This window comes from Streptomyces platensis (genome assembly GCF_008704855.1).
In the GTDB taxonomy this organism is placed as follows: domain Bacteria; phylum Actinomycetota; class Actinomycetes; order Streptomycetales; family Streptomycetaceae; genus Streptomyces; species Streptomyces platensis.
This window is the reverse complement of sequence record NZ_CP023691.1, coordinates 5,204,805-5,261,038: the sequence shown is the minus strand read 5'-3', so window position 1 is coordinate 5,261,038 and position 56,234 is coordinate 5,204,805. Positions and strand designations below refer to the sequence as shown.

The window sequence follows — 56,234 nt, the reverse complement described above, 5'->3', positions numbered from 1 at the left end:
GGACGGGATGCCGCGCTCAAGCGCGCCGCGGCTGCCGACCACTCCTGACCCCGCGGCGCCCTTCCCGGCAGCCGACCGTTCCTGAACACCGCGGCGCGCTTCCCGGCAGCCGCCCCCTCGACGCCGCCGCCCGTCAGCGGGTGAAGTACGCATTCCGCCCGTAACGTCGAGGGCATGACGGAGCGGGCGAGGACCGACGTCGAGCAGTCCGGGCCGGGTGGCGAGCCCGCCCGACGGGCCGCGGGGGAACCGGTCAACCCCGGACTGACCGCCGCCGAGGTCGCGGAGCGGGTCGCCCGGGGCGAGGTCAACGACGTCCCCGTACGGTCCTCCCGCTCGGTCGCCGAGATCGTCCGGGCCAATGTCTTCACCCGCTTCAACGCCATCATCGGCGTGCTCTTCGTGATCATCCTGGTCGTCGGCCCGATCCAGGACGGCCTGTTCGGCTTTGTGATCGTCGCCAACACCGGCATCGGCATCGTCCAGGAGCTGCGCGCCAAGAAGACCCTGGACAAGCTGGCGGTCATCGGCGAGGCCCGGCCGACCGTCCGGCGCGACGGGGCCATCGACGAGATCCCCACCTCCGCGGTGGTGCTCGACGACGTCCTCGAACTCGGGCCCGGCGACAAGGTCATCGTCGACGGCGAGGTGCTGGAGAGCGACAGCCTGGAGATCGACGAGTCGCTGCTGACCGGCGAGGCCGACCCGGTCGTCAAAAAGCCCGGCGAGCAGGTGATGTCCGGCAGCTTCGTGGTCGCGGGCGGCGGCGCCTTCACCGCGACCAAGGTCGGCCGGCAGGCGTACGCGGCCCAGCTCGCCGAGGAGGCCAGCCGCTTCACCCTGGTCCACTCCGAACTGCGGACCGGCATCAGCCAGATCCTCAAGTACGTGACCTGGATGATGATCCCGACCGCGATCGGCCTGATCCTCAGCCATCTGCTCACCCTCGGGCTGCCGGGCGACGAGGCGATCCGCCGGATGGTCGCCGGGATCGTGCCGATGATCCCGGAGGGCCTGGTGCTGCTCACCTCCGTCGCCTTCGCGATCGGCGTCATCCGGCTCGGCCACAAGAAGTGCCTGGTCCAGGAGCTGCCCGCGATCGAGGGCCTGGCCCGGGTCGATGTGGTCTGCCTGGACAAGACCGGCACGCTCACCGAGGGCGGCATGGACGTCCAGGGGCTGCGGACGCTCGACGGCGACGAGGACTACCTCCGGCAGGTACTGGGCGCGCTCGGCGAGTCCGACCCCCGGCCCAACGCCTCCCTCCAGGCGGTCATCGAGGCGTATCCGGCGGACGGCGGCTGGCGCTGCGTCCAGTCACTGCCGTTCTCCTCCGCCCGCAAATACAGCGGCGCGTCCTTCAACGGCCCGGACGGCGAGAGCAGCACCTGGCTGCTGGGCGCCCCGGACGTGCTGCTGCCGGCCGGTGACCAGCGGCTCACCGAGACCGACGCGCTCAACGCGCAGGGCCTGCGCGTCCTGCTGCTGGCCCGTGCCACACGGGAGCTGGACGACCCCGAGGTCACCCGGGACGTACGGCCCGCCGCGCTGGTCGTACTGGAGCAGCGGCTGCGCCCGGACGCCCCCGACACCCTGCGCTACTTCGAGGAGCAGGGCGTCCGGGCCAAGGTGCTCTCCGGCGACAACGCGGTGTCGGTGGGCGCGGTGGCCGGCAAGCTGGGGCTGCCGGGCGCGGACGACCCGGTGGACGCGCGGGCACTGCCCGGCGAACGGGACGCGATGGCGGCCGAGATCGAGGCGGGCGCGGTGTTCGGCCGGGTCACCCCGCAGCAGAAGCGGGACATGGTCGCCGCGCTCCAGGCACGCCGTCACACCGTCGCGATGACCGGCGACGGCGTCAATGACGTGCTGGCCCTCAAGGACGCCGACATCGGCGTCGCGATGGGCTCCGGCTCCGAGGCGACCCGCGCCGTCGCCCAGATCGTGCTGCTCAACAACAGCTTCGCCGCGCTGCCGTCGGTCGTCGCCGAGGGCCGCCGGGTCATCGGCAACATCACCCGCGTCGCCACCCTCTTCCTCACCAAGACCGTCTACTCCGTCCTCCTCGCGATCCTGGTCGCCTGCTGGCAGATCCCCTACCCCTATCTGCCCCGCCATCTGACCCTGCTCTCCACCCTCACCATCGGCGTCCCCGCGTTCTTCCTCGCCTTGGCCCCCAACAAGGAACGTGCCCGCCCGCACTTCGTCCGCCGGGTGATGCGCTACGCGATCCCGTCCGGCCTCATCGCCGGCGCCGCCGCCTTCGCCACCTACCTGCTCGCCCGCAGCTACTACACCGGCCCCGACGCCCTGCCCGCCGAGACCAGCGCCGCGACCCTGACCCTCTTCCTCACCGCGATCTGGGTCCTGGCGATCATCGCCCGCCCCTACACCTGGTGGCGGATCGCCCTGGTCCTGGCCATGGGCCTGGCCTTCCTCATCGTCCTGGCCACCCCCTGGCTCCAGACCTTCTTCGCGCTGCGCCTGGTCGGCACGACCATGCCCTGGGTGGCCGTCGCCATCGCCGTACTGGCGGCCGTCCTGCTGGAGCTCACCTGGCGCTGGGTGGGCCGGCGCTTCCCCGCCTGAACGGGTGACGACCGCCCCCGCCGCCGTATCGTCCCGGTCACAGAACCCGCGCCGGGATGGCCACACCCCTCGCCCGCCGCCTACCCTCCGCCCCATGACCTTCCACCCGGCCGACCTCACCTACGAGGTCCTGGCCCGCACGCATCACTCCCACCACTACCACTCCGGCGGCGACGGCGTCATCGACTGGTGGGAGTGGCTGATCCTGGTCGTCGGCGCGGTCGCGGTGATCTGGTCCCTGGTGAAGAAGTTCAGCTCGGACTGAGGGTGCGATGACGGGAGGCGCGGCACGTGTAGGGCCCGGCCCTACGCCTCGCTTCCGCCCTCTTTCCCGCCCTCTTTCCCGCCCTCATTCCCGTCCTCGTCGTCCAGCGAGGGATCGACGGCACGGAGGCGCGCGCCTCTGCTCTTCGCGACGCGCCGCACATCCCGCAGGCAGTCGGTCAGCCCCCGGGCCAGAAAGCGCAGTTCCCGGTCGCTCGCCCGGTCTCCGATCAGCAGATACTCGGCATGGTCAAGCAGTCCGTCGGCCATGCCGATCTGTAGCTGCTCGATGTCATCAGCGACGCGGGAGACGGGCCCCGTCCCATCGCTCAGCAGGTAACAGGGGTTGCCGTTGGGGCTCGACCACGGCAGCAGGCGGGCGGCAGGTTCCTGCATGTTCTCAACTCCTGGCGTTCGTAGTACGGGATGCGAGCGGCTGACCCGGTACTCGAGTCAGGCTTGTTCGGGTGATGACCATCCGAGACTGACACCGCATCAGCACGCGGCAAATGAACCGCTGTTGCCCTTCCGTGGCACTTTCGTCCTCCGAGTCGCACGCATCGTGCTTCCATGGCAACCGGAAGGGAGCAACGCGTGACGACCGTGCACCGCTGGACCGGCCTGGAGGCCCGAGCCCTTCGTCTCGCGCTGCGGATGAGCGTCCGCACCTTCGCTGAACATCTCGGTGTCGGCGTCCGTACCGTCTCCAAGTGGGAGAAGTTGCGCGCAGGAACGGAGCCGCGTCCCGACACTCAGGCCATTTTGGACACCGCGCTGGCCCGCACGGACGCCGCGGTGCATCTGCGGTTCGAAACGAACCTGTCCATGGCCGGGCGCCCCGCATCCACCCTGAACCGTCAGGTCGCCGAGACCGGGCCTCGGGCCTGGGAGTACGAGTCATGGGCCGACGACCTGGACCGCGTCGTCGTCGCCCTGTCCCGACAGAACTTCGCGTTCGCCGGCACCGTCCTGAATCGCTGGCTGGCCCGCTTCCAAGCAGTGGAACTGGACGGCAGAGGACTGTACTTGTTCGCCCGGTCCACCGTCCTGCTCGGTGACCTGCGACGCGACCAGGGCGCCGTGATCGGGCCGCTGTCGGCCCAGCATTCCTATACCGACGCGCGCGCGATCTTCACCCAGCTCGGCATTCCCCGGCGCGTCGCTCAAGTCGACCTTTCCCTGGCAGTGGTCGCCGAGATGTCCGGCAGTCTGAAGACCGCCGCCCACCGCTACGAGACGCTCGCCGTGGACGACCGGCTCTCTCGCCGCGATCGAGCCCGTGCCAGGTTGTGGGTGGGGACCTCGCTGAGCAAGGACGGCCAGCACGGCTATGCCGCGCGCGTCATACTGGCCGCGACCCGTGAATTCGAGGACCTCTCCGAACCCGAGGACTGGTCGGTCGCCCACCAGAAGGTCGCCCTCGCACATCGCGGGGCCGGTGACCTCAACTCCGCCTTGCACTTCATGGAGATGGCCCGCAGCACCACTCCGGCTGACTCACCGTTGCAGCGTGTGCGGTCAGACACCGCTCACGGCCACATCCTGCTGTCCGACCCGGCCACCCGGGATGATGGGCTGCGCGTGCTCGACGACGCCGCGAAGCTGGCCGCCACGTTCGGCCTCAGTCACCAGCTCCGCAGCATCGAGAGCATCCGCATGGCGACCGAGGGGACATCCTGCCCCCGGCGACGGTGACCAGGGAGAATCAGCGTGACGGACAATCAGCGGGCGCTCACCGAGGATCAGCGGCAGTGGGCCGGGCTGATCTGGGACTACCACCGGATGCACCACGAGGTGCGGCCGGCTGACGTGGCGATCGGGCTGGGCAGTCACGATCTCGGCGTGCCCGCCTTCTGCGCCCGGCTGTATCGCGCGCGGCTCTTTCCCACCCTGGTCTTCACCGGCGGTCCCAACCCGACAGCCCCTGAACGGTTCCCTCGGGGCGAGGCCGTGCATTTCCGCGAGCACGCCCTGGAGCTCGGCGTGCCGGACGAGGCCGTTCTGCTGGAGCCCGCGGCGCGCAATACCGGCCAGAACATCACGTTCTCCCGGGAGGTACTGGCCGCCGCCGGTATCGCCCCGAGCAGGGTGCTGCTGGTGTCCATGCCCTATATGGAGCGACGGGCCTTCGCGACCGCCCGCAAGGTGTGGCCCGAGGCCGAGGTGATCTGTGCCTCGGAGCCGCTGGAATTCGACGACTACCTCAAAAGCATCGGCGATGAGAAGCACGTGACGGACCAGCTCGTCGGTGATCTCCAGCGGGTGATCGAGTACCCGGGGCTCGGCTTCGCCATCGAACAGAAGGTCCCGGAGGACGTACGGGCCGCGTACGTCTCACTCGTCCGGGACGGCTTCACCAGCCGGCTGCTCGCCCGCTGACCGGCCGTCAGGCGGCCCCGTCGCGACGGGGCCGCCTCCGCTTCCGACCTTCGTCATCGTCCTGGTCATGCCCTGGTTGCAGTCCTTGCCCGCCTCGCGCCCCCCACCCCGCACCCCTTAGAGTCCATGTCCATGACATTGCACTCGGGGGCGTACGACCTGCTGGCACGCTCGCATCACCACTCCGGCCACTACAGCCACTACGACTCCTCCGACGTCTCGTTCGCCGGAGCGTGGTGGATGATCCCGGTCGCCACCGTGATCGCGGTCGTCTGGGTCTTCGCGAAGCGGCGCTTCAGCTCCCGCTGACCGCCGGCTCCGGCCGGCCTGCCGAAACCCTGGGCCTCGATCGCGAGGAGTACGCAATCACGCAAAGGCCCCGCCTGACATGACGCCACGTGGGGCCTTCGTCGTTGGTACGGGAGGAAGTCAGCCCGTGACCGGAATCGGGTGTCCAGGGCTGTGCAGCCATGGCGTATGGCTGCCATCCGTGCCCACGGTCATGCCGAACGCTTCCGGGCCGGGGCGCTCCGCGTACTGCCACCACTGGTAGGCCGCTTCTACTTCGTTCCACAGGCGGCGGGGCCCGTGCTCCCACACGGTGAATCGCTCGTCTGGCTGCCCGTCCCAGTCGATGGCCGCCCATGAGGTGGCGTCGGTGGTCGCCACCCACAGACGAGAGGCCACGCCGTCTACGTCGGGATTGTCGTGCCATGCCCACCACACGTCACGGAGCTGGAGACCGATGGCGAACTGTGCCGCCCAGTCGTCTCCGGTGACGGACCAGGGGGCGAGGCGGGTGGTCCGTTCGTCGGGTACGTGGTCGTCGTGCACCACGTCGCGGAAGATCCGCAGATCGGTACGTTGGCTCCGCATGAGCATGAACGCGGAGTGCGGGTGGAAGTGGCCGGCGGCGGCCCCTTCGGAATCCGCGGTGAGCCGTAGCAGTCCGTAGCAGAGCCACGGTGTCTCCCAGGGCAGCAGCATGATCCCGCCCGGCGCCATACCGGCCACCCAGCCTCGGGGAACGCTCCGAACGGAGCATGTGGCCAGGAAGCGGTCCGGGGCGTCGTCCGGACCCAGCGCCGCCGCGTCTCCGGTGATGACTCTCGGTTCCAGCCCGGCGGCCTTCAGGTTCGCTCTCGCCCGGTCGGCCAGGGCTGGGTCCACCTCCACAGTGGTCACGAGATCGGAGCCCAGCCGATGAGACAGAAGACCGGCGTTCCAGCCGGTTCCCGTTCCGATCTCCCGGACCCGTTCCCCGCCTTGAAGGTCCAGCATGTGCAGCATGCGGAAGACGATGGACGGGGCGGACGCGGAACATGAGGGCCAGCGGTCGCCGTCCCCGGGGTCCGTTCCGTCGTTGACCTGGGTGATCACGGGTGCGTCCGCGTAGGCGGCATGCAGCCACTCCTCCGGGGACTTCAACCGATCGCACGGGGTGAGGTCGTCGCCCAGCCACACCGTGCCGGGGAGGAAGCGGTGGCGGGCCACTCCCTTGAGGGCTGCTTCCCACTCCGGCGTCAGGGGGTGCGGCAGCGTGTCGTTCAGCCTGCCGAGCAGGCCGCGGATGGCGGCCTGCTCGGCGGCTCCGGTGTCGGTGTTCATCCGGAGGTTCCTACTTCCCCTTGCCGTGCTTCGGGCCCGGGTTGGGGTCCTTGGTATCGGATGACGGCTTGGCCGTGCCCGGGTCCTTGCCACCCGCGTGCTTCCCGTCGCCTCCGCTTCCGCCCTTGCCTGTTCCCCATCCCATTCCTGACTCCTTCGGTCATTGGTGCGAATGTGGTGGTGCAGAGCCGCCCTGGCCGTCGGCCTGTCCAGGGTTTCCGCCGCCAGGGCGGGCGTTGTTCCCGCCCCCGAAGGGATGCCTGCGGGGGCGGGTGACCGGCGAAGTACACGCTAGGAAGGACGGGCCGTCGCCCCCAAGGGAGTTCTACGTTGTTGCACGGCAGTTACTGGCTCAGTGCTTGGATGGCCTCGGTCACCAGCACCCGTGCTTTTGCTCCGTACACCGCCAGTTCCCGCAACTCCATGAACGCCTGGACGTACATGGCCACTTCTCCCGGAGCGGTCAGCGTCACTTGCGCTGTGAGGAGTTCCACGTGCACGCGCTGATCATCGAAGATGTTGAAGCTTTCGAGCGTCCACATGCTGCGCTCTCGCGCCGTGAAGGGGATCACTCCGAGCGAAACGGCGGGCAGCGACATGACTGACAACAGGTGCCCCAACTGGTCTGCCATCGCCTTCGTGTCCCCGATCCGGTGCCGCAGCACCGATTCCTCGACCAGCATGGTGAAGCGGTGCCCTGCGTCATGAAGGACACGAGCCCGTGCCATACGCGCCGCCACTGCTTCCGGAGTGTCGTTCGGGGTGCTGTGGAACCTGCTGATCACCGACAGGAGGGCGGAGGCGTACGCGGGCGTCTGGAACAGCCCTGGCACCACATGCGAGGCGTATCCCCGCAGCAGCTTGGTCCGCTCGTACAGCGGGATGCGTGACTCCTGGAGGCGCCGCAGGCCGGTGCGTTGGAGCCGCTTCCACTCCAGGTACATGGAGTCGGCTGTGCGTGATGCAGCGATGACGTCGGCCGCCTGGTCTCCGGCGTCGCAGGCTTCGCACCATTGCTGAACGTCTGTGTCGGATGGCGGAGTCCGTGCGTTCTCGATGCGGGAGACCTTGGATTTGTGCCAGCCACAGCGCTCAGCCAGCTCATGCCCCTTGAGCCTGGCGTCCAGACGGACCTCTCGAAGCCTCGCTGCCACGGCCTTGCGGGCGGTCTCGACGCTGGATGACTGATAGTTGGGCATGAGCCGGCTGGTCGTTTAAGCGGTCAGATTTCGAACCGTTCGTGCGGGGTGGCGCGCTCCCACACGGTCTCGAAGGCGGCGGCGCAGAACTTGATCACTTCCTTGTCCTCGTTCAGCTCGTGGCCGGCTGACGCACCGTCGCCGCTGAAATGACCGAACCGGATCAGCCGGTCATCGAGCAGCCAGAGGTCCGCGCCGGGCAGGGCAAGCGTCGCGGCGTCCCTTCTGGGCAGCCAGCGCACCTGTTCCCCGGCCTCGACGTTGAGGTACGTACCGGCGTGCTCGTAACGGATGTATGCGCTGGCCGGGAGAGAGACGATCCGAGCGCGCCGCATGGTCACGCCGCGCCCTGCCGCCTCTCGTACCAGGTTCAGCCAGGGGCGGCGTCGCTCGATGGACTCAGCGCTGATGTGGCCGTGTGTCTGCCACTCCGCGAAGTCGTCAGCCTCGGATGCCACGCCGTACATGTCACGCATCTCAAGGTGCACCGCTGACCGATGGCAATCCTTGATCAGTTCACTGAACGGCGGAACGCTGCCCGGCTTCATCACACGCCTTTCTGATCAGCGGCACCATGCGGGCCGGAATCCGGATCACCGCCTCGTTGTCGGGGATGTGCCCGACGGTCAGGCATTCCTGCTCGGTGGCGGCGTCAGCCTTCCAGCCCTGAAGCACGAGATCCGCTGATGTGTCGTCCACCCACACGGTCGGGCAGTCGTCGCCGTTGGTGTTGGGGTCCTTCCCGAGGAACAGTAGAGCCATAGCCGTGACTCCTGCCTTGTCGGTTGCGTCTGGTGGCACGAGCCTCGTGTTTGCCGTTGATCAGCGCAAGGGGCAGGTGAGTCACGAACGTTCGCCACGCGCGCCCCCCGTGGTGACGGGGCTGCCGCCCGTGCTCCTCCCTCAGTCGAACCACCGCGCCCGCGCCAGCTCCTCCTCCCCCGGTCCGGGTCCTCCAGGAGGGCGGCGACCTCGAAGCAGCGGGGCCACTCCCCATGCCACTCACACATCACCCTGGACACGAGCGTGAAGGTGCATATCGTGCCAGCCGTCCTGCTGTAGACGGGCGCTGCGGCGGGTGCCCTCCAGGGTGAAGCCGGACTTGGTGGCTACTCGGCAGGAGGGCTCGTTGGCGGTCGAGTGGGCGAGTTCGAGGCGGTGGAAGCCGGTCTCGTCCAGGGCCCAGGCGGCCAGCGTGGCGAGGGCGCGCGAGGCGACGCCGGTGCCGCGGGCGTGCGGCAGGACCCAGTACGCGCACTCGGCTTCGCCGTGGTCCAGATCCATCCGGCGCAGGCCCGCCCGACCGAGGATCTCGCCGTCGTCGGCCCGGGTGATGGCCCACTGGGCGTCCCGTTCCTGCTGCCAGGAGCGGTGGGCGGCGGTGATCCAGTCCTGCGCCTCCGCCGGGGACGTGACGTGGCGCATGTGCCATTGCCGGATCGCCTGGTCCTCGAAGGCGGCTTGCAGGACGGGGGCGTCGGTCATCTCCCAAGGTCGCAGCAGCAACTCGCCGCCGGGTGAACGGAGGGTGGGCTGAGGAGTGGCCGAGAGGGCGCCGGCGGGGAGGGTTGGAGTGATCGCGAGAGGCATGGGCAGCATCATCTCCCTGTCTTGGAGCGGTACTCAGGTCCGCGGATGGTCCGCACGGACAGCACCGGGTTGAGCGGCGGCACCAGCTCCCGGGTGGCGACTTCTACGAGGTTTGCCGGGGCATCGCCGTCCTGCAAGGCGGTCACGTACGCGAGGGTCTGGGCGGGCGTCAGCTCCGGGAGCCGCTGGCGCAGGGTGCGCATGGCGGGCATCCGTCCGCGGGCGGCCGCCACCGCCCGGACTTCCTCGTGCAGCTCGTCCACCGCGGTCCGTACGGTCTGGCCCCGGATCCGGACTCGGTAGTCCGTCTCCCAGGCACCGGAGCGCGCGGAGGGGACGCCGATCTTGTGCAGACTTCCGTCGACGCGGTCCACCAGATACGGCCCGTTTCCGGCCAGCATGAAGCGCGAGTTCCGGGTCCGCAGATAGTCCTCGGACGTCCAGGCGACGATCCACACCAGTTCGTGTTCCCGGACGTGCGCCACAGCCATGCGCATCGGGTCCAGTCCCAGCGCCAGCTCCCGCTGATGTTCGCGTTCCAGCTCTTCTTCGACTAACCGAACGGCGGCGTCTCGATCTATCACACGGGCAGCATCGCTCACGGAATCGGGCGAGCACCAACAGGTTTTCCGCCCCGCCAGGGCCCCGCCTGAACCGCCGCCGTTCCGGAGGAACCGGAACGGCGGCCGAAGCGATGGCGGTGAACGGCCGCGCCGCCCCCTCTAGTCGAACCACCGCGCCCGCGCCAGCTCATCCCCCCGCTCCGGGTCCTCCAGCAGGGCGGCGACCTCGAAGCGGCGGGGCCACTGGCCCGCGGCCCAGGCCAGGCCTGCTGCCACGCCCTCCAGGGTGGCGGCGTGCAGGGTGCCGTCGGGGGTGTAACGCCAGTCGAGTTCGGCGGTGGCGTCGGGGCCGTCGCCGACGAGGAGTTCCTCGTGTTCCAGGTAGGTGTCGGGGGTGGCGGGGCCGAGGAGGGTGCGGACGACGTCCAGGACCTCGTGGCGGATGCCCTCGGAGCGGACCTCGGCGCTGACCGCCTCGCTCAGGCGCCGTACCTGGAGCAGCTCGGCCAGGGCGGCGGCGCGGGCCGGGCGGACCGGGAGCAGGGCGTGGCCGGCCGCCAGCGGCACCAGGTCCGGGGCGTCGGCGACCACGGCGTCCGCGGCGTCGACCACCTGGACTTCCTGGTCGCGCACGGTCCGCAGCTCGTCGGGGAGGGTCACCTGGTCGGGGTCCAGGTCCGCCAGCAGGCCGTAGAGGGCGTGCAGTTGGGCGGCGCCGACGGTCAGGTCCGGGTCGGCGAACCGGGCCAGCAGTTCGGCCGCGCCGCCCGGCTCGTCGAGGAGGGCGGCGACCGAGGTGCGGACGCCGAGGGCCCGGAGCACCTGGGCGTCGACGTCGCCCGCGTCGGCGGACTCGTACAGCCCGGACAGCAGCGGGTCGCCGCCGGCCGACCGGAGACCGGCGGGCCGGCGGCCGTCCAGCACCGGGTGCCCGCGCAGCCACCAGGCGGTGTACGGGCGGACGGATTCGGTGGTGCCGTCGGGGAGCAGGACCCGTACGGGTGCGGTCAGGGCGTCGCGCAGCGGCGGCTGGGACAGCATCGCCAGCACCTGCGGCCAGGCGTCGTCGTCGACCAGGTCGAGGTCGCGGACGGCGACCAGTTCGGTCACCACCGGCGGGACGGGGGTCTCCGGCAGCGCGTCGAGGATGTCCTCGCACCAGACGTCCACCGCGTCCAGCAGCCCGACGTCGTCGGGCTCGGCGAAGTCGCCCTCCCGGGGCTCCATCTCGTCCGGGTCGAGCACCACATCGGTGGCCCGGACCAGCGCGAAGGCGGCCATGACGCCCACGGCCGTCAGCGGCTGCTCGCCCCAGCGTTCGGCCAACTCCGCGTCACAGGCCGCGATTTCGCCCTCCCGGATGACGCGCTCGAAGGCGCTGCCCGGGTAGACGAGCTCGCCCGCCGGTGCCAGCTCGCCGTCCTCGTCGGGCAGCGCGAGCGCCCCGAGCCAGGGCTCGTCGCCCGGCGTGAGGTTGGCGTCCCGGACCAGGCCGAGCACTGTCTCCGCCAGCTCCTCGGCGCCCAGCGGGGCCCCCGGCCCGTCGCCCAGCTCGTCGGCGAAGACGTCGTACGCGTCCTCGTCGGCCTCCAGGGAGTTCGCCACCGCCGCCCGCACCTGGGGCGTGGTCAGTACGGCGCGCGGGGCGGCCGGGGTGGCGCCCAGCTTCTCCAGCAGCGGGTGCACCGCGTCGGGGTGGGCGACCTTCAGACCGAGCCGGGCGAGCGTGCGGTGCCGGGCCGCGGCGTCCTCGTCGGGTCCGCCGCCGGGCAGCGGCAGGAGCACCTGACGCGGCCCGATCGTGGTCCGTACGCCGCCCTGCGCGCCGCCGGGTGCCTGGCCGGCCGTGCCCGCGAGCGGGACGGGCAGCCCGGTGAGCCGGTCCGGGTCGGTACCGGCCAGCGCGTCGTAGAGCCGCCACCACCAGCCGGGCGACCGTTCGACGCCGGCCAGCCGGTCGATCATCTCGCCGAGCGGCACCCGGGCCACGCCCAACGCCCGCAGCTCCGGTCGGCGTTCGAGCCCGGCCGGCAGCAGGCTGGGGAACAGCTCCGCCAATACGCCCACCGCCGCCGCGCCCGCGCCCTCCACCAACTCGGCGTCCACCGGGCGCAGGACATACCGGTCCACCCCGCCGTCGCCCTCGTCCCACTCGTCCGCCGGCGCCGCCTCGGGCTCGGCCGGACGCCCGCCGGCCGGCGCGCCCGCGCTCGGCAGGAACCGGACCCGCGGCAGCAGTTCCAGCACCTGGCGGCGCAGCTCACCGTCCAGCCCGCCCTTGCCCAGCGGGCCCGGCACCAGATCGAGGGTGCCGACGGACACCGGCTGCCAGTCGCCCAGCAGCGCCGCATACGTCGCGGCCACCCGCCCCACCAGGAAGTCCGTCAGCGCGCCCGGCGCGACATGGCGCCGGGTCGGCTCCAGCGGGAACGACGCGATCAGCAGCGCGGGCAGCCCCAGCGGCTCGTCCGTCGGCGTCGGGGCGTGCACCACCGCCGCGGTCCCCGGCCGCACCGGCGCGCCCTCGCCGTCCACCGGCACCGCCCAGGTCACCGACCAGACCGGCCGCAGCCGCTCCTCGACCGGCCGGTCCGCCAGCAGCGCCGGATCCAGCGACCCGCCGTCGCTCGCCACCCGCCACCGGGTCGCACCCCGCTCACTGTCCTCGATCAGGACGTACGGGCCGTCCTGGCTGCGCCGCAACTCCCGTACGCCCTCCGGGGTCTCGACCACGACCTCGGCCAGCCCCGGCAGCGTCAGCAGCAGCGCCGCATCGATCCCGGTCAGCAGCCGCTCGGCGAGATCCTGCGCCGCCACGTCCCGCAGCGGCAGCACGACGGCGGTGTCATACCCCTCGGGCGCGCCGCCCTCCGCGGGCAGCGGCAGCCGCAGCAGCGGGACATGGCCGTCCCGGCGGCGCAACTCACCGCCCAGCCCGGGGCTGTGCGCCGCCACCTCCTCGGCCATCGCCCGCGCCTCGGCCAGCGACCAGCGGACGCCGCCGGTCCGGCCCACCAGCGCCGGCTCATCACTCACCGACAGCACCGCGGCGAAGCCCACACCGAACCGGCCGACCGCACCGGCCGCCACACTGGGCTCCCGCTTCGCGGATGCCCGCAGCGTCGACAGCGACTCCACGCCGGTGGCGTCCAGCGGGGCACCGGTGTTGGACGCGACGAGTACGGCGGGCGCGTCGCCGTTGGCCGCGTGCAGGGTCAGCCGGAGCCGTCCGGGGACACCGGCCCGGGCCGCCGCGTCCGCCGCGTTCTGCGCCAGCTCCACGGCCAGCCGGTCGCGGTAGCCGCCGAGCGCCAGGTCCTCCTCGGCGTTCGCGTCCTCCCGGAACCGGGCCGGCGAGGCGGCCCAGGCATCCAGCACACCACGCCGCAGTCGGGCCGTCCCGAACGGGTCTCCGGCTGCGCCTCGCACCCACGACGTAGCTGTCACTGTCGGTCTCCCTTTAAGCGTGTGTCGGTGGGCCGACGGTATCGCCCCACGTTGTCGGGTTGCTCGCCGTGCCTCTTCTGTTGTTTCGCCTGTCGGCGGGAGGGGGTGTTGTGGGGTGGGGCCCCGGTATGTGGTGGGTGCCGGGTGTGCGGCCTCCGGGGTGGGTGTTCGGACTGCTTCGCTTTACGTCCGAACACCCACCCCGGAGCCCCCACACCCTCCCGTCGGCAGAAGGGACCCCACCCCTGTGGGAAGGATTGTTAAAGACCAGTAGCAGCCACGCCACGACGCGGCCGAACTACTGGTCTTTGACATCTCCCCCACCGGACGGAGGCCGCCAACCGGACGGGAGGGGGCGGCCCGGAGGGGCCTGTGTTGTGGACGTAAAGCGAAGCAGTCCACAACACAGGCCCCGGAGGGCCGCACCCGGCACCCGCCACAACCAACAAGCGGCCCCCGCCCAAACACACCCACCCCCGCCGAAGGCGGAAACAGGGCACGGCGGGGCACCCGACAACGTGGGAAGCGGGCTACAAGCCCCTAGCTGTGGCCGAGCTCCTCGGCGGGCCCGGTCTCCTCGACGGACCCTCCGTCCCGCTCGGGACGCAACGACAACGGCTCGACAACGGTCTCGTCGACAACCGGCGCGGCAGGCCGCGGCGGTTTAGGCATGACGGCCGCCTCCGAATGCGCCCCGCACCCGTACGCGAGGGAGACCACCCGGCCGTCCGCCGGGGAGAACTCGTTGGCGCAGACGCCGAACGCCTGGCCCAGGGAGCCGGGCAGCGTGGTGAGGAAGCCGCAGGTCACGCAGGTGGCGGGGGCCGCCTGGGCCATGGGGGTGCGGGCGCCGTAGGCCTCTTCCCAGCGGTCGGCGGCGGTGTGCAGGCCGTAGCGGGAGAGCACCCGGGCGCGGCGCATGCCCAGTTCCTCGGCGACCGCCGCGATGCTGCCGCGCTGGGGGGCGGGCTGGACGGCGGGTGAGCCCGGGAGGACGTCCGCCTCCTCGGTGTCGGCGACATCGGCGGCCATACCCTCGGCGACCGGGGAGTTCGGGGGCGGGACGTCCTCGCCGGTGAAGCCGGGCTCCAGGCGCAGGTCGTCGGCCTCGGTGGGCAGCAGATCGCCGGGGCCCATGTCGCCGGGGCGCAGCCGCTCGCTCCACGGCACCCACTCGGGCGCGAGCAGGGCGTCGGGGCCGGGCAGCAGGGCCACCTCGTCGAGCGTGACGCTCTTGGCGCGGGAGGCCCGGGCGACGGTCGCGGCCCAGCGCCAGCCCCGGTAGCCGGGCTCGTTGCAGGCGAAGAGGTGGGTGACGACGCGGTCTCCGTCGGCAACGGCCTCGATGTACTCCCCCACCATGCCGGGCAGTGCGGCTTCCTCCGCCGCCGCCCTCGCAAGGTCAACCGCCTCGGCGCACAGGCGGTCGGGGGTACGGCTTCGCATCGCAGCACTCACAAGAATCGATTCTCTCTTCCACGCCGTCTCACGAGTGCGCCAGCCGGAGCTGTCCTTGTCCTGTCCGGACGACCGGCGGTGCCGGGGCGGGCGGAGCGGACCTGGGGACCGCGTCGACGTCCGCGCCCGGTCGTTTCGGTCGAGCGCACCTCTTACGTCCCATTCTGCGGGATCGCGCGGAGGCACGCGGCCAAGAACGACCGCCGGTGGCGCGCTACACACGCTACCCCTTCAACGGTGGACGACCCCTCGGTGGGAGCGGCAAATGTCCACAGCCACGACCGCGGGCCGGTACGCCCCGCGCGCCAGGGCGGAGAAAGTGCCCCCTCCTGGGCGAGTTGGGGCACTATGACCGGATGGCTGCCGCACGGGCGTCGAAGGTGTCGAAGGTGTCGAGGACAGCAGGGAAATCGTCACGGGTCTCGCGTGCCTCGACGCGCGGCGGGGACGGGCGCAACCGGGTCCGCCGGGCGGGCCGGGCCGTCGGCCGTGCGCTGCACCGGCCGTTCACCGGCGCGGCCCGCGGGGTGCGGCGGGCCACGCATGCGCACGGCGCCGGGGAGTCGGGCCTGGGCAAGCTGATCGAGCTGCATGCGGTGAACTCGGCCGGCGACATGCTGATCACCGTTGCGCTGGCCTCGACGGTGTTCTTCTCGGTGCCGACGGATGAGGCGCGGGGCCGGGTGGCGCTGTATCTGGCGGTCACGCTGGCGCCGTTCGCCCTGCTCGCACCGGTGGTCGGGCCGCTGCTGGACCGGGTGCCGCACGGCCGCCGGGCGGCGATGGCGGGCGCGATGCTGGCGCGGGCCGTGCTGGCGCTGACGATGTCCGGGGCGGTCACCACCGGGGGGCTGGAGCTGTATCCGGCGGCGCTGGGTGTGCTGGTGTCGTCGAAGGCGTACGGGGTGGTCCGCAGCGCGGTGGTGCCGCGGCTGCTGCCCCCGCGGATTTCGCTGGTCAAGGCCAATTCCCGGGTGACGCTCGCGGGGCTGCTGGCGACGGGGGCGGCGGCCCCGGCTGCGGCCGGGCTGCATCTGATCGGGCCGAGCTGGCCGCTGTACGGGGCATGTGTGGTGTTCGTGGCCGGGACGGTCCTGTCGTTCTCGCTGCCGCACAAGGTCGACTCGGCGAAGGGTGAGCGCCGGGCCCGGCTGGCGTCCCGGGACGCGGCGGCGCGCCCGGCGGGCGGCGGGCGGAAGCCCGGACTGCGCACGGTCGGCCCGTCGGTGCTGCACGGTCTTCAGGCCAATGCCTGTCTGCGGGCGCTCTCCGGTTTCCTGACGTTCTTCCTGGCCTTCCTGCTGCGGGAGCATCCGCTCGGCGGGCTGGGCCCGGCGGCCTCGCTCGGGCTGGTGGTGGTGGCGGCCGGTACCGGCAATGCGCTGGGGACGGCGGTCGGCGCCTGGCTGAAGGCCCGCGGGCCGGAGCGGATCATCGCCGCGATGCTGGGACTGGCGCTCTGCGCGACGGTGCTCGCGGCGGTGTTCTACCAGGCGGTGGCGGTGGTCGTGGTGACCGCCGCGGCGGCGGCCGCGGGGTGGTGCCAGGCGCTGGCGAAGCTGTCGTTGGACGCGATGATCCAGCGCGATGTGCCGGAGGAGGTGCGTACCTCCGCGTTCGCCCGGTCCGAGACGGCGCTCCAGATGGCGTGGGTGGTGGGCGGCGCGATCGGGATTTCGCTGCCGCTGATCGGCGCGCTGGGGATGGCGGTGGCCGCGGGGCTGGTGGCGCTGGGCGTGGTGCTGGCCGTACGGGGACTGCTGAGCGCGGCCCGGCGGGGCGGTACGCGCAGCGCCCGGGTGGCCTGACCGGCGACGGACGGCGCGGCACGCCGCACCCGGGCGTGGCGTGAGCCGAGGCGCCAGATAGCCTGCCCGTATGACCGCTGCGTTGATCTCCTGGGGCAAGGGCCGCCGTGCCGCTGCCGCCATCGGTGCCGTGTCCCTGGGTCTCATCACCCTCTCCGCCTGCGAGAAGCCGACCGCGCTCTCGACCGTGACCGTCGGTTCGTCGACCGTGACGGCCGAGGCCACCCCCGGCTGCGACGGTGGCGGCAAGGTCCTGTCCAAGAAGGACGTCTCGGCCTGCCTGACCAAGAAGGGCGGCAAGACGATCACCGTGCACCCCGGTGAGAAGGTGCGCGTCGGCGTCGACCCCGAGGTCGCCAAGTCCGGCTGGATCGTCATCGGTGCCGGCCCGGTCATGCGCGAGCCCAGCAAGCAGACGTACCGCAGCTTCGACGCGGACACGCTCTTCATGCAGCAGAACCCGCAGACCGGCCAGACCACGTACTCCAAGGACGTCACCCTCCAGGTCGCCGAGCTGGGCGCGGGCGAGGGCCCCAAGACGATGTGGCACTTCACGCTGAAGCAGGAGAACTAGGAACACCGGCCGCATGAGGCGGGTCCTGGTCGTCACGGCGGTTGCGGCCGAGCGTGACGCGGTGTGTGCCGTGGCGGGGTCCTGCGCGGCGGTGACGCTGCCCGGCGGGCAGGAGCTGCGGCGGGCCGCCGGGCTCCCGGTGGCGCTCGACGCGCTGGCCGCCGGCGTCGGTCCGGCCGCCGCGGCCGCCGGCACGGCCACCGCGCTGACCGCCGCCGCCCTCGCCGGGCAGCCGTACGACCTGGTGGTCTCGGCCGGTATCGGCGGCGGCTTTCCCCCCGCCGCGCCGCTGGGGTCGGTGGTGGTCGCGGAGGCGATCGTCGCGGCCGACCTCGGCGCGGAGACCCCCGACGGTTTCCTCCCGGTCACCGAACTCGGCTTCGGGACGGTCGTGCACCGCCCCGACCCGGCGCTGGTGCGGGCCGTCGCGGCGGCGGCCGGCGCGGTGTCCGGCCCGGTCGTCACGGTCTCGACGGTCACCGGCGGCGCGGCCCGCGCCGCCGAGCTGGCGGCACGTCACCCGGGGGTGCTGGCCGAGGCGATGGAGGGCTTCGGGGTCGCCGAGGCGGCCGCCGCCCACGGGGTGCCGGTGCTGGAGATCCGCGCGGTCTCCAATGCCGTCGGCCCCCGCGACCGCGCCGCCTGGCGCATCGGGGACGCCCTCGCCGCGCTGACCGGCGCCTTCCGTACGCTCCCCGGAGCCCTCACGGCCGCCACCGGTCCGGCTCCGGAATCTCCCCCACGTCCTTGAGGAGGACCCCGTGACCCGGCCGCTGAACATCGCGTACTCGCCGTGCCCGAACGACACCTTCGTCTTCGACGCGCTGGCGCACGGCCGTGTCCCGGACGCGCCGGAGCTGGCGGTCACCTTCGCCGATATCGACCTCACCAACGGCATGGCCGAGCGCGGTGAGTTCGATGTGCTGAAGGTGTCGTACGCGGTGCTGCCGTGGGTGCTCCAGGACTATGCGCTGCTGCCCTGCGGCGGGGCGCTCGGGCGCGGCTGCGGGCCGCTGGTGCTGACCCGGGAGCGGGGCGCGGCCGCGGATCTGGCGGGCAAGACGGTCGCGGTGCCCAGTGAGCGGTCCACCGCGTATCTGCTGTTCCGGCTGTGGGCGGCGGCCGAGGTGCCGGGCGGGGTCGGGGAGATCGTGGTGCTGCCGTTCCACGAGATCATGCCGGCCGTGCGCGACGGCAAGGTCGATGCGGGCCTGGTCATTCACGAGGCGCGCTTCACGTACCAGAACTACGGCCTGTCCTGCCTGGCCGACATGGGCGAGCACTGGGAGCACACCACCGGGCTGCCGATCCCGCTCGGCGCGATCATCGCCAAGCGGTCGCTGGGCGAAGGGACGTTGCGCGATCTCGCGGCGGCGGTCCGCAGTTCGGTCCTGATGGCCTGGGACGATCCGGCGGCCTCCCGGCCATATGTCCTGGAGCACGCGCAGGAGATGGACCCGAAGGTCGCCGACCAGCACATCGGGCTGTACGTCAATGAGTTCACCGCCGACCTCGGCGAGGACGGCTATGCCGCGGTGCGCGGGCTGCTCACCCGCGCCGCGGCCGAGGGGCTCGTTCCGCCCCTCGGCCGCGATGCGCTGAGCTTTGTGTGAGAGCTGCCGGTGTGACGGCCGCGGGTGCGGGCGGGGTGCGCCGGTCCGCGGCCGTGCGCGTCAGACGTCCATCTGGTCGGCGACGGCCCGCAGCATGCCGGCGATCTTGGCGCCGTGCACCTTGTCCGGGTAGCGGCCCCGTTCGAGCTGCTGGGTGACGTTCTCCAGGAGCGTGGTGAGGTCCTGGACGATCGAGGCGAGTTCATCGGGCTTGCGGCGCTGGGCCGCGGCCACCGAGGGGGCGGGGTCGAGCAGTGTCACGGTCAGCGCCTGGTCGCCGCGCTGGCCCGCGACCACGCCGAATTCGACGCGCTGGCCAGGCTTGAGTGCGGCTACGCCGTCGGGCAGCACCGACGAGTGCACGAAGACGTCACCGCCGTCATCGCGGGAGAGAAAGCCGAAGCCCTTCTCACTGTTGAACCACTTGACCTTGCCGGTAGGCACGTCTGTCCTCGTCTTCGTACTCGTTGGAAGATAACTGGGCCGGGTCTACTGCGGAATCTGCGGGCTGGCTTCCTCTCCGCCCGGGCGAGGCCGGGGTGAAGAGGTCTGGAGAGCAATGCAGCGGGCCGCAGGACCCGCCACCCCAAGGCTAATGGTCCCAAGGCCGGTGACAAGACGCCGCCGGGTGGATCCTCCGTGCTTCTGGCCCGGACTTACCCTGGTCAGGTGTCTGACGAAACGCCCCTTGCCGGGGATCTCCTGGTCCGAATCGGCGCGATCATGTTCCTAGTTGGCGCAGCGGCCACTCTCGCCACCGTGGCCCCGCTGTTCCTGGGAACCGATCCGCTGCCGTCCGTCTTCTACGGCGTGTGCATGCTGATGGGCGCCGGTTTTGTGGTGGCGGCGGCCGGAGTGATCCGTTCCGCGCTCGCGCAGCGCCGTCAGATGGCGGCCGCTTCGCCCCCGTCCGCCCCCTCCGCCACATAGCGCGCCAGCCAGGACGGAAACTCCGTCAGGTCGCCGAGCACCACCTCGGCGCCGGCCGCGCGCAGTTCCGTGGCGTCGCACGGGCCGGTGGCGACCGCGACGGACAACGCGCCGGCGGTGTGCGCCCCGACGACGTCACCGATGTGGTCGCCGACGTAGACCTGCGCCTGGTGCTTGTCCAGCGCCTCGGCCTTGCCCGCCGCCCACAGGGAGCCGACGAGGGCGTCCACGTCGAGCCCGAGGTGTGCCAGGTGCAGCTTGGCATTGGGCTCGTACTTGGCGGTCACCACGATCGCCCGGCCGCCCGCCCGGTGCACCGCGTCGATCGCCTCCCGGGCGCCGGGCAGGGCGGGCGTCGCCGCGATCGCGAACTCCGGATACAGCGACCGGTACAGGTCGGAGATCTCCGCCACCCGCTCCGCGGGGAACCACCGGCGGATCTCCTCCTCCAGCGGAGGCCCCAGCCGGCTCACGGCGAGATCGGCGTCGACGAAGGTGCCGGTCCGGGCGGACAGCTCGTGATAGGCGGCCCTGATGCCGGGGCGGGAGTCGATCAGCGTCATATCGAGGTCGAAGCCGACCGTCAGGGTGTGTGCAGCCATGCCTGCCATTGTGCCCGCGGCGCCGGGCCGGTCACCCGGCCCGGTGCACCGCGCCCGTTCACCGCGGAATCCGCCGCATCCGCCACACCAGGAACAGCGCCGAGGCGACGGCCGCCACCCGCGCCATCACCGGCAGTCCGGCCAGCATCTCCGCCCCCAGCCGGCCCTGGGCGAGGGGCTCGCCCCACCGCCCGTCGAACCGGCCCCACAGCCACACCACCAGGCCGCCGACGACGGTGCCCGGCACCCCTAGCGCGGCGAACTTGGCCTCGGCGCGGGTCAGCCGCCGCGAGACGTAGGCGAGCCCCCAGCCGCCCGCCAGCGCGAGCCACGACCCCAGGGCCGCACCGGCCACCAGCAGCAGCACCGCCAGCGTCAGGACGGGGCTGAGCGGGGCCCGCGCCGGGGCCACGACCTCTTCCGCGGCCTCGGCCTCGGCCGGGGGCGCGGGGGCGGGGCGCCGGCGGCCCAGCGCACGCCGCAGCATCCGGGGCAGCGGGCGCTCCGCCGGTCCGCCCTGGTCCGCGGCCTGCCCGTCGGCCCCGGCGGCCCCGTCCGCGCCGTCCTTGGTCAGTGACAGCGGGCGCTCGTCCTCGGGCCGGTCCCACATCTCCGGGATCTCGATCCCGCCGACGAACCCGGGCACCGTCTCCCCGGGCCCGAACGGCGCCGGCTCGACCCGCCACCAGTCCGGTGCGTCCTCGGCGTCACCCAGCTCGTCGGCGCCGGCCAGGTGCGGGGGCAGGCCGACGGTCGGCGCGGGGCCCGGCGCCCCGTCGCGCGGTGCGGGGACCGAGCCGCCCGTGGGCGCCTCGCCGTTCCCGGCCGCCTTGCCCGTCAGTCCGCTGCGCGCGGCCAGGCCGGTGAGCTTGTCGCGGGCGCCGCTCCACCGACGGGGCGGCTCGGCGGGCCGTGGGCCGAGCGGCACGGCGGGCCCGTCGGCGGTCCCGGTGCCCTGCTCCTGCCGCGTCGCGCCGCTCCAGGCGGCTCCCGGCACCCGGTCGTCCGCGCTCCCCGCGGCCGCGACCACCGCCTCCGGCGTTCCCAGCCGGGCCAGCAGCCGCTTCACCCCGGACACCGAATCGGCCTGCTCACCGTCGATCTCGGCCCGGAGCCCGGTCACCAGCCGCATCCGGGTGGCGGCGGGCAGCCCCCGCTGCTGGGCCAGGTCGCCCACCCGGCTCAGATAGTCAAAGACGAGCTGATCACTCTCGATCCCCACGAAATCCCCTGCGGCGTCCGCTGGTTGCTGCCCCGACGGTACCGCTTCGGCCGGCGGCCGGGCCGGAGGCGGCCCGGGGGCGGCGCAGCGGGTGTCCTACGGATCGGGGCGGGACCGGGGCGGCGCCGTGCGGCCGCGCGCTCCCCCGTCTTCCCCGGCCCCGCTAACGTAGGACGAATGACCGGTACACCCCGCACCCTCGCCGAGGAGCTCAGGACCCGCACCGACCGCGGGCTCGCCGGGCTGCTGCGGGCACGGCCCGACCTGCTCAATCCGGTGCCGGGCGATGTCACCCAGCTCGCGACCCGGGCCGGCACGCGGGCGTCGGTGGTCCGCGCCGTGGAGCGGCTCGACCGGTTCGTGCTCCAGACCGCGGAGGCGCTGGCGGTGGCGCCCGACCCGTGCCCGTACGACACGCTGGGCGCGCTGATGGGCGGGGACGCCGGGGACCCGGCGGTCGCCGCCGAGCTGCCCCGGGCGGTGGCGGAGCTGCGGGCGCAGGCGCTGGTGTGGGGCCCGGACGACCGGCTGCGGCTGGTGCGGACGGCCCGTGAGCTGCTCACGCCGAGCCCCGCGCACCCGTCGCCGACCGGCCTGGGCCCGACCGTCGCCGAGGCCATGGCGGGGATTTCGCCGGGGCGGCTCCAGGAGATCATCGCCGCGGCCGGGCTGCCCACCACCCACGACCCGGTCACCGCGGTCGCCGCGCTCACCACGCTGTTCGCCGACCGGAACCGGATGGCGGCGCTGCTGGACACCGCGCCCGCCGAGTCCGTCGCCGTCCTCGACAAGCTGCTGTGGGGCCCGCCCTACGGTGCGGTCACCGACCGCCCGGCCCCGCATCTGCAATGGCTGCTGGACCGGGGCCTGCTGATCCCGTCGGGCGCCCGGAATGTCGTGCTGCCGCGGGAGGCGGCGCTGCATCTGCGGGGCGGCCGCGCCCATCGCGCCGCCGAGCCGGTCCCGCCCGCGCTCTCGCCCGCCACGGAACGTGATCCACAGCTTGTGGACAACGCCGCCGCGAGCCAGGCGTTCACCGCGCTCGCGACCGTCGAGGAGCTGCTCAAGGAGTGGGACCTGGGCGGACCGGCCGTCCTGCGGGCCGGCGGGATGAGCGTCCGCGACCTCAAGCGGACCGCCACCGCCCTGGACACCACCGAACAGCTCGCCGCCTTCTGGCTCGAACTCGCCTACGCGGCCGGGCTGATCGCCTCCGACGGCGAGGCCGACGAGCGGTTCGCGGCCACCCCGGCCGCCGAGGAGTGGCTCCAGCTGCCCGACCACGCGCGCTGGGCGGAGCTGGCGGCCGGCTGGCTCGCCGCGACCCGCGCCCCCGGGATCGTCGGCACCTCCGACGCCAAGGGCCGCGCGCTCGCCGTGCTCGGCCCGCACCTCGACCGCTCCCCCGCCCCCGAGGTCCGCCGCCGCGCCCTCGCCCTGCTCGCCGCACTGCCGCCGGGCACCGCCGTCCCGGCGTCGGCCGTACTGGCCCGGCTGCGGTGGGAGCGGCCGCTGCGCGGCGGCGCCCCGGCCGCCGGACAGCTGCCGGCCGACGACGCCACGGCCGCACCCGGCCCCGCCGACGACCTCCGCTCGCGGCTGGCCCAATGGACCCTGGCCGAGGCCGAGTTGCTCGGCGTGACCGGACGCGGCGCCCTCTCCACCCACGGCCGCGCCCTGATCGACAGTCCGCCGGACAGCACCGCGCCCACCCCCGCCGAAACCACCGCCGCCGCGACCCGCGCCGCCGCCCTGCTCGCTCCGCTCCTCCCCGAGCCCGTCGACCACGTCCTCCTCCAGGCGGACCTGACCGCCGTCGCGCCCGGCCCGCTGCGCCGCCCGCTCGCCGAGGCGCTCGGCGTGCTGGCCGACATCGAGTCCAAGGGCGGTGCGACGGTCTACCGCTTCACCCCCGGGTCCGTACGCCGTGCCCTGGACGCCGGCCGGTCCGCCGCCGAGCTACAGGAATTCCTCGCCGCCCACTCCCGCACCCCGGTCCCCCAGCCGCTCGCCTACCTCGTCGACGACGTGGCCCGTAAGCACGGGCAGCTGCGGATCGGCGCGGCCGCCGCCTATGTCCGCTGTGACGACGACGCGCTGCTGTCCGAGATCCTCGCGGACCGCCGCGCCGCGGCCCTCCGGCTGCGCCGCCTCGCCCCGACCGTGCTCGCCGCCCAGACCTCCCCCGACCAACTCCTCGACGGCCTCCGGGCGATGGGCTACGCCCCGGCCGCCGAGTCGGCCGCCGGTGACGTCCTGATCGCCCGCGCCGACTCCTACCGGACCCCGCCGCGCACCGCCCCCGCCCCGGTCCCGGACGGCCCGCCGTCCCCCGACCCCACCCTGCTCGCGGCGGCGGTCCGCGCCATCCGCGCCGGCGATCTCGCGGCGACCGCGGAACGCAAACCGGTCCAGGCGCCCGCCCCGGCCCCCGGCGGCTTCCCCCGCACCACCTCCGCCGAGACCCTCGCCACGATGCAGGCCGCGGTGCTGACCAACTCCGCGCTCTGGATCGGCTATGTCAACGCCGACGGCGCCGCCAGCCAGCGCGTCATCGCGCCCGTACGCGTCGAGGGCGGCTTTGTGACGGCGTACGACCACACCTCCGACGAGGTGCGGACGTACCCGCTGCACCGCATCACCGGCGTGGCGGAACTGGCGGACGACTCGGTCTGAGCGGACGGCGGACGGACGGGCCGGTGCCCGGCCGCCCTTTCCGGACGGCCGGGCACCGGCGGGGATCAGTCGGGCCGCGGCGGGATCAGCGGGGCCAGCCGCAGTGGACGTGGGTGGCGTGTCCGGCGCTCCCCGGCCCGAGGACCTCGGTGGCGCCGAGCTTCCGGCAGGCGGCCATCAGGTTGCGGTGCGGGGCGCCGCTGCCGACATGGCGGCCGTTGATGTAGTTGATGTCGAAGGCGAGGCCGGCGTAGTGGCGGGAGCGGCTGCTGTGGTCACCGCCGACGATCTCGGAGACCGCGATCCGGTAGCCGTACCGGGTCCGCAGCTTCAGCATCCCGTTGAGCATCCGGGTGTCCAGGGCGACCCGGCGGTTCGGCCGGTCGCCCCAGGGGCTGGTGAGCGCGCCCTTGCCGTGGGCGGTGTCGACGAGGTTCTGCCGGGCGGTGGACGCGGCGTGCCGGCCGCCGGCGTGGGCGGTGGCCGGCGCGATCCCCTTCGTGGCCAGGATCTGCCGCGCCAGCGCGGCCCGGCCGGGGGCAGCGGTGGCGGAGGCGGTGGCCGCGGTGCCCATGAGGGCGGCGAGGGCAGCGGCCCCGGCGATCAGGCGCGGGGCGAGGGTGCGTACGGACATGAGTGACTCCTTGTCAGGTGCGGGTGGTTGCTGTCGGCGCGGCCGTCGCCAAGGCGGCGGGCGCGGTCCCGGCCGTGGGGCAGCGGTCCCGGCAAGGGCGGTAGTTACCCGAAAGGGTGATGTCAGGGGCATGGTCGTCTCCCGCGTTTTCCTTGCCGCACAGGTGCGTTGAACCCCTTCGCTCCCGGATTCGCGCAGGCCGGCGCACCCCTGGGCCAGGGGTGGGAACGGAGCGGAGGGTGCGCGGCCCGGCCGGCGGCGCCCTTCAACGATGCAGCACCGGCGGGGGACTTCACTACGATCTGCCGGGCTCCGGCTCATGCATCGATGCAGCTCCCCGATGCACCCTGCTGACCTGCGCTTATGCAGCAGTGAGCGGCCGAGCGCGACAGCTGAGGACTTTCGAACACCCCGGGGGAAGCATGACGGGACCCACCGCACCGGACCGGGACGCGGTCCGCGCGCTGGCGGAACTGCTCAGGAAGTGGTGGGAGTTGTCGGCGCGGGAGGGCCGGCCGAAGCCCACCCAGCAGTCACTGGCCGGCCGTCTGGGCATCGACCAGACCACCCTCTCCCGCTATCTCAACCCCCGGCACCCCTCCACCGCGCCGCTCAGAACCGTCGAACTCCTCCACACCGTGCTGCGCGCACCGGCCGCCGATCTTCCCCGGGCCCGCGCCCTGGCCGAGGCGGCCGCGGCCGGAGCGGCCCGTAAGTCTCCCCGCCCGTCCGGCGCCGCCCCGGCGGACAGCCCGGTCGCCCCCGCCCCGGCGGACGGCCCCGATGCCACGGCCGCGAGCCCACAGGCCCCGTCCGCCGGGCCGCCGTCCCCCGCCCCGGCCTCCGCCTCGTCCCACCTGACCGCCTCGTCCCCTCTGACCGCCCCTCCCCCCGCTCCGGCCCCGGCGGCCCGTGTCACCCGCCGCACGGCCGCCGCCCGCGCCGTCCTCGCGTTCCTGGGCGTGCTCACCCTCGGCGGCGGTATCGGCCTGGGCTGGGGGGCGCTCGCCCACCGCGCCGGCCAGGACGGGCCGCCGGTCGCCGCCGTGGCCGCCTCGGCGGGCGCCACGGCCTCCGGCTGGCCGCTGGCGCGCAGGGGTGATCTGCTGTGGAAGGCCCGTGCCGTCCAGTACCTGCTCCGGGCCCACGGCCATGACATCGAGGCCGATGGCGATTTCGGGGTCCGGACGGCGGCCGCGGTGAAGAAGTTCCAGGCCGCCCACGGTCTACTCGCGGACGGCAAGGTCGGCGCGCGGACCTGGTCGCATCTGATCATCCGGATCGATTCCCGGCACGCCCCGCAGCAGGCGGTCGTGGCCCTCCAGTACCTGCTCGACAACAGCGGCACCGCCACCGACATCACCGGCCTCTTCACCCCCTCCACCGCCCGCTCCCTGGAAACCTTCCAGCGCGACCGGGCCCTCCCCGTGACCGGCGTCGCCGACCGCGACACCTGGCGGGCCCTCCTCACCTCCCAGGGGCCCGGCATCCATCGCTGACGGCCGCCGCGGCGATGCGGCACACTGGACGTTTGGCCGTATCTGCGGTCGATGTCCACGGTCGTGATCAACGGCCTGGGGCTGCGGCCGGTCCCGGCGGCCGACGGCCGGAAGCGAAAGGCGAGGCGTGTGAACGGACCCCTCATCGTCCAGAGCGACAAAACGCTGCTGCTGGAGGTGGACCATGAGCTGGCGGACGACTGCCGGCGAGTCATCGCGCCCTTTGCCGAGCTGGAGCGGGCGCCCGAGCACATCCATACGTACCGGGTGACACCGCTGGGCCTGTGGAACGCGCGGGCCGCCGGGCACGACGCCGAGCAGGTCGTGGACGCGCTGGTGCAGTTCTCGCGGTATCCGGTGCCGCATGCGCTGCTCGTCGACATCGCCGAGACGATGTCCCGCTACGGGCGGCTGACGCTGGTCAAGGACCCCGCGCACGGTCTGGTGCTGACCACCACCGACCGTCCGGTGCTGGAGGAGATCCTGCGGTCGAAGAAGGTGCAGCCGCTGGTCGGGGCGCGGCTGGATCCGGACTCGGTCGTGGTGCACCCGTCGGAGCGCGGGCAGATCAAGCAGACGCTGCTCAAGCTGGGCTGGCCGGCCGAGGACCTGGCCGGCTACGTCGACGGTGAGGCGCACCCGATCGAGCTGGACGAGAACGGCTGGGCGCTGCGGCCGTACCAGCAGCAGGCCGTGGAGGGCTTCTGGCACGGCGGCTCAGGTGTGGTCGTGCTGCCCTGCGGTGCGGGCAAGACGCTGGTCGGGGCGGGCGCGATGGCGCAGGCCAAGGCGACCACGCTGATCCTGGTGACCAATACGGTCTCGGCCCGGCAGTGGAAGCACGAGCTGGTGAAGCGGACCTCGCTGACCGAGGAGGAGATCGGCGAGTACAGCGGCACACGCAAGGAGATCCGGCCGGTCACCATCGCCACGTACCAGGTGCTGACGACCAAGCGGAAGGGCGTCTACCCGCATCTGGAGCTCTTCGACTCCCGGGACTGGGGCCTGATCGTCTACGACGAGGTGCATCTGCTGCCCGCCCCGGTCTTCAAGTTCACCGCCGATCTTCAGGCCCGGCGGCGGCTGGGGCTGACCGCGACGCTGGTCCGCGAGGACGGCCGGGAGTCGGATGTCTTCTCCCTCATCGGGCCCAAGCGGTTCGACGCCCCGTGGAAGGAGATCGAGGCCCAGGGCTATATCGCCCCCGCGGACTGTGTCGAGGTCCGGGTCAATCTGACCGAGTCGGAGCGGCTGGCGTATGCCACGGCCGAGACCGAGGAGAAGTACCGCTTCTGCGCCACCACGGCCAGCAAGCAGTATGTGACCGAGGCGCTGGTCCGCCGGCATCAGGGCGAGCAGACGCTGGTCATCGGCCAGTACATCGACCAGCTGGACGAGCTGGGCGAGCATCTGGACGCACCGGTGATCAAGGGCGAGACCAGCAACGCCCAGCGCGAGAAGCTCTTCGACGCCTTCCGTCAGGGCGAGATCTCGGTGCTCGTGGTCTCCAAGGTCGCGAACTTCTCCGTCGACCTCCCGGAGGCGACGGTCGCGATCCAGGTGTCCGGCACCTTCGGCTCCCGCCAGGAGGAGGCCCAGCGGCTGGGCCGGGTGCTGCGCCCCAAGGCGGACGGGCACGAGGCGCGGTTCTACTCGGTCGTCGCGCGCGACACCATCGACCAGGACTTCGCGGCCCACCGCCAGCGCTTCCTGGCCGAACAGGGGTACGCGTACCGGATCGTGGACGCGGACGAGCTGCTGGCGGCCGACGAGGACGTCTGAGCCGGACGGCCGCCGGGCTCAGACCGCCGGGGACCGGCTAGCCGCCGGCTTCGATGCGGTGCGCGGCGACGGGAGGCCGCCGCCGCCCGGAGCCACCGGCGGCCGCCGGGTCCACCAGAACACCGCCGCCAGCAGCGCCAGCCCGAGCAGCGGATACAGGGACGCGAACGGCTGCTGCCACCAGGGGATCCGCAGATCGAGGTCGCCGGTGTGCGGGACGAGCCACATCGTGCGGGCGGTGAAGGCGAGGGTGACGGCGGCCAGCAGCGCCCTGCGCCACGGGTCGCGGCGGGTGCGGGCGGCGAGCGCGACGAGCAGCGGCACACACCAGACCCAGTGGTGGGACCAGCTGATCGGCGAGACCAGCAGCGCCGTGACGGCCGTACACAGCACGCCCCAGCCGTCCAGGCCGCGGCGCAGACAGACCCGGCGGGCGGCCCAGAGCCCGGCGGCCGCGGCGAGCAGCGCGGGCACCGTCCACAGGAGGCCGGGCTCCGGCTCGTGCAGCAGCCGGGTGATCAGGCCCTGGAGGGACTGGTTGTCGACGATCCAGACCGTGCCGACCCGGCCGGTCTCGAACATCCGCCGGGTCCAGAACTCGATGCTGGCACCGGGCAGCACCAGCCAGCCCAGCAGCACCGAGCACAGGAACCCGGCGAGGGCGGTACAGGCGGCCTTCACCCGGCCGGTGACGAGCAGGTAGACGGCGAAGAGCGCGGGGGTGAGTTTGATACCGGCCGCGATACCGGTGGCGAACCCCTTGAAGCGCGCGCCGTCCGGGCGGGAGAGGTCCCACAGGACCAGGCAGGTCAGCGCGAGGTTGACCTGCCCGAAGACGAAGGTCTGGAAGACCGGCTCCAGCCAGAGGCCGAGCGCGGTGGCAGCCAGCAGCACGGGCGCGGTGTGGGCGGCCCTGCGCAGGCCGGCGGCCTTGCAGGAGAGGTGGATGAGCAGCGCGAGCAGGGCCGCGTTGACGAGCACGCAGACGACCTTGAGCGTGCCGAGCGAGAGCCAGGTGGTCGGTATGAAGAGCAGGGCGGCGAAGGGCGGGTAGGTGGCCGGAAGTGCCCACTTGGTGACCGTGAAGCCGTAGAGATCACCGCCGGTGGCGGCGGCCGCACCCTCGGCCCGGTAGACCGCTATATCGGACATCGGCAGCGGCTGGACCTGGTAGAGCACCCAGAGTCCGGCGAAGGACGCCAGGAGCAGCGCCGCGGCGAGCGCCAGCCGGCCGGGATGGGCGGTGCTCTGCGCCCAGGTGCGTCTCCACGTCCATGTCCCCTCGGCGGCAGACACCCGCTGACCCCTCCCCGTCGCCCTGAGCGCGCCTACCGCGGTGACGGTAGTGGATCGAGGCCGACCGTCCGTTACGGTTTCCGGTCATCCGGATGTCGACGCGGGGGCCGGCTTCGCGCGCCCGATCGCGCGTGTGGTGTGCATGATCTGTACGTGCCTGGGCGGCACGCGTGTGATGCGGCTTCTTGCCCGTATTGTGCGCCGTGCGGGCGGACAGGGGCGGCCGGGGCACGCGCTCAGTTCCCTGTGGCGGGGCACAAGCTCCAGGTGGTGGGGCTCAGCTCCATGTGGCGGGCGCGGCATCAGTCGTTCGCGTACTCGCCCATGACGACGACGCTGAAGGCGGCCGCGGCGAAGACCTTGATCGCGCGGAGTGCGTTGCCCACGACATAGCGGTGCTCATGGGCGGCCGCCGGATCGCGCCCGGGGTCGACGAGGGCGGTGGCGCCCTTGGCCGGGTGAAGGGAGACGGGGTGGACAGGGCCTGGGGGAATCGCTGCGCTGCTCATGACTCCATGATGGAATTCACGCGATTGCAGCACATCGGTCCATAGGTCCATCCCTAAGGGCCGGATGTCCGTCTTCAGGCCCACCCCGCCCCCTACGGGAGATCGATGCCGCCGCCGCACCGGAGACCGCCGCGGCCGGTCAAAAACCCGTTGGCACCCTCATGAACCGCTGACTACAATCGCGCGTCTGCCTGCCTCCCGTCGAGGAGTGCCGCCGTCCGGTCGGAAACCGGCCGGCCCTTCGCTTCACGCCGCTGACCCGCACACGCAGGACCCGCGCTGTGCACCGACACCGGCCCGCCGCGCCCGCGCTACCGGCGCGCGCCCGCCGACGTACCCGCCACGGAGGCAACGCCGTGCCCTCGCACGCCCCCCACCCGACCACGGAGCCGCGCACCGACCGCCCCCGGCCGGCATCCGACGACCCGCTCCTGCGCGAAAAGGCCCACCTCGCCGCCTCCCGCTCCGCCCTGCGCGCGATGCGGGCCGACGCCGAGGCGCTGAACATCGGCGATGTCACCGCGAACTGGGTCAACGCCGAGGTCCTCCAGGGCGAGATCGACGCCCGGATCAAGGCGCTCGCCGACCTCTCCCACACCCCGCTCTTCTTCGGCCGCCTCGACTATCTCCACGCGCCCGGCCTCGAACTCGCCGAGGGCGCCGAAGGGGAGAACTTCTACATCGGCCGGCGGCACGTCCATGACGCCGACGGCGACCCCATGGTCATCGACTGGCGCGCGCCCGTCTCCCAGCCGTTCTACCGGGCCTCCACGAAGGACCCGATGGACCTCAAGCTGCGCCGCCGCTTCGGCTACACGGGCGGTGAGCTGACCGCGTACGAGGACGAGCACCTCACCGATCCGGCCGAGACCGCCCGGACCAGCGCCCTGCTCCAGTCGGAGATCGAGCGGCCGCGCGTCGGCCCCATGCGGGACATCGTCGCCACCATCCAGCCGGAGCAGGACGAGATCGTGCGGGCCGGTATCGGCGGCTCGGTCTGCGTCCAGGGCGCGCCGGGCACCGGAAAGACGGCGGTCGGTCTGCACCGGGTCGCCTATCTGCTCTATGCGCACCGCGAGCGGCTGGCCCGCTCCGGCACCCTCGTCATCGGCCCGAACCGCTCCTTCCTGCACTACATCGAGCAGGTGCTGCCGGCCCTCGGCGAGCTGGAGGTCAAGCAGGCCACCGTCGACGACCTGGTCGGCCATGTGGAGGTGCGCGGTTCGGACGAGGCGGCCGCCGCGACGGTCAAGGGCGACGCCCGGATGGCGGAGGTGCTGCGGCGCGCGGTCCGCTCGCACATCACGCTGCCGCAGGAGCCCTGTGTGGTCGTCCGCGGCTCCCGCCGCTGGCGCGTACCCGCCTATGAACTCGAAGAGATCGTCCAGGAGTTGCGGGACCGCGAGATCCGCTACGGCGCCGCCCGGGAGGCCCTGCCGCAGCGGATCGCCCATGCCGTGCTGGTGCGGATGGAGCAGGCGGGCGAGGCCCCGGACGACCGGGTGCAGGACGCGGTGGCCCGTAACGCCGCCGTGAAGGCCACGGTCAAGACGGTCTGGCCGCCGGTCGACCCGGCGAAGCTGGTACTGCGGCTGCTGGGCGACGCCGACTTCCTCGCCGAGCAGGCCGAGGGGGTTCTGACCCCTGAGGAGCAGAAGACGATCCTGTGGACCAAACCGGCCCGCAGCGTGAAGAGCGCCAAGTGGTCCGCCGCGGACGCGGTGTTGATCGACGAGGCGACGGACCTGATCGCGCGCACCCCGTCGCTGGGCCATGTGGTCCTCGACGAGGCGCAGGACCTCTCCCCCATGCAGTACCGCGCGGTCGGCCGCCGCTGCACGACCGGCTCCGCGACCATCCTCGGCGATATCGCCCAGGGCACCACCCCCTGGGCGACCAACACCTGGGAGGAGGCGCTGACCCACCTGGGCAAGCCCGGTTCGGCCGTCGAGGAACTCACCCAGGGCTTCCGCGTGCCGCGCGAGGTCATCGCCTATGCCTCCCGGCTGCTGCCCGCCATCGCCCCCGACCTGACGGAGGCCACCTCGATCCGTGAGTCGGCGGGCGACTTCGCGATCCGTCCGGTCGACCCGGCCGGTCTGACCGCCGCCACCCTCACGGCCTGCGACGACGCCCTGGCGAAGGAGGGTTCGATCGGCCTGATCGCCGCGGAGGCCCGGATCCCGGAGCTGCGTACGGCCCTGGAGGCAGCGGGCGTGACCTGCCTGGCCCCCGGCGAGGAGACCTCGGCCGAGGCCCGGCTGACGCTGGTACCCGCCACGCTCGCCAAGGGCCTGGAGTACGACTACGTGGTCCTGGACGAACCCGCCGCGATCGTCGACGGCGAACCGGACGAACGGACCGGCCTGCGCCGCCTGTACGTCTGCCTGACCCGTGCGGTCTCCGGTCTGACGGTGGTCCATGCAGCGGCCCTGCCGGAGCAACTGGCCGACCGCTGAGGGGCCCTGCGGGCCGCCCGGGGGCACGGCGCCTGACGCCACGGCGTCAGGCGACCTTGGCGCAGATCATGGTCGTGCCGTCGTAGACGTTCCAGGAGTAGCGGTAGCGGCCCGGCTCCCCCGGGCAGGCGCCGGTGCCCGCCGAGGCCCGCATGACGGCCGTGACCTGCATGATGTAGTCGAACTCCCGGGGCACCCGGTCGGCGCTGCAATTCCACGCGGTGAGCAGGTTCGCCGGTCCGGGGCGGCCGCCCCGGGCCTTGGCCAGGAAGCACTGCCCCTTGCGGAACTGCCGCTCCACACACAGGTTGGTGGACGAGGAGCCCGTCCCGCTGTGCCACCAGCCACCACGGCCGCCGCCGGACGGACAGCTCCCGGCCCCGGACACCCGCAGCACCCGCAGATACGCACTGGCGGCACCGCAGCCGACCCGCACCGGCGCCGTACGGCTCCAGTTGCCGTAGCCGTCCTGGTACGCGTCGAGGCAGTCGCCGCTCCGTACGGCCGCGAAGGCCGCGTCGACCGGGCTGGGGGTACGGGACGCGGCGGCCGTCGGCCGCGAACCGGTCCCGCCGCTGGTGGACGTACCGCTGGACGTCCCGGAGCTCGACCCGCCACCGGAGGACGAACTGCCCGACGTTCCCGAGCTCGTCCCGCCACTGGAGTACGTGCCACTCGACGTCCCCGAACTCGTCCCGCCACTTGAGTACGTACCGCTGGAAGTACCGCTGGACGTGCTGCTGGACGTCCCGGTGCCGCTCGACGAGCCGGAGGTGTCCGCGGCATCCCAGGGCTTCCAGATGAAGACCACGAACGCGATGCACAGGAGCACCGGCCAGAAACAGCCGCTGCCGGCCGAGGAGTTGGCGGCCTGCGGGGTGGGCGACGTCTTGGCCGAGCCGGACGCGGCGCCCTTCGACGAGGTCGCCGCCGTTGCCGAGGTCCGGGCCCGCTTCTCCCGCAGCGCCTCCTGGGCGCGCTTCTGCCGCTCCCGCTCGGCCCGCTCACGGCGCTGTTTCTCCGCGGCCTGCGCGGTCGCCCGCGCCCTGGCCTGCGCCCGCTTACGCTCCTCCGCCGCCTTGCGCTCCTCCGCCTCTTTTCGCTCCTGTTCCCTGCGCGCTCGTTCCTTGCGCGCCTCACGCTCCCGCTGCTCCTGCTTCTGCTCTTGCTCCTGCTGCTGCCGAGCCGCCCGCTCCTCCTGCTTCCGGCGCGCGGCCCGCTCCTCGGTGTAGACGCGGGTGGGCCCCGGCGGCGGGACCTGTTGCGTCCCCTCGTCGGCGGCGGAGGGCTGCACGCCCGCGGTCTCGCGCAGGGCCCGCCCGTGCGCCTCGTATTTCTCGATCAGGGCGGTCCACCGCGGCGGCAGCCAGCGCTCACCGCGCCGCGAGGTCGGCATCCGGTCGAGTTCCTCCAGGAACTGCCGCAGCACATCGGCGGGTTCGGGCCGCTGGTCCGGATCAGCGGCCAGGCACGGGCGGATCAGCGCGGCCAGCTCCCGGGGCAGCCCGGTCAGATCGAGCGCACCGCGCTGTACGAGCGTCAGCAGCCGGATCGTGTCGTCGGTTTCGGGGTACGGCGGGCGGCCGACGGCCAGATAGAAGAGCGTCGCGCCCAGCGAGTACACGTCGGACGCCGTGGTGGACTGCTCGGCACGGGCCTGCTCCGGCGAGGTGAAGGCGACGGTGCCCAGCGTCAGCGTCGTCCGCGTGATGTCGTTGGCGTGCGAGATGCCGAAGTCGATGAGCCGGGGCCCGGCCAGCGGCAGCAGGATGTTCTGGGGTTTGACGTCCCGGTGGACGATGCCCTCGTCATGCAGGATCACCAGGGCCTGCGCGGTACCCGCCGCGATCCAGCGCACCGCGGAGCCGGGCAGCCGTCCCGCGCTGCGGACGAGCTCGGAGAGCGCGGGCGCCGGTATGTACTCGATGGCCATCCAGGGCAGTTCGGCGTCCGGATCAGCGTCGCGCACCCGGGCCGTATAGGCGCTGTCGATCCGCCGGGCCAGCGTCACCTCGCGGGCGAACCGCCGCCGGTCGGTGTCGCTGACGGCGCCCTCGGCGAGCAGCGTCTTGACGGCGGCCAGCGACCCGTCGGCCGCGGACCGCGCCAGATAGATCCGCCCCATACCGCCGGAGCCGAGCCGCCCCAGCATCCGGTAGACGCCGAGCCGCCGCGGGTCGTCACCACCGAGCGGCTTGACTCCCATACCCGTCATGCCGTGTCACCCTCCCCCTGGTCCCCCCACCGTGACACTCGTCAAACAGTGCCACGCCAAAGGGAGTTGAGGAAGCGGGCCGGGCGGGGCGCGGGTGGGCCCGAGGGGCCCGTTTCCCTATGGAGGGCGCGCCTTTCACGACGGCTCCTCGCGCACCACCGGCGTCGTCTGATGGTCGGCCCTCTCGGCCCAGGGGAATCCCCCGCTTTGTGGGATGCCTCGGCCGTCTTGGCCGTCGTGGCCGTCGTCCGTCGTCCGTCGTGGCCGTCGTGGCCGTCGTGGCCGTCGTGGCGGCCATGGTTGCCTCGGATCCCTCAGACGCGCTGGGCGACGGGCAGATCCAGTGCCTCGCGCCACTCCCGTACCGCCGCCGCCTCCACCGGGGCCGACCAGCCGGCGGGGCGGGCGGCGCCCCCGATGTGGAACGCGTCGAGACCGGCCGCCCGCAACGCCGGCAGATGGCCGAGCCCGAGTCCGCCGCCCACCAGGATCCGCGGCGCGTAGCCGGGCTCGCCCGCCGCCGTACGCGCCTGCTCGGCCAGCAGCGTCGGCAGCCCCCGGTCGACGCCCTCCGCGGACCCGGCCGTCAGATAGGTGTCGAGCCCCGCGGCTCCGGCCGCCCCGGCCAGCTCCCTGCGCAGCGCGTCCCGGTCGGCGGCCCGGTCGATGGCCCGGTGGAAGGTCCACCGGCAGCCGTCGATCACCTCGGCCAGCGCCGTCACCGCCGCCAGATCCGGCCGCCCGTCCGGCGTGAGAAATCCGAGGACGAACTCCTCGGCACCCTCCGCCCGCAGCGCCGCGGCCTCCTCGCACAGCGCCGCCACGTCGCCCGCCGCGAAGCCGTCGGCGGCCCGCAGCATCACCCGTAGCGGAAGGCCGACGGCCGCCCGGATCGCCGCGAACGTGGCCCGCGGCGGGGTGAGCCCGTCGGCCGCCATGTCCGTCACCAGCTCCAGCCGGTCGGCCCCGCCGGCCTCGGCGGCGACCGCGTCCTGCGGGCCGAGCGCGATCACCTCCAGCAGCGCGCGCTTGCTCATATGAATCCTCCGCTGACGACATGACGGGACGGACCCCATGACAGGTCTAGTCCAATATCCCAGCGTACGGGCCACCCGGCCGTCCCGACACCAGCCCTTCACCGGCACGCCCGGAAACCGCCCATACGCCTTACCCACGCCGCCACCCGCACGACCGCCCGGCGGCCGCCGGCCGCTCCGGCCGCCTGAAGCCCCTGGACGATCGCCGCCCCCTCCTGCTCTCGCCTGGGCCGTCCGCAAACCTGACCGGGCCTCACCCTCCGCCCCGGATTCCGCCGGGTGCGAGGCACAATGGCTGGCATGAACCCCGTGCCCCGTACGGCAGACACCACCGACCCGGCGCCGGAGCTGCGGCAGCGCTGGGCCGACACCGTCACCGCGGCCCGCGGCACCAAGAACCCCACGGCCCCCGACCCGGCCCCGTACGCGGACAACCTCCTGTCCCGTTGGCGCGAACCGCAGCGCCGCTACCACACCGTCGACCATCTGGCCGCGGTCCTGCTGCGCATCGACGAACTGGCCGAGCACGCGGATGACTTGCCCACCGTCCAGTTGGCGGCCTGGTTCCACGACGCGGTCTACCGCCCGGACCGCTCCGAGAACGAGGAGCGCAGCGCGGCCCTCGCCGAGCGCGCGCTGCCCGAACTGGGCATCGGCGCGGCCCGCACGGCCGAGGTCGCCCGGCTGGTGCGGCTCACCGTCACCCATGACCCGGCGCCCGACGACCCCGACGGCGAGGTGCTCTGCGACGCGGATCTCGCGGTGCTCGCCGGGGCCCCCGACCAGTACGCCGCCTACGCCGCTGCGGTCCGCGACGAGTACGCCTTCGTTCCCGACCCCGACTTCACGGCCGGGCGTTCCGCCGTTCTGACCCAACTCCTCTCCCTGCCCCGCCTCTTCCGCACCCCGCGCGGGTACGACCTCTGGGAACACACTGCTCGCCGCAACCTCGCTACGGAGCTGGATTTGTTGCGGGGGGCGTAGGGGGCTTGGGCCTTGGGGGCTCGTGTGTGTCTGCGGGTGCGTTGGGGCTGGGCGCGCAGTTCCCCGCGCCCCTGCGTGGCGCGGCCGATCCGTCATGTGCTTTCGGTGCGGGTGCGTCTGGGCTGGCGCCGTTGCGGGGTCTGTGGTTGCCGCGGGGGCCGGAGGGGACGCACCGCGACCCGTCCTCGGCGCGGGCGACGCGGGTCCATGGGTTGATTGCCCCGGTGTTTGCTCCGGTCCTGCGGGCGGGCCCCGGTACATCCCCTCCGACCGTCCCCCGTTGCCGACTGCCGGACGGTGGCACCGCGCCTTACGGCCCGCCTCGGCCCGCGCCCAAGCTGCGGGGACCAGGTGCCTGCCAAGAGGTCCCGCTGCCTTGCCGTAACGGTCATCGGTACGGCGGGACAGCCGCGCACAGACGGAGGGCGGAGGGGATGCCCGGTGAGCCGCCCGCAGGACCCGGAGCGAACAACGGGGCTTCCAACCTCTGGGACCCGCGTCGCCCGCGCCGAGGACGGCTTACCGGGCGTCCCCTCCGACCCCACCACCCACAAGCCGTAGGCGAACCGGCGGCCAGCCCACGGCAACCCGCACCCACCCCAGCCACCAACACCGCGCGCCCGCAGCCACCGGCAACGCCGTACAAAGACCCCGCCGAGACGGGAATGTAAGGCGTCCTACCGCTGTTAGTAGCTGACATGCCCGCTCATCCCGACCGCGCCCGCCTGCCCATTGCCGTGTACGTCCTCGGCCTGTCCGTCTTTGCGCTCGGTACGTCCGAGTTCATGCTGTCCGGCATCCTCCAGCCACTGGCCCGCGACCTGGATGTCTCCATTCCGCAGGCCGGGCTGCTGGTCTCCGCCTTCGCGGTCGGCATGGTGGTCGGCGCCCCGGTTCTGGCCGCCGCAACGCTGCGGCTCCCACGGCGGACGACACTGATCGCGCTGCTCGCGGTGTTCGGCCTCGGCCAGGTGGCGGGCGCGCTGGCCCCCTCTTACGGCGTGCTGTTCGTCTCGCGCATCCTGAGTGCCCTGGCCTGCGCCGGCTTCTGGGCGGTCGGCGCAGCGGTAGCGGTCTCACTGGTGCCGGTGACCGCGCGGGCCCGCGCGATGGCCGTGATGGTCGGCGGCCTGAGCATCGCCAACATTGCCGGCGTCCCGGCAGGCGCACTGCTCGGCCAGCACGCCGGCTGGCGCGCCGCCTTCTGGGCCGTGGCCGGTCTGGCCGCGATCGGCCTGCTCGGTGTGATCGCGCTGGTGCCGCGGACGGCCGTGCCCACCGGCGAGGACCGCCCGCAGCTGCGCCGTGAGCTGACCATCTACAAGGACAAGCAGGTGTGGCTGGCCCTGACCGCGACGGCCCTGAACGGCGCCGCGGTCTTCGCGCTCTTCTCGTACCTCTCGCCGCTGCTGACCGACACCGCCGGCCTCGCCGAGAGCTGGGTGCCGACGGTGCTCGCCCTCTTCGGCGTCGGCGCGCTGACGGGTACGTTCATCGGCGGCCGGATCGCCGACGCACACCTCTTCGGGACGCTGTTCGGCGGCATCGCCGCGTCCACCGCCGTGCTGGCCGTCCTGGCGCTGACCGCGCACAGCCCGGTCGCCGCCGTCGCGCTCTCCCTGATGCTCGGGGTGACCGCGTTCACCACGGCCCCGGCGCTCAACGCCCGGATGTTCAACGTGGCGAACGCCGCGCCGACGCTGGCCGGCGCGACCACCACCGCCGCGTTCAACATCGGCAACACCCTCGGCCCCTGGCTCGGCGGGCTGGCCATCGGCGCGGGCTGGGGCTACCCGTCCGTGGCCTGGACCGGCGCCGCGCTGGCGGCGGGGGCCGTGGTCACCACGGCCTTCGCGTTCCGGCTGCACCGCGCGACGAACCAGTCCCGGCTGATCGCCTCGTCGGCCGCCGCCACGCCCACTACGCAGGTGACAGCAGCAGCGCAGCCGGTGGATTCCGCCAAGGCAACGGGGGCGGCGGGGCACCGCTGAACCTCGTGGGAGGGCGCCGCGCCCGGTTGTTCAGGCCCCGCCGTCGAAGGTCCACCGCGTCTGGCTGTAGGTCTCGCCCCGGCCGAACCCGAAGGCCGTGACCGGCTCGACCCGGAAGACCACGGCCCGGTTGCCCTCCCCGTAGAACGCGCCGTCGCGGACGTCGAAGTGCCAGTCGCTGCCGTACTTCTCGCCGTACAGATCGGCCAGCCGGCGCAGCGTGGGCTCGTCGCGCACCGGCACCGCCTCGCCCTCGACGACCACATCGAGCCCGGCGTGCAGGTCGTTGCCGCCGGCCGTCGAGGTCGTCAGCACACAGTGCGCGTTGGTGGCGAGGTTCTTGGCCTTGCGTTCCTCGGGGCCGGTGCAGAAGTGCAGCGCATCGTCCGACCAGACGGCGAGCAGCGGGGTGACATGCGGGCGGCCGTCGGGCCGGACGGTGGTGAGCCAGAAGATCTCGGCCTCGGTCATTCCGCCGACGGCCGCGGGCCAGGCGGTCGCCGTGGCGTCCGCGCTGCTGTAGTTCGGGTCGAGGTCGGTGGCCGGTTGTCCGCCTTCGCTGGCTGACATAGCTGTCCCCTTTCGGTGCGGCGCACGGTCAGGCCCATCGTGCGGGGGACCGCCGCCGCGCCGTCGCTACGACGCGCCGCGGCGGGCCGTACGGGGTGCCGGCCGGTGCTTGGGGCGGCGCAGACCGGCCGCGGTCAGCCGGCGCACCAGTTCCTTGGAGCCGATCTCCAGGGCCCCGGCGCGCACCGCGTCGCCGTACCGCTCCGCCGGCAGGTCGTAGTGGTCGCGTTCGAACGCCCGCCGGGGCGCGCCGAGCCGCGCCGCGAAGGCGTGCAGTTCGTCGAAGGAGTGGTCGCTGACCAGATGCGACCACATCCGCCCGTGGCCCGGCCAGGTGGGCGGATCGATATAGATCGCCACCTCAGCGCTCCGGCCGGATCGCCACGTCAGCCCGCCGCACCATCAACCACCTCAGCCTTCCATCGGGGTGCCGAGCCGGCCGACCCGGGCCACCGCGACAGCTGTCTTGGGGCAGACCCAGTGCGGATCGGTGCCCAACTCCGGTTCGACATCGAGCGCATGGGGATCCCCCGACTCCGTGCACACGGGGCACAGCGGCCAGCGGCCGTAGCGGTCCAGGAGGGCGTCCTGGACGTCCTGCGCTATGAGTCCTGCGACGAATGCCGCGCCTTCAGGCCATTGCTCCACCCACCACCGGCGGTGGACGACCGCATCCTCCACGAGCGAGACGATGTCGGCGTCGGCCACCTTGTCCGCCATCAGGTCGGCGAGCACCAGCGCCCGCGCGGCGTGCAATGCCTGTTCCATCTCCATGCCCCCCATTGTCTCCCGGCCGCCGACCGCCGAGCGGAGTTGTCCACAGCCCCGCCGCGGCCTCTCCGCTCTGTCCACAGCACTCACAGAGGGTATTGACGCCGAGCGGTCGATGAAATTACTTTTCAAGCGTGAGCAGTAGCGTGAAGGAAACTTTCAAGGACGTGCCCGTCGAGACCCGACCGGCCCCGGCCCCACCCGTCCCCGCGGCGCTGGCCGCCAAGGTCCGCACCCTCGCGCCGACGATGACCCGCTCCATGCAGCGGGTCGCCGAGACCGTCGCGAGCGACCCGGCCGGCTGCGCCGCCCTCACCGTCACCGGCCTCGCGGAGCGCACGGGCACCAGCGAGGCCACCGTCGTGCGGACCTCCCGGCTGCTCGGCTACCCGGGCTATCGCGATCTGCGCCTCGCGCTCGCGGCGCTCGCCGCGCAGCAGGCGGCCGGCGGCGCGCCCGCGGTGACCGCGGACATAGCGGTCGATGATTCCCTCGTCGATGTCGTCGCGAAGCTGGCGCAGGAAGAGCAGCAGTGCCTGGCCGACACGGCCGCCGCGCTGGACGTCACCCAGCTCGAAGCCGCCGTCGCCGCGCTCGCCGGTGCCCGCCGTATCGATGTGTACGGCATAGGGGCCTCCAACCTCGTCGGCCAGGACCTCGTCCAGAAGCTGCTGCGCATCGGCCTGATCGCGCATGCGCACGCGGACCCGCATCTGGCCGTGACGAACGCCGTGCAGATGCGCACCGGCGATGTCGCCATCGCCATCACGCACTCCGGACGGACCACCGATGTCATAGAGCCCCTGCGGGTGGCCTTCGACCACGGCGCGACGACGATCGCCATCACCGGCCGCCCGGACGGCGACATCGCCTCCTACGCCGACCACATCCTGACCACGTCCACGGCCCGCGAGAGCGAGCTGCGCCCGGCCGCGATGTCGTCCCGGACGAGTCAGCTGCTGGTCGTGGACTGCCTGTTCATAGGTGTCGCGCAGCGTACGTACGAGACCGCGGCCCCCGCGCTGTCCGCCTCGTACGAGGCCCTGGCCCACCGCCACTCGCCGCGCAACAACCAGCGCTGACCTCGCACCGCCGCGCCGTTGTGGGCCTCCGTGCCAACGGGAGGCCCGGGTGGACACGACGGCGACCGGCGGCGGGGCAGCCGAAAAACTACGGCCCCCCACGAGCCCGACCGAAGAGAGTCGCCACGCCATGACCTCCACCGCCGACCACGACCATCTGCGCGCCCAGTTGGACACCCTCACCACCGAGGCGTACCGGCCCGAGCTCGCCGAGATCGACCGCCGCCCCACCCTGGACATCGCCCGCACGATGAACGACGAGGACGCCACCGTCCCCGCCGCCGTCGCCCGGCGGCTCCCGGAGATCGCCGCCGCCATCGACGCCACCGCCGCCCGGATGGCCCGCGGCGGCCGGTTGATCTACGCCGGCGCCGGCACGGCCGGCCGTCTCGGGGTGCTGGACGCCAGTGAGTGCCCGCCGACCTTCAACACCGACCCGTCCGAGGTGCTCGGGCTGATCGCGGGCGGCCCGTCCGCGATGGTCACCGCCGTCGAGGGCGCCGAGGACAGCAAGAAGTTCGCGATCGAGGATCTGAGCGCGATCGGCCTGACCGACCTGGACACCGTCGTCGGCATCTCGGCCTCCGGCCGTACGCCCTATGCGATCGGGGCCGTCGAGCATGCCCGCGCCCTGGGCGCGCTGACCATCGGCCTGTCCTGCAACGCCGATTCGGCGCTGGCCTCGGCCGCCGAGCACGGCATCGAGGTCGTGGTCGGCCCCGAGCTGCTGACCGGCTCCACCCGGCTCAAGGCGGGCACCGCCCAGAAGCTGGTGCTCAATATGCTCTCGACCATCACCATGATCCGGCTGGGCAAGACCTACGGGAATCTGATGGTCGACGTCCGCGCCTCCAACGAGAAGCTGCGGGCCCGCTCGCGCCGTATCGTCGCGCTCGCCACCGGCGCTTCCGACCAGGAGATCGAGACCGCGCTCCGCAGCACAGACGGCGAGGTGAAGAACGCCATCCTCACCCTCCTCGGCGGAGTCGACGCCCCCACCGCCGCCCACCTCCTCGACGCCGCCGACGGCCACCTCCGCGCCGCACTCCAGGCCGCCAAGGACCACTGAGCCCCCACTACTGCCCGCTCGTCAGGCCCGTACGGCCTCCGACTCCCTCCCCTCGCTTGTCCGCACAGCAAGGCACCGCACATGCCCGAAGACAAGAACCGCGCCATCGCTGCCGCGCTCCTCCCTCTCGTCGGCGGCGCCGGAAACCTCACCTCCATCGCCCACTGCATGACCCGGCTCCGCCTAGGCATCCAGGACCGCTCCCTGGTCCAGGACGAGGCCCTCAGGGCCCTGCCGGCGGTCATGGGCGTGGTCGAGGACGACACGTACCAGATCGTGCTGGGCCCCGGGACGGTCGCCCGGGTCACCCCGGAATTCGAGCACCTGGTGGCACAGTCCCGAGACACCCCACCGGCCGCGGAAGCGGCGGCCGCCGCACCCACGCCGACGACGGCCCCTGCCGGGGCGCCCCCGGCACCGACCCCGGCCCCGGCCCCGGGTCCGACACCACTCACGACCGCTGGTGCCCCCGCCTCCGACGCACCCGCCACCGCCGACGACCTGGCCGCCCAAGGTGCCGCCCTCAAGGCCCGGCAGAAGTCGCGGAACGCCACCCCCGTGAAGCTGTTCCTCCGCCGGATCGCCAATATCTTCGTCCCGCTGATCCCGGCCCTGATCGGCTGCGGCATCATCGCCGGCATCAACGGCCTGCTGACCAACCTCGGTCAGCTGCCGTCCGTCGTCCCCGCCCTCGCGGCCATGGCCTCCGGCTTCATGTCCCTCATCGCCGTCTTCGTCGGCTACAACACCGCCAAGGAATTCGGCGGCACCCCGATTCTCGGCGGCGCGGTCGCCGCCGTCATCGTCTTCCCCGGCGTCACCCACATCACCGCCTTCGGCCAGCACCTCTCCCCCGGCCAGGGCGGGGTACTCGGCGCACTGGCCGCGGCGCTGCTCGCCGTCCAGGTGGAGAAGCGGTGCCGCAAGGCCGTCCCCGAGGCGCTGGACGTCCTGCTCACCCCCACCGTTACGGTCCTGGTCACGGGCCTGGTCACGCTCTTCGGCCTGATGTTCGTCGCGGGCGAGGCCGCCACCGCGATCGGCACGGGCGCCAACTGGCTGCTGGCCCACGGCGGCGCATTCGCCGGCCTCGTCCTGGGCGGCCTCTTCCTCCCCCTCGTCATGCTGGGCCTCCACCAGGCCCTCATCCCGCTGCACACCACCCTCATCGAGCAGCAGGGCTACACGGTCCTGCTCCCGATCCTCGCCATGGCCGGCGCGGGCCAGGTCGGCGCCGCGATCGCCGTCTACCTCCGCCTGCCCCACAATCGCTCGATCCGCAGAACCATCAAGTCCGCCCTCCCCGCAGGCTTCCTGGGCGTCGGCGAACCCCTGATCTACGGCGTCTCGCTCCCCCTGGGCCGCCCGTTCATCACCGCCTGCCTGGGCGGCGCGGCCGGTGGCGCCTTCGTCGGCCTCTTCAACCAACTCGGCGACGCCGTCGGCTCCACCGCCATCGGCCCCTCCGGCTGGGCCCTGTTCCCCCTGGTCAAGGGCAATCAGCCGCTCGCCACCACCCTCGTCGTCTACGCCCTGGGCCTGGCCGTCGGCTACCTCGTCGGCTTCCTCGCCACCTACTTCTTCGGCTTCAGCAAGCAGCTGCGGACGGAACTGAACGCAGACCCTGACGGCACCCCCGCTACCGCCACCGCCACCGCCACCGCCACAGCCGCAGCCGCAGCCGCAGCGCCCGACCCGACCACCACGAGCAGCCCGACCGCACTCGGTGCACCGGGCGGCGCCGGGACGCACTGATGCATCTGCTCCCGCCGGCCCGGCACCCGGCCGCCCACCCCTGACCCCACCCCCACCCGCGACCCCGACCCCGATCCGATGCCGATCCCGACCACAGAGAAACCACAAGTTCGCTGCCTACCGTCGGTGCTCGGCCGCACCTCGTCAGGGGCACCGGCCCCGCGTTGCCAGCGAACCGGGACGGCATCGGAAGTGAACTGCACACGCTGCGGCGGCCCCGTCGTCCAAGGACCCCACGGACGATGGTCCTGCAACAACTGCGGAGCGAGCGGATGAACGGCGAACGGCCACGGCCGGGCCCGGACCGAGCGGCGCCATTCCCGGTCCCGGCCCCGACCCCGATCTCGGGCCCGGTCCCGGCCATGGCGCCGTATGGCCGGGACCGTACGGTCGGCATCTGACACGGACCAGAAGCGGAGCCTTGAAATGTGCGCGGCGAAGCGCCTCGAACGAGTCCTGGTCGTCGACGACGACCCGGTGATCCTGCGGTCGCTCGGCCGCGGCCTTCGGCTGAACGGCTTCGATGTCGCCCTCGCCGAGAACGGCACGGCCGCCCTCACTGAACTGGCCACCAGGCCCCCCGATGTGGTCGTGCTCGATGTCTCCCTCCCGGGCCTCAGCGGCACCGACATCTGCCGCAAGCTGCGGGCCGACGGGGACGAGGTGCCCGTGCTGATGCTGTCCGCGCTGGATGAGCTGGAGGACCGGGTCGCGGGGCTTCAGGCCGGTGCGGACGACTATCTGGTCAAGCCGTTCGCGCTGAAGGAACTGGTGCTGCGGCTCCAGGCGCTGCTGCGCCGCCGCCCGCCCGGCGCCTCGGACACGGTGCGCATCGGTGACCTGGAGCTGGCTCCGGCGGCGCGGGAGGTGACGTACGGGGGTGCGCCGGTCAGCCTGACCCGGCGGGAGTTCGAACTGCTGGAGGTGCTGGTCCGCAACGTGGACGTGGTCCTGACCCGTGATCAGCTCCTGGACCGGGTCTGGGGCTATGACTTCGCGGTGCGCACCGATGCCGTCGACACCTTCGTCAGCTACCTGCGCCGCAAACTGGAGGCCGGTGGCCGGCCGCGGATCGTGCACACGGTCCGCGGCGTCGGCTTCGTCCTGCGTGCCCCCGGGACGGCGGCCGCGCGATGAGGCTCTCGACCCGGATCGCCGTCGCCATGGGCGTCGCCGTTCCGCTGCTGGTTCTGGCTTCCGGAGCGCTGCTGCTGCGTCTGGTCGCCCATGACGTGCACCGCGCACAGGACGCCCATCTGCGGGAACGGGCTGCGGTCCTGCTGCCGCTGGCCAGAGGCCTGCTTCAGGTCGAGGGCACCGGCCGGCCCAGGAAGACGGCGAACCACGAACGGCGGCTGCTCGACGCGGGACTCGACGTGGGGGTCCGGCTCACCGCCGACAGCAAGTCCAACGGCGACGGCGGCAAGGCCGCGGACCTGGCCCCGCCGACACGCACCTCCGGTCAGGGCACCTCCGGTCAGGGCACCTCCGGTCAGGGCACCTCCGGTCAGGGCACCTCCGGTCAGGGCACCTCCGGTCAGGGCACCTCCGGTCAGGGCACCTCCGGCCCCGGCACCTCCGGTCCCCGCAACGCCCCGGCCGGAATTGGCACGACGGCGACGCAGCAGCCAGGCCGGGTGGTCGCCGAGGCCGGCCCACAGCCGGACGACGCCGTGCTGCTGCCGTCCGCCGCGTTCGACCCGGTGACGGTACGGGCCGGGCACCGCGCCTGGCGGGCGCTGTCCGTGCAGGTCCGCAGCGCCAAGACGAGCGCTCCGCAGGGCAGGCTATGGGTGTTCTCACCGGGGTCGGCCGGGAACGCCGAGATCGACACCGTCCAGAACCGCATCCTCCTGGTGGCGTTGATCGCCGCACCGCTCGCCGGGCTGCTCTCGCTGGCCATCGCCGAGCGGGCCACCCTGCCGCTGCGCCGGCTACAGCGCCGGGCCGCCGGTCTGGACCCCGGGACCAGCGCGGTCCGGCTGGACCACAGCCGTTCGCGGGTCACCGAAGTCGACGATCTGGCCCACACCCTGCAAACCGTCCTCGCCCGCTACGACGAGCAGGCGACCCGCACCCAGGAGGCGCTGGCCACCGCCCGGTCCTTCGCCGCGACGGCCTCGCACGAACTGCGCACGCCCCTGATGGGCATGCAGACCAATCTGGACATCCTCACCGATCATCCGGAGCTCTCCCCGGCCGACCGCGCGGAGATCCTCGACGATCTGCACACCGGGCACACCCGGCTGATGGGGCTGCTGATCGCGCTCCGGGCCCTCGCCCAGGGCGACTTGGTGGAGGCCGACGCATTCACCGTCGTGGATCTCTCCGAGGTCGTCGCGGTGGCGGTGGCCGACGTACAGCGGCACCATCCCGAAGCCCGGCTCACCAGCCACCTCACCCCCGGGCCTGCGGGTGCACGCCTGGGAACCGGGCCTGCGGATGGCGGTCGACAACCTGCTCCGCAACGCGGTGGTGCACGGGGGCCGGCCGGGCGCCCCCGTACGGGCCGGGGTGGCGTTGCGGCCGAGCGGCCGGCCGGCGGACCCGGTCGCCGTGCTGACCGTGGACGATGACGGTCCGGGCATCGCGCCGCAGGAGCGTGAGCGGGTCTTCCAGCGGTTCAGCCGGCGTACGGACAGTCCCGGCTCGGGGCTGGGGCTGACGCTGGTGGCCCAGCAGATGGCCCTGCACCGCGGCACGGTGCGGATATCGGACCGTTTGGAGGGGCCCGGTGCCCGTTTCGAGATACGGCTGCCCCGGCTCGGCGACACGGACACCGACGACACCCGCACCATGGAACTCCCGCTGCGCCGCGACTGGTTGAGCGACTTCCCGGGCCCGGACCGGCCGTAGTTGCCACGGCGGCCATGACCGGCCCTAGGGACCAGCCCCAGACCGACGCCGGCCCGTCGCGACCGTAACCGACCGCAGCGCCCGGCCGCCCTCACTCGGCGTCCGGTCCCCCGTCCCGCGCCCGGGGCGCCCTGGCCAGCCGTGTCGTCACCCGGGTCGTGCCCGCCGAGCACGTCACCGTGCGGAACCGGCCGCCGGTCTCGGCGACCCAGAAACCCTCGGCGACCGTGAACGCCTGTACTCGCACCCCGCGGCGCCATCCCCGGAAGTCGACCTCGACGAGGTCGGCGCCGGGCGGCAGTTGGCCCCACGCCAACGACCAGCGCGCCGCCGCACGGCCGCTGTGCCGGGCGCCCCGCAGCGGGGAGACACTGAGCGTGCTCAGGACGGACACATCGAGCAGACCGGCCGCGCTGTGCACCTCCAGAGCCGGCCGGCCCGCGGACCCACGGGCGATGCGCAGCAGCCAGCCACTCAGCGGCAGCCGGAGTTCATTGGGCACGAGAGTGCGCAGCGGCCCCTCGCCGCAGGTCCCGTCCGACGGGCCGCGGCCGCCCCGGATGGGCGACGGGAGGCCCGTACGGGAGCGCTCGTCCGACATGAGGACACCACCGCATTCCACTGTGTCTCCTGGGGGTTCGACCGGTGCGGTTCTGTACGGCTGCGAGCGTAGAAGCCCTCTTTGTGGTTTCCCTGTGCCTCCGCCCGCGCCCCCGGCCGGACCTGCCCCGAATCACAAGGTCTCCACAAAGACGGCTCCTACCTTCTCCGGCAGACGGCCGGTCCGCCGTACTCCCCTTGGTGCGGACGCGGCCGTGCCCATCGTCTTGAGAAAGGGAGCATCACCATGCAGCGTCCCAAGGCCCCCCTGACCGGAGCCCTCGCCGGGCTCGCGCTCGCCGGATCCCTGCTGACCACGGCGGCACCGGCGAACGCGGCCGGGAACGACGCCCCGGCCGCCTCTTCGTCCTCCTCCGCCGACCGGAACCACCACGGCGGCGGCCTCTGCTCCCGCGTCTCCAAGGTGGACCAGCGCCTGGCGCGCGCGATCAAGCGGATCGACGGCGACGAGCAGACCCGTGGCTCCCTCGCGCGTCTGGAGAAGCGGCTGAAGAACGCCCGCGCCAAGAAGCACGACGAGATCGCCACGTTCCTCCAGGACCGGCTGACCACGCGCAAGGCACGGCGGCCCGCCCTCGTGCGGCAGCGCGCCGAGCTCAAGGAGGTCGCGGCCTGGTGCGCGAAGCAGAAGGACCACGGCCAGGAGAAGAAGCAGGACAACGCCCCGGAGAACAGCGGCTCATGAGGCGCTCCCGACGCGCCGCGCTGCTGCTGACGGCGGCGGTCGCGCTGCCCGTGCTGGCCGTCACCGGATGCTCGGGATCGACCGGCGGTCAGTCGCCGTCCGGGGCCTCGGCCGGTGACGGGTCCGCGGCACCACAGGACCCGGCCTCCCCCGCCACCTCCGGCTCATCCGGCTCATCCGGCTCATCCGGCTCGTCCGCCGACGAGGAGAAGCAGATGCTGAAGAAGCTCGACGAGGCCGAGAAGGCGGCGGACGCCGCCGACTCCGACGCGGCGAACGATCCGCGGTAGGCAGTCCACGGCGAGCAGCCCGCGATACGCAATCCGCGGTACGCAATCCGCGGTGAGGCAACCACGGCGCACCAACGCCGCCGGGGCGGCACCCCCCTGGAAGGAGGGTGCCGCCCCGGCGTACGTGTGGACGTGTGATCCGGGAGGATCAGCGTCTGATCCGGAGGATCAGAAGTCCATGTCACCGCCCGGCATGCCGCCCGGAGCGCCCGCCGCGGCGGCCTTCTCCGGCTTGTCGGCGATGACGGCCTCGGTGGTGAGGAAGAGCGCCGCGATGGAGGCGGCGTTCTGGAGCGCGGAGCGCGTGACCTTGGCCGGGTCGATGATGCCCTCGGCGATCATGTCGACGTACTCACCGGTCGCGGCGTTCAGACCGTGGCCGATGGGCAGGTTGCGCACCTTCTCCACCACAACGCCGCCCTCAAGGCCGCCGTTGACGGAGATCTGCTTGAGCGGGGCCTCCAGGGCGAGCTTCACGGCGTTGGCGCCGGTCGCCTCGTCACCCTCGAGCTCCAGCTTCTCGAAGACCTGGGAGGCCTGGAGCAGGGCGACGCCACCGCCGGCGACGATGCCCTCCTCGACGGCCGCCTTCGCGTTGCGAACGGCGTCCTCGATGCGGTGCTTGCGCTCCTTGAGCTCGACCTCGGTGGCGGCACCGGCCTTGATGACGGCCACGCCGCCGGCCAGCTTCGCCAGACGCTCCTGGAGCTTCTCGCGGTCGTAGTCCGAGTCGCTGTTCTCGATCTCGGCGCGGATCTGGTTGACGCGGCCCTGGACCTGCTCGCTGTCACCGGCACCGTCGACGATGGTGGTCTCGTCCTTGGTGATGACGACCTTGCGGGCGCGGCCGAGCAGTTCGAGACCGGCGTTCTCCAGCTTGAGGCCGACCTCCTCGGAGATGACGGTGCCACCGGTGAGGATGGCGATGTCGCCGAGCATGGCCTTGCGGCGGTCACCGAAGCCCGGGGCCTTGACGGCGACGGACTTGAAGGTGCCACGGATCTTGTTGACGACCAGGGTCGACAGGGCCTCGCCCTCGACGTCCTCGGCGATGATCAGCAGCGGCTTGCCGGACTGCATGACCTTCTCCAGGAGCGGCAGCAGGTCCTTCACGCTGCCGATCTTGGAGTTGACGATGAGGATGTACGGGTCGTCGAGCGACGCCTCCATACGCTCCATGTCAGTGGCGAAGTACGCCGAGATGTAGCCCTTGTCGAAGCGCATACCCTCGGTGAGTTCCAGCTCCAGACCGAAGGTCTGGGACTCCTCGACGGTGATGACGCCTTCCTTGCCGACCTTGTCCATGGCCTCGGCGATGAGCTCGCCGATCTGGGTGTCAGCGGCGGAGATGGAGGCGGTCGAAGCGATCTGCTCCTTGGTCTCCACGTCCTTGGCCTGCTCCAGCAGGGCGGCGGAGACGGCCTCGACGGCCTTCTCGATACCGCGCTTGAGGGCCATCGGGTTGGCGCCGGCGGCGACGTTGCGCAGGCCCTCGCGGACCAGGGCCTGGGCCAGGACGGTCGCGGTCGTCGTGCCGTCACCGGCGACGTCGTCCGTCTTCTTCGCGACCTCCTTGACCAGCTCGGCGCCGATCTTCTCGTACGGGTCCTCGAGCTCGATCTCCTTGGCGATGGAAACACCATCGTTGGTGATCGTGGGGGCGCCCCACTTCTTCTCGAGGACGACGTTACGGCCCTTGGGGCCGAGGGTGACCTTGACGGCGTCGGCGAGCTGGTTCATCCCGCGCTCGAGACCGCGCCGTGCCTCCTCGTCGAACGCGATGATCTTGGCCATGTGAAGTGGTCCTCCCGGACTGGGGTGGATTGCTCCGGACCGCGCTGGCGCCCGCGACGGACGACCTGCAGACCTGTGTGGTTCCTTGCCCCACCGATCCGCGGGCCTCGCCGACCCGGTCCTTCTTTGTCACTCTCACTGGGAGAGTGCTAACGCAATGATTAGCACTCGGGGTAGGAGAGTGCAAGCCGCCCGGAGGGTGCGGTTGGGCGGCGGGCGGGCACGAGGCGGCCACGAAGGCGCCCTCCTCCTAGGGGTGACAAGTGGGCCGCACGCACCCCGCCCCCGCGCGACCCGCCCACCCCGCAGCCCCGCCCCGCAAACAGCCGAAGGCCCGTACCCCCCTCAGGGGTACGGGCCTTCCTCACGCAGCAGTCGGTCGGCGCCTCAGCCGGCCACCCGGACCATGTCCGCCTGCGGCCCCTTCTGGCCCTGCGAGATCTCGAACTCGACCCGCTGACCCTCCTCAAGGGTGCGGTAGCCGTCCATCTGGATCGCGCTGTAGTGGACGAAAACATCCGCACCACCGTCGACCGCGATGAAGCCGTACCCCTTCTCCGCGTTGAACCACTTGACGGTGCCCTGAGCCATGCCTAACTCCCCTATTACTGGCCCTTGCGCAGGACCGCACTCCGCGGACCCGGGTCAGACCTCACCCCGCGAAAGGCCCGTGGGGTGTGCGCCGGAACGCGTCGACCGCCGCTGAATGTATCTGCACAGATGCCCAGAGCAACAGGTCAATCGGACGAGAATTCCGGCGCCGGAGAATCGGCTATATGCGGCGAAATCCCAGTTCTCCAGGGCAAGTCGGGCCGGGCATAGGGCACCTAGGCGACAAATACCGCCCACACTTTGGCCACAACTGATCGCGAACACATATGCGTTCGGCACGCGCACGGTGATATCCGGAGGGGGATCACCCCAATGGTATCTCCTTTCACAACATGGAATTGCCCCGTCCGCTTTCTGGCGGACGGGGCAATTCCGGTCATGCAGGAGAAGAGTTGGCGCAAATCAGCAGCCGCCGGCCACCGCCGGGATGATCGAGATGCCCGCACCGTCCGGGGTGGGCGTCTCCAGGCCCTGCTCGAAGCGCACATCGTCATCGTTGACGTACACGTTCACGAAGCGGCGCAGCTTGCCGGCGTCGTCCAGCACACGGGCCGCGATGCCCTGGTGGTTCTGCTCCAGGTCGGCGATCACCTCGGAGAGGGTCGCGCCCTCGGCGGGGACCTCGGCCTGGCCACCGGTGTACGTGCGGAGGATGGTGGGGATGCGGACCTTGACGCTCATGGTTCTGCCTTCCAGGGGTACGGAGTACGAGTTCGGGGGCTGGGCGCGGCCACGTCCGCCGGATGCCGGACGGGCCGGCGGCCTCAGCGGGCCAGGCCGGCCGCGCGGAACGCGTCCAGGTTCGGACGGATCGTCGCCGTGGGCCCGGAGGTGGGGGCGACCGCGTCGAGTGTCTTGAGGCCGTCACCCGTGTTCAGTACGACGGTGGTCAGGGACGGGTCGAGGACGCCCTCCTCGATCAGCTTCTTGGTCACGCCGACGGTCACGCCGCCCGCGGTCTCCGCGAAGATGCCTTCCGTCCTGGCCAGCAGCTTGATCGCGTCCACGATCTGCGCGTCGTTGACGTCCTCCACGGCACCGCCCGTACGGCGCGCGATGTCGAGCACATACGGCCCGTCGGCGGGGTTGCCGATCGCCAGCGACTTGGCGATGGTGTCCGGCTTCTGCGGGCGGACGACATCGTGGCCGGCCTTGAAGGCCGTGGACACCGGCGAGCAGCCCTCCGCCTGGGCACCGAAGATCTTGTACGGCTTGTCCTCGACCAGGCCGAGGGCGATCAGCTCCTTGAGCCCCTTGTCGATCTTCGTGAGCTGCGAGCCGGACGCGATCGGGATGACGATCTGGTCCGGGAGCTGCCAGCCCAGCTGCTCGCAGATCTCGTACGCGAGCGTCTTGGAACCCTCGCCGTAGTACGGCCGCAGATTGACGTTGACGAAGCCCCAGCCCTCGCCCAGCGGGTCGCCGATGAGCTCCGAGCAGAAGCGGTTGACGTCGTCGTAGTTGCCCTCGATGCCGACCAGGTCACCGCCGTAGACCGCGGCCATCACGACCTTGCCGGCCTCCAGGTCGTGCGGGATGAACACGCAGGACTCGAATCCGGCGCGGCGCGCCGCGGCGCCGACCGCACCGGCGAGGTTGCCGGTGGAGGAGCAGGACAGGGTGGTGAAGCCGAAGGCGCGGGCGGCCTCGACGGCGATCGCCACGACGCGGTCCTTGAAGGAGTGCGTCGGGTTGCCGGAGTCGTCCTTGACGTACAGACCGCCGGTGACGCCCAGCTCACGGGCGAGATTGTCGGCCTTCACGAGCTTGGTGAAGCCCGGGTTGAGATTGGGCTTGTCGGCCACGTCGGTGGGGACGGGCAGCAGCGGGGCGTAGCGCCAGATGTTGTCCGGGCCGGCCTCGATCTGCTTCCGCAGGCCCTCGGGGTCGCCGCTCGGCAGGTCGTAGGCGACTTCGAGCGGCCCGAAACATTCCTGGCACGCGAAGATCGGGCCGAGCGCGAAACGCTGTCCGCACTCGCGGCAGGACAGTGCTGCGGCGGGGCCCAGAGCGACGGTGGGGGTGTTTTCGGTGACTTGCACAGCCATGGAGGCGAGGCCCTTTCTCCTCATCTTCCTCGCGGCGAATCTCGCCACGAGACGGATTTGGCACCTTCCCTAGCCGGGAGCCTCACGCGCGCGGGACGTCAGCGTCCTGGCGGCAAGACCGGCTGGAGGGTTGCCGGGGCTTCAACGGGCCGTATCCCTCTGCCCCTCTGGATGAGCGGTATGGCGCTGGGCCGAAACCCAGGCGTTTGTGGCGCGGACCCCGACATGCGACGGTCATCCGCGTTGTTCAAGACTGTAACCGACGGCACTGACTGTTGAGATAGTCGTCCGAACCGCGAGATGGATCACACAGGCCGCCCTCCGGCGGCGACCGAGGAGTCGTAGACGTGCTGGAAGAGGTCGAGAGCTGGCTGACCAGCCACTCCTGGTCCGCCGCTGACCGTCCCCTGGGGCAGCTGCTGGAGGCGAAGCGCCAGACGGGCCGAACGGTCAGTGTCGTGCTGCCCGCGCTCGACGAGGAGGCCACGGTCGGGGCGATCGTGGCGGTGATCCGTGCCGAGCTGATGACCGAGGCCGTTCCCCTCGTCGACGAGCTGGTGGTGCTGGACTCCGGCTCCACCGACCGCACCGCCGAGGTCGCGGCGGCGGCCGGCGCCCGGGTCGTGCCCCGCGACAGCGTGCTGCCACGGCTGCCCGCGCTGCCCGGCAAGGGCGAGGTGCTCTGGCGCTCCCTCCTGGCCACCACCGGCGACATCGTCTGCTTCATCGACGCCGACCTGCGCGAATTCTCCGCCGCCTTCGTCTCCGGGATCATCGGCCCGCTGCTGACGGACCCGGACATCCAGTTCGTGAAGGCGATGTACGACCGTCCACTGGAGACCGGCGACGAGGGGGCCGGGGCCGGCCAGGGCGGCCGGGTCACCGAGCTGGTCGCCCGCCCGCTCCTCAACCTCCACTGGCCGCAGCTGGCCGGCTTCGTCCAGCCCCTGGGCGGCGAGTACGCGGCCCGCCGCTCCCTCCTGGAGCGGCTGCCGTTCCCGGTCGGCTACGGCGTGGAGCTCGGCCTGCTCGTCGACTCCCTGCACACCGTCGGCCTCGACGCCCTCGCCCAGGTGGACGTCGGCGTACGCAAACACCGCCACCAGGACGGCCAGGCCCTCGGCCGGATGGCCGCCGCGATCTACCGCACCGCCCAACTACGCCTGACCCGCGGCCACTTGGTCCGCCCCCGCCTCACCCAGTTCGACCGCGGCAACGAGGGCTTCGTCCCCCGCACGACGGACGTGGACACCGAGGAACGCCCCCCGATGACCGAAATCCCGGAGTACACGGCCCGCCGGGCGGCGTGAGCGCACCGGGCGCCGGCCGCGCCGCCCACCCCGCCTCTTGACCCCTTGACCACTTCCGTACGTTTGCGCGGATCTGTGGCGGGTTACTTTCGCGACATGGTCTCCGAGCGCAGTGCGGTGCAAGCAGGTGCTGAGGTTCTTGTCGCGTCCAATCGCGGGCCGGTGTCCTATGGCCTGGAGGAGGACGGGACGCTGACCGCCAAGCGGGGCGGTGGCGGGCTGGTGTCGGGGCTGTCGGCGATCGGGCCCGAGACGGACGCGGTGTGGGTGTGTGCCGCGCTCGGGGAGGGGGACCGGGAGGCCGTGCGGCGGACGGGTGGTGTGCTGGAGCCGGGGGATACGGGTGGACAGCGTGTCCGGATGCTGGACATTCCGGCCGAGGTACATGCCGCCGCCTACAACAGCATCGCGAATTCGGTGCTGTGGTTCGTCCACCACATGCTCTACCAGACCCCGCTGGAACCGGTCTTCGACGCGGAGTTCCGGACGCAGTGGGCGGCCTACGAGACGTACAACGCGGCCTTCGCCGACGCGCTGGCCGAGGGTGCGGCGCCCGGCGCGGCCGTCCTCGTGCAGGACTACCACCTGGCGCTGGTGCCCGGCATGCTCCGCGAGCGCCGCCCCGACCTGCGCATCGCACACTTCTCCCACACGCCGTGGGCTCCCGCCGAGTACTTCGCGATGCTGCCGGACGACATCCAGCGGAAGCTGACGCTGGGCATTCTCGGTGCCGACCGGGCGAACTTCCTCACCCGGCGGTGGGCCGAGAACTTCGTGGCCTGCGCCGAGACCGGGCTCGGCGGGCAGTGCGAGCGCGTCCGGCCGGAGGACGGGGCACCCGGCATCGTCGCGCTCGTCCCGGAGCGCAAGGCGCACACGACCTGGATCGGTGTGCACGGCCTCGGCGCCGACGCCCGCTTCCTGCGTGAGCGCGCGCACCGCCCCGACGTCGAGGAGCGGATGGCGGCACTGCGTACCGAGATCGGCGGGCCGGGGCGCCGGACCATCGTCCGTGTGGATCGCACGGAACTCTCCAAGAACATCGTGCGCGGCCTGCTCGCCTACCAGCAGCTGCTCGCCGACCGCCCCGAGTGGCGCGAGCGGGTGGTGCACCTCGCCTTCGCCTATCCCTCGCGCCAGGATCTCGCCGTCTACCGCGACTACACCGCCGAGGTCCAGCGGGTGGCCGAGGCCATCAACGCCGAATACGGGACGGCGGGTTGGCAGCCGGTCCTGCTGCACGTCAAGGACGATTTCGCCCGCTCGCTGGCCGCCTACCGGCTCGCGGACGTGGCACTGGTCAACCCGATCAGGGACGGTATGAACCTGGTCGCCAAGGAGATCCCGGTGGTGTCGGACGCCGGCTGCGCGCTGGTGCTGTCGCGGGAGGCGGGCGCGCACGAGGAGCTCGGCGCACATGCCCTGACCGTCAATCCGTACGACGTCGTCGGCACCGCCGAGGCGCTGCACGAGGCGCTGTCGATGGACGACGGCGAGCGCGCGGCACGCACCGAGCGGCTGGCCGCGGCGGCCACCGCGCTGCCGCCCGCGCGGTGGTTCCTGGACCAGCTGCGGGAGCTGCGGGGCGAGGACGCTCAGGAGGGTACGCGGCCCGCCTGATCCGCCTCCCCGCCTATGCCCCGTGCGCCTCGTTCTCGTCCAGCCGGGCCGCCAGGGCGTCGAGGAGGCCGACGACGCCGGACGGGCCGTCGACCACCAGGTCGGCGCGCTCGGCCAGTTCGGCGACCTCGGCGCTGCCGCTGCATACCAGGAGGCCGGTCAGGCCGTCGGAGCGGAGTTTTTCGACGGCGGCGAAGGCGGCCAGGTCGCCGAGGTCGTCGCC

The 56,234-nt window shown here is 72.4% G+C and carries 54 protein-coding genes and 1 riboswitch (2 of these 55 cut by a window edge); of the genes, 27 read left to right on the top strand and 27 right to left on the bottom strand.

Translation table 11 applies throughout. The features are described from left to right. The 3 genes from CP981_RS23370 to CP981_RS37845 form a co-directional block, all read left to right on the top strand. Positions 1-48: the 3' portion of a DUF2530 domain-containing protein gene (locus CP981_RS23370; RefSeq protein ID WP_085926261.1), read on the top strand. 210 nt of this gene lie to the left of the window's left edge; the window shows 48 of its 258 coding nt (coding positions 211-258); its start codon lies off the left edge, out of view; its stop codon occupies positions 46-48. A 126-nt stretch (positions 49-174) separates the two neighbouring features. Next, positions 175-2,589 (top strand): HAD-IC family P-type ATPase, encoded by a 2,415-nt coding sequence (locus CP981_RS23365; RefSeq protein ID WP_085926262.1) that lies wholly within the window; start codon positions 175-177, stop codon positions 2,587-2,589. A 94-nt stretch (positions 2,590-2,683) separates the two neighbouring features. Then, a complete protein-coding gene (locus CP981_RS37845; RefSeq protein WP_167536136.1) occupies positions 2,684-2,854 on the top strand; it encodes a hypothetical protein in 171 nt (56 codons plus the stop codon). Positions 2,855-2,895: 41 nt separating this feature from the next. On the opposite strand, the gene CP981_RS23360 is transcribed toward CP981_RS37845, so the two are convergent. After that, positions 2,896-3,249, bottom strand: coding sequence for a hypothetical protein (locus CP981_RS23360; protein WP_085926263.1), 354 nt, complete (start codon positions 3,247-3,249; stop codon positions 2,896-2,898). A gap of 198 nt (positions 3,250-3,447) precedes the next feature. On the opposite strand from CP981_RS23360, the gene CP981_RS23355 reads away from it, so the two are divergent. The 3 genes from CP981_RS23355 (at position 3,448) to CP981_RS37840 (ending at position 5,541) form a co-directional block, all read left to right on the top strand. After that, a complete protein-coding gene (locus CP981_RS23355; protein ID WP_085926264.1) occupies positions 3,448-4,548 on the top strand; it encodes a helix-turn-helix domain-containing protein in 1,101 nt (366 codons plus the stop codon). A 15-nt stretch (positions 4,549-4,563) separates the two neighbouring features. Then, entirely contained in the window at positions 4,564-5,232 is a 669-nt protein-coding gene (locus CP981_RS23350) for a YdcF family protein (RefSeq protein WP_085926265.1), read from the top strand. Positions 5,233-5,364: 132 nt separating this feature from the next. Continuing rightward, positions 5,365-5,541 carry a hypothetical protein gene (locus CP981_RS37840; protein ID WP_167536135.1) on the top strand — a complete coding sequence of 59 codons (177 nt, stop codon included), beginning with the start codon at positions 5,365-5,367 and terminating at the stop codon, positions 5,539-5,541. 120 nt (positions 5,542-5,661) lie between these two features. Here the strand turns inward: CP981_RS37840 and CP981_RS23345 are convergent, their stop codons facing one another. The 9 genes from CP981_RS23345 to CP981_RS23310 all read right to left on the bottom strand — a co-directional run bounded on the left by CP981_RS23345 (position 5,662) and on the right by CP981_RS23310 (position 15,085). Beyond that, on the bottom strand, positions 5,662-6,840 hold the full coding sequence (locus CP981_RS23345; protein ID WP_167536134.1) for a methyltransferase domain-containing protein: 1,179 nt from the start codon (positions 6,838-6,840) through the stop codon (positions 5,662-5,664). Between the two features lie 10 nt (positions 6,841-6,850). Then, positions 6,851-6,985, bottom strand: coding sequence for a hypothetical protein (locus tag CP981_RS39225; protein ID WP_280116721.1), 135 nt, complete (start codon positions 6,983-6,985; stop codon positions 6,851-6,853). A 199-nt stretch (positions 6,986-7,184) separates the two neighbouring features. Beyond that, on the bottom strand, positions 7,185-8,039 hold the full coding sequence (locus CP981_RS23340; protein ID WP_085926266.1) for a helix-turn-helix domain-containing protein: 855 nt from the start codon (positions 8,037-8,039) through the stop codon (positions 7,185-7,187). 23 nt (positions 8,040-8,062) lie between these two features. Next, positions 8,063-8,587 carry a DUF6879 family protein gene (locus tag CP981_RS23335; RefSeq protein ID WP_085926267.1) on the bottom strand — a complete coding sequence of 175 codons (525 nt, stop codon included), beginning with the start codon at positions 8,585-8,587 and terminating at the stop codon, positions 8,063-8,065. After that, positions 8,556-8,801, bottom strand: coding sequence for a hypothetical protein (locus CP981_RS23330; RefSeq protein ID WP_085926268.1), 246 nt, complete (start codon positions 8,799-8,801; stop codon positions 8,556-8,558). The genes CP981_RS23335 and CP981_RS23330 overlap by 32 nt, the downstream gene beginning before the upstream one ends. 240 nt (positions 8,802-9,041) lie before the next feature. After that, positions 9,042-9,629, bottom strand: a complete 588-nt coding sequence (locus CP981_RS23325; RefSeq protein WP_085926301.1) for a GNAT family N-acetyltransferase — start codon at positions 9,627-9,629, stop codon at positions 9,042-9,044. Positions 9,630-9,637: 8 nt separating this feature from the next. Then, positions 9,638-10,213, bottom strand: coding sequence for a YrhB domain-containing protein (locus CP981_RS23320; protein WP_085926269.1), 576 nt, complete (start codon positions 10,211-10,213; stop codon positions 9,638-9,640). 138 nt (positions 10,214-10,351) lie between these two features. After that, on the bottom strand, positions 10,352-13,570 hold the full coding sequence (locus CP981_RS23315) for a sacsin N-terminal ATP-binding-like domain-containing protein (protein ID WP_425282218.1): 3,219 nt from the start codon (positions 13,568-13,570) through the stop codon (positions 10,352-10,354). A 609-nt stretch (positions 13,571-14,179) separates the two neighbouring features. After that, a complete protein-coding gene (locus tag CP981_RS23310) occupies positions 14,180-15,085 on the bottom strand; it encodes a DUF3027 domain-containing protein (RefSeq protein WP_085926271.1) in 906 nt (301 codons plus the stop codon). A 368-nt stretch (positions 15,086-15,453) separates the two neighbouring features. Between CP981_RS23310 and CP981_RS23305 the strand changes: the two genes are divergently transcribed. From CP981_RS23305 to CP981_RS23290, 4 genes are all read left to right on the top strand, one after another. Next, positions 15,454-16,905 (top strand): MFS transporter, encoded by a 1,452-nt coding sequence (locus CP981_RS23305; RefSeq protein ID WP_341873686.1) that lies wholly within the window; start codon positions 15,454-15,456, stop codon positions 16,903-16,905. 70 nt (positions 16,906-16,975) lie between these two features. Next, the gene (locus tag CP981_RS23300; RefSeq protein ID WP_085926272.1) at positions 16,976-17,479 is read left to right on the top strand and encodes a hypothetical protein; all 504 of its coding nucleotides are present in this window, start codon (positions 16,976-16,978) and stop codon (positions 17,477-17,479) included. A gap of 13 nt (positions 17,480-17,492) precedes the next feature. Continuing rightward, positions 17,493-18,230, top strand: a complete 738-nt coding sequence (locus CP981_RS23295) for a futalosine hydrolase (RefSeq protein WP_085926273.1) — start codon at positions 17,493-17,495, stop codon at positions 18,228-18,230. 10 nt (positions 18,231-18,240) lie between these two features. Further along, positions 18,241-19,092: a 1,4-dihydroxy-6-naphtoate synthase gene (locus CP981_RS23290; RefSeq protein ID WP_085926274.1), complete on the top strand. Its 852-nt coding sequence runs from the start codon at positions 18,241-18,243 to the stop codon at positions 19,090-19,092. A gap of 60 nt (positions 19,093-19,152) precedes the next feature. Here CP981_RS23290 and CP981_RS39220 read toward each other — a convergent pair whose 3' ends face one another. After that, a complete protein-coding gene (locus tag CP981_RS39220; protein ID WP_085926275.1) occupies positions 19,153-19,536 on the bottom strand; it encodes a cold-shock protein in 384 nt (127 codons plus the stop codon). 225 nt (positions 19,537-19,761) lie between these two features. Between CP981_RS39220 and CP981_RS23280 the strand changes: the two genes are divergently transcribed. Then, positions 19,762-20,022, top strand: coding sequence for a hypothetical protein (locus CP981_RS23280; RefSeq protein WP_208852971.1), 261 nt, complete (start codon positions 19,762-19,764; stop codon positions 20,020-20,022). Here the strand turns inward: CP981_RS23280 and CP981_RS23275 are convergent. After that, positions 19,977-20,624, bottom strand: a complete 648-nt coding sequence (locus CP981_RS23275) for an HAD family hydrolase (protein WP_085926276.1) — start codon at positions 20,622-20,624, stop codon at positions 19,977-19,979. The two genes, CP981_RS23280 and CP981_RS23275, sit on opposite strands and share 46 nt — an antisense overlap. 58 nt (positions 20,625-20,682) lie before the next feature. Beyond that, positions 20,683-21,846 (bottom strand): hypothetical protein, encoded by a 1,164-nt coding sequence (locus CP981_RS23270; protein WP_085926277.1) that lies wholly within the window; start codon positions 21,844-21,846, stop codon positions 20,683-20,685. Between the two features lie 177 nt (positions 21,847-22,023). On the opposite strand from CP981_RS23270, the gene CP981_RS23265 reads away from it, so the two are divergent. Further along, positions 22,024-24,522 carry a helicase C-terminal domain-containing protein gene (locus CP981_RS23265; RefSeq protein ID WP_085926278.1) on the top strand — a complete coding sequence of 833 codons (2,499 nt, stop codon included), beginning with the start codon at positions 22,024-22,026 and terminating at the stop codon, positions 24,520-24,522. An 85-nt stretch (positions 24,523-24,607) separates the two neighbouring features. Here CP981_RS23265 and CP981_RS23260 read toward each other — a convergent pair whose 3' ends face one another. Then, positions 24,608-25,156, bottom strand: coding sequence for a hypothetical protein (locus CP981_RS23260; RefSeq protein ID WP_085926279.1), 549 nt, complete (start codon positions 25,154-25,156; stop codon positions 24,608-24,610). Positions 25,157-25,578: 422 nt separating this feature from the next. Between CP981_RS23260 and CP981_RS23255 the strand changes: the two genes are divergently transcribed. Together CP981_RS23255 and CP981_RS23250 are read left to right on the top strand one after the other, a co-directional pair. Further along, positions 25,579-26,655 carry a peptidoglycan-binding protein gene (locus tag CP981_RS23255; protein ID WP_085926280.1) on the top strand — a complete coding sequence of 359 codons (1,077 nt, stop codon included), beginning with the start codon at positions 25,579-25,581 and terminating at the stop codon, positions 26,653-26,655. Between the two features lie 129 nt (positions 26,656-26,784). Then, the gene (locus CP981_RS23250; RefSeq protein ID WP_085926304.1) at positions 26,785-28,437 is read left to right on the top strand and encodes a DNA repair helicase XPB; all 1,653 of its coding nucleotides are present in this window, start codon (positions 26,785-26,787) and stop codon (positions 28,435-28,437) included. 18 nt (positions 28,438-28,455) lie between these two features. Here CP981_RS23250 and CP981_RS23245 read toward each other — a convergent pair whose 3' ends face one another. Together CP981_RS23245 and CP981_RS23240 are read right to left on the bottom strand one after the other, a co-directional pair. Further along, entirely contained in the window at positions 28,456-29,733 is a 1,278-nt protein-coding gene (locus tag CP981_RS23245; RefSeq protein ID WP_085926281.1) for a glycosyltransferase 87 family protein, read from the bottom strand. A gap of 302 nt (positions 29,734-30,035) precedes the next feature. Continuing rightward, positions 30,036-30,242, bottom strand: coding sequence for a hypothetical protein (locus CP981_RS23240; protein WP_085926282.1), 207 nt, complete (start codon positions 30,240-30,242; stop codon positions 30,036-30,038). A gap of 356 nt (positions 30,243-30,598) precedes the next feature. Here CP981_RS23240 and CP981_RS23235 point away from each other — a divergent pair, with 356 nt between their 5' ends. After that, complete coding sequence (locus CP981_RS23235) at positions 30,599-32,701, top strand: HelD family protein (protein WP_085926283.1); 2,103 nt, start codon at positions 30,599-30,601, stop codon at positions 32,699-32,701. 46 nt (positions 32,702-32,747) lie between these two features. Here CP981_RS23235 and CP981_RS23230 read toward each other — a convergent pair whose 3' ends face one another. Together CP981_RS23230 and CP981_RS23225 are read right to left on the bottom strand one after the other, a co-directional pair. Beyond that, positions 32,748-34,916, bottom strand: a complete 2,169-nt coding sequence (locus CP981_RS23230; RefSeq protein ID WP_085926284.1) for a serine/threonine-protein kinase — start codon at positions 34,914-34,916, stop codon at positions 32,748-32,750. A gap of 314 nt (positions 34,917-35,230) precedes the next feature. Continuing rightward, positions 35,231-35,953 (bottom strand): copper homeostasis protein CutC, encoded by a 723-nt coding sequence (locus CP981_RS23225; RefSeq protein ID WP_085926285.1) that lies wholly within the window; start codon positions 35,951-35,953, stop codon positions 35,231-35,233. 300 nt (positions 35,954-36,253) lie between these two features. Here CP981_RS23225 and CP981_RS23220 point away from each other — a divergent pair, with 300 nt between their 5' ends. Next, positions 36,254-36,937 (top strand): HD domain-containing protein, encoded by a 684-nt coding sequence (locus CP981_RS23220; protein ID WP_085926286.1) that lies wholly within the window; start codon positions 36,254-36,256, stop codon positions 36,935-36,937. Positions 36,938-37,635: 698 nt separating this feature from the next. Further along, complete coding sequence (locus tag CP981_RS23215) at positions 37,636-38,928, top strand: Cmx/CmrA family chloramphenicol efflux MFS transporter (RefSeq protein ID WP_085926287.1); 1,293 nt, start codon at positions 37,636-37,638, stop codon at positions 38,926-38,928. 30 nt (positions 38,929-38,958) lie between these two features. On the opposite strand, the gene CP981_RS23210 is transcribed toward CP981_RS23215, so the two are convergent. The 3 genes from CP981_RS23210 to CP981_RS23200 all read right to left on the bottom strand — a co-directional run bounded on the left by CP981_RS23210 (position 38,959) and on the right by CP981_RS23200 (position 40,272). Further along, positions 38,959-39,498, bottom strand: a complete 540-nt coding sequence (locus tag CP981_RS23210) for a pyridoxamine 5'-phosphate oxidase family protein (RefSeq protein WP_085926288.1) — start codon at positions 39,496-39,498, stop codon at positions 38,959-38,961. A gap of 66 nt (positions 39,499-39,564) precedes the next feature. Next, positions 39,565-39,858: a DUF4031 domain-containing protein gene (locus CP981_RS23205; protein ID WP_085926289.1), complete on the bottom strand. Its 294-nt coding sequence runs from the start codon at positions 39,856-39,858 to the stop codon at positions 39,565-39,567. 51 nt (positions 39,859-39,909) lie between these two features. Next, positions 39,910-40,272, bottom strand: coding sequence for a hypothetical protein (locus CP981_RS23200; RefSeq protein ID WP_085926290.1), 363 nt, complete (start codon positions 40,270-40,272; stop codon positions 39,910-39,912). 131 nt (positions 40,273-40,403) lie between these two features. Between CP981_RS23200 and CP981_RS23195 the strand changes: the two genes are divergently transcribed. The 6 genes from CP981_RS23195 to CP981_RS38770 all read left to right on the top strand — a co-directional run bounded on the left by CP981_RS23195 (position 40,404) and on the right by CP981_RS38770 (position 47,031). Further along, positions 40,404-41,351 carry a MurR/RpiR family transcriptional regulator gene (locus CP981_RS23195; protein ID WP_425282152.1) on the top strand — a complete coding sequence of 316 codons (948 nt, stop codon included), beginning with the start codon at positions 40,404-40,406 and terminating at the stop codon, positions 41,349-41,351. Between the two features lie 130 nt (positions 41,352-41,481). Beyond that, on the top strand, positions 41,482-42,420 hold the full coding sequence (gene murQ / locus CP981_RS23190) for an N-acetylmuramic acid 6-phosphate etherase (protein ID WP_085926291.1): 939 nt from the start codon (positions 41,482-41,484) through the stop codon (positions 42,418-42,420). 81 nt (positions 42,421-42,501) lie between these two features. Further along, positions 42,502-44,175, top strand: a complete 1,674-nt coding sequence (locus CP981_RS23185) for a PTS transporter subunit EIIC (protein WP_085926292.1) — start codon at positions 42,502-42,504, stop codon at positions 44,173-44,175. A gap of 426 nt (positions 44,176-44,601) precedes the next feature. Beyond that, on the top strand, positions 44,602-45,312 hold the full coding sequence (locus tag CP981_RS23180; RefSeq protein ID WP_085926954.1) for a response regulator transcription factor: 711 nt from the start codon (positions 44,602-44,604) through the stop codon (positions 45,310-45,312). Continuing rightward, positions 45,309-46,751, top strand: a complete 1,443-nt coding sequence (locus CP981_RS23175; protein ID WP_244329760.1) for an ATP-binding protein — start codon at positions 45,309-45,311, stop codon at positions 46,749-46,751. Before CP981_RS23180 ends, CP981_RS23175 begins: the two co-directional genes overlap by 4 nt. Continuing rightward, entirely contained in the window at positions 46,648-47,031 is a 384-nt protein-coding gene (locus tag CP981_RS38770; protein WP_244330066.1) for a sensor histidine kinase, read from the top strand. The genes CP981_RS23175 and CP981_RS38770 overlap by 104 nt, the downstream gene beginning before the upstream one ends. Positions 47,032-47,122: 91 nt before the next feature. On the opposite strand, the gene CP981_RS23170 is transcribed toward CP981_RS38770, so the two are convergent. After that, positions 47,123-47,632, bottom strand: a complete 510-nt coding sequence (locus CP981_RS23170; protein ID WP_085926955.1) for a hypothetical protein — start codon at positions 47,630-47,632, stop codon at positions 47,123-47,125. A 246-nt stretch (positions 47,633-47,878) separates the two neighbouring features. Here CP981_RS23170 and CP981_RS23165 point away from each other — a divergent pair, with 246 nt between their 5' ends. Together CP981_RS23165 and CP981_RS23160 are read left to right on the top strand one after the other, a co-directional pair. Further along, positions 47,879-48,337, top strand: coding sequence for a hypothetical protein (locus tag CP981_RS23165; RefSeq protein ID WP_085926956.1), 459 nt, complete (start codon positions 47,879-47,881; stop codon positions 48,335-48,337). After that, entirely contained in the window at positions 48,334-48,627 is a 294-nt protein-coding gene (locus tag CP981_RS23160) for a hypothetical protein (RefSeq protein WP_085926957.1), read from the top strand. The genes CP981_RS23165 and CP981_RS23160 overlap by 4 nt, the downstream gene beginning before the upstream one ends. Before the next feature lie 168 nt (positions 48,628-48,795). On the opposite strand, the gene groL is transcribed toward CP981_RS23160, so the two are convergent. The 4 genes from groL to thrC all read right to left on the bottom strand — a co-directional run bounded on the left by groL (position 48,796) and on the right by thrC (position 53,081). Then, the gene (gene groL / locus CP981_RS23155) at positions 48,796-50,421 is read right to left on the bottom strand and encodes a chaperonin GroEL (RefSeq protein WP_085926958.1); all 1,626 of its coding nucleotides are present in this window, start codon (positions 50,419-50,421) and stop codon (positions 48,796-48,798) included. Positions 50,422-50,808: 387 nt separating this feature from the next. Then, positions 50,809-51,012, bottom strand: coding sequence for a cold-shock protein (locus CP981_RS23150; RefSeq protein ID WP_003986833.1), 204 nt, complete (start codon positions 51,010-51,012; stop codon positions 50,809-50,811). Positions 51,013-51,435: 423 nt separating this feature from the next. Beyond that, positions 51,436-51,714 (bottom strand): MoaD/ThiS family protein, encoded by a 279-nt coding sequence (locus CP981_RS23145; RefSeq protein WP_018089727.1) that lies wholly within the window; start codon positions 51,712-51,714, stop codon positions 51,436-51,438. 83 nt (positions 51,715-51,797) lie between these two features. Then, positions 51,798-53,081, bottom strand: coding sequence for a threonine synthase (thrC, locus tag CP981_RS23140; RefSeq protein ID WP_085926959.1), 1,284 nt, complete (start codon positions 53,079-53,081; stop codon positions 51,798-51,800). A gap of 17 nt (positions 53,082-53,098) precedes the next feature. After that, positions 53,099-53,259, bottom strand: a riboswitch (SAM riboswitch). 169 nt (positions 53,260-53,428) lie between these two features. Between thrC and CP981_RS23135 the strand changes: the two genes are divergently transcribed. Continuing rightward, positions 53,429-54,391, top strand: a complete 963-nt coding sequence (locus CP981_RS23135) for a glucosyl-3-phosphoglycerate synthase (protein ID WP_085926960.1) — start codon at positions 53,429-53,431, stop codon at positions 54,389-54,391. A gap of 96 nt (positions 54,392-54,487) precedes the next feature. After that, positions 54,488-56,011, top strand: coding sequence for an alpha,alpha-trehalose-phosphate synthase (UDP-forming) (locus tag CP981_RS23130; protein WP_085926961.1), 1,524 nt, complete (start codon positions 54,488-54,490; stop codon positions 56,009-56,011). A gap of 13 nt (positions 56,012-56,024) precedes the next feature. Here the strand turns inward: CP981_RS23130 and otsB are convergent, their stop codons facing one another. Further along, positions 56,025-56,234 carry the final stretch of a trehalose-phosphatase gene (otsB, locus tag CP981_RS23125; protein WP_085926962.1) on the bottom strand. 702 nt of this gene lie beyond the right edge of the window, so only the last 210 of its 912 coding nucleotides appear in the window; its start codon lies off the right edge, out of view; its stop codon occupies positions 56,025-56,027.

Excerpts from the sequence above, each read along its gene's own strand:
- CP981_RS23365 (WP_085926262.1), top strand. The coding sequence starts at position 175 with ATGACGGAGCGGGCGAGGACCGACGTCGAGCAGTCCGGGCCGGGTGGC.
- CP981_RS37845 (WP_167536136.1), top strand. The coding sequence starts at position 2,684 with ATGACCTTCCACCCGGCCGACCTCACCTACGAGGTCCTGGCCCGCACG.
- CP981_RS23360 (WP_085926263.1), bottom strand. The coding sequence starts at position 3,249 with ATGCAGGAACCTGCCGCCCGCCTGCTGCCGTGGTCGAGCCCCAACGGC.
- CP981_RS37840 (WP_167536135.1), top strand. The coding sequence starts at position 5,365 with ATGACATTGCACTCGGGGGCGTACGACCTGCTGGCACGCTCGCATCAC.
- CP981_RS23345 (WP_167536134.1), bottom strand. The coding sequence starts at position 6,840 with ATGAACACCGACACCGGAGCCGCCGAGCAGGCCGCCATCCGCGGCCTG.
- CP981_RS39225 (WP_280116721.1), bottom strand. The coding sequence starts at position 6,985 with ATGGGATGGGGAACAGGCAAGGGCGGAAGCGGAGGCGACGGGAAGCAC.
- CP981_RS23340 (WP_085926266.1), bottom strand. The coding sequence starts at position 8,039 with ATGCCCAACTATCAGTCATCCAGCGTCGAGACCGCCCGCAAGGCCGTG.
- CP981_RS23335 (WP_085926267.1), bottom strand. The coding sequence starts at position 8,587 with ATGAAGCCGGGCAGCGTTCCGCCGTTCAGTGAACTGATCAAGGATTGC.
- CP981_RS23330 (WP_085926268.1), bottom strand. The coding sequence starts at position 8,801 with ATGGCTCTACTGTTCCTCGGGAAGGACCCCAACACCAACGGCGACGAC.
- CP981_RS23325 (WP_085926301.1), bottom strand. The coding sequence starts at position 9,629 with ATGCCTCTCGCGATCACTCCAACCCTCCCCGCCGGCGCCCTCTCGGCC.
- CP981_RS23310 (WP_085926271.1), bottom strand. The coding sequence starts at position 15,085 with ATGCGAAGCCGTACCCCCGACCGCCTGTGCGCCGAGGCGGTTGACCTT.
- CP981_RS23305 (WP_341873686.1), top strand. The coding sequence starts at position 15,454 with ATGGCTGCCGCACGGGCGTCGAAGGTGTCGAAGGTGTCGAGGACAGCA.
- CP981_RS23300 (WP_085926272.1), top strand. The coding sequence starts at position 16,976 with ATGACCGCTGCGTTGATCTCCTGGGGCAAGGGCCGCCGTGCCGCTGCC.
- CP981_RS23295 (WP_085926273.1), top strand. The coding sequence starts at position 17,493 with ATGAGGCGGGTCCTGGTCGTCACGGCGGTTGCGGCCGAGCGTGACGCG.
- CP981_RS23275 (WP_085926276.1), bottom strand. The coding sequence starts at position 20,624 with ATGGCTGCACACACCCTGACGGTCGGCTTCGACCTCGATATGACGCTG.
- CP981_RS23265 (WP_085926278.1), top strand. The coding sequence starts at position 22,024 with ATGACCGGTACACCCCGCACCCTCGCCGAGGAGCTCAGGACCCGCACC.
- CP981_RS23260 (WP_085926279.1), bottom strand. The coding sequence starts at position 25,156 with ATGTCCGTACGCACCCTCGCCCCGCGCCTGATCGCCGGGGCCGCTGCC.
- CP981_RS23255 (WP_085926280.1), top strand. The coding sequence starts at position 25,579 with ATGACGGGACCCACCGCACCGGACCGGGACGCGGTCCGCGCGCTGGCG.
- CP981_RS23240 (WP_085926282.1), bottom strand. The coding sequence starts at position 30,242 with ATGAGCAGCGCAGCGATTCCCCCAGGCCCTGTCCACCCCGTCTCCCTT.
- CP981_RS23230 (WP_085926284.1), bottom strand. The coding sequence starts at position 34,916 with ATGACGGGTATGGGAGTCAAGCCGCTCGGTGGTGACGACCCGCGGCGG.
- CP981_RS23225 (WP_085926285.1), bottom strand. The coding sequence starts at position 35,953 with ATGAGCAAGCGCGCGCTGCTGGAGGTGATCGCGCTCGGCCCGCAGGAC.
- CP981_RS23220 (WP_085926286.1), top strand. The coding sequence starts at position 36,254 with ATGAACCCCGTGCCCCGTACGGCAGACACCACCGACCCGGCGCCGGAG.
- CP981_RS23215 (WP_085926287.1), top strand. The coding sequence starts at position 37,636 with ATGCCCGCTCATCCCGACCGCGCCCGCCTGCCCATTGCCGTGTACGTC.
- CP981_RS23210 (WP_085926288.1), bottom strand. The coding sequence starts at position 39,498 with ATGTCAGCCAGCGAAGGCGGACAACCGGCCACCGACCTCGACCCGAAC.
- CP981_RS23200 (WP_085926290.1), bottom strand. The coding sequence starts at position 40,272 with ATGGAGATGGAACAGGCATTGCACGCCGCGCGGGCGCTGGTGCTCGCC.
- murQ (WP_085926291.1), top strand. The coding sequence starts at position 41,482 with ATGACCTCCACCGCCGACCACGACCATCTGCGCGCCCAGTTGGACACC.
- CP981_RS23185 (WP_085926292.1), top strand. The coding sequence starts at position 42,502 with ATGCCCGAAGACAAGAACCGCGCCATCGCTGCCGCGCTCCTCCCTCTC.
- CP981_RS23180 (WP_085926954.1), top strand. The coding sequence starts at position 44,602 with ATGTGCGCGGCGAAGCGCCTCGAACGAGTCCTGGTCGTCGACGACGAC.
- CP981_RS23175 (WP_244329760.1), top strand. The coding sequence starts at position 45,309 with ATGAGGCTCTCGACCCGGATCGCCGTCGCCATGGGCGTCGCCGTTCCG.
- CP981_RS23170 (WP_085926955.1), bottom strand. The coding sequence starts at position 47,632 with ATGTCGGACGAGCGCTCCCGTACGGGCCTCCCGTCGCCCATCCGGGGC.
- CP981_RS23165 (WP_085926956.1), top strand. The coding sequence starts at position 47,879 with ATGCAGCGTCCCAAGGCCCCCCTGACCGGAGCCCTCGCCGGGCTCGCG.
- CP981_RS23160 (WP_085926957.1), top strand. The coding sequence starts at position 48,334 with ATGAGGCGCTCCCGACGCGCCGCGCTGCTGCTGACGGCGGCGGTCGCG.
- groL (WP_085926958.1), bottom strand. The coding sequence starts at position 50,421 with ATGGCCAAGATCATCGCGTTCGACGAGGAGGCACGGCGCGGTCTCGAG.
- CP981_RS23150 (WP_003986833.1), bottom strand. The coding sequence starts at position 51,012 with ATGGCTCAGGGCACCGTCAAGTGGTTCAACGCGGAGAAGGGGTACGGC.
- CP981_RS23145 (WP_018089727.1), bottom strand. The coding sequence starts at position 51,714 with ATGAGCGTCAAGGTCCGCATCCCCACCATCCTCCGCACGTACACCGGT.
- thrC (WP_085926959.1), bottom strand. The coding sequence starts at position 53,081 with ATGGCTGTGCAAGTCACCGAAAACACCCCCACCGTCGCTCTGGGCCCC.
- CP981_RS23130 (WP_085926961.1), top strand. The coding sequence starts at position 54,488 with ATGGTCTCCGAGCGCAGTGCGGTGCAAGCAGGTGCTGAGGTTCTTGTC.